The 54,627-nt window shown below is 66.4% G+C and carries 55 protein-coding genes and 1 tRNA gene (2 of these 56 running past the window's edge); 26 read left to right on the top strand and 30 right to left on the bottom strand.

All coding sequences use genetic code 11. The annotated features are described in order from the left end of the window. Together algR and O6P39_RS01300 are read right to left on the bottom strand one after the other, a co-directional pair. Nucleotides 1-174, bottom strand: partial view of an alginate biosynthesis regulator AlgR gene (algR, locus tag O6P39_RS01305; protein WP_275609691.1) — the start only. 573 nt of this gene lie to the left of the window's left edge; 174 of the gene's 747 nt are visible here — the first part of the coding sequence; the start codon lies at nt 172-174; the stop codon falls past the left edge of the window. 4 nt (nt 175-178) lie between these two features. Next, nucleotides 179-1,249, bottom strand: coding sequence for a sensor histidine kinase (locus tag O6P39_RS01300; protein WP_275609690.1), 1,071 nt, complete (start codon nt 1,247-1,249; stop codon nt 179-181). A gap of 230 nt (nt 1,250-1,479) precedes the next feature. Here O6P39_RS01300 and argH point away from each other — a divergent pair, with 230 nt between their 5' ends. Continuing rightward, nucleotides 1,480-2,874: an argininosuccinate lyase gene (gene argH, locus O6P39_RS01295; RefSeq protein ID WP_275609689.1), complete on the top strand. Its 1,395-nt coding sequence runs from the start codon at nt 1,480-1,482 to the stop codon at nt 2,872-2,874. 39 nt (nt 2,875-2,913) lie between these two features. On the opposite strand, the gene O6P39_RS01290 is transcribed toward argH, so the two are convergent. The 3 genes from O6P39_RS01290 to gabD form a co-directional block, all read right to left on the bottom strand. Next, nucleotides 2,914-4,110 carry an HDOD domain-containing protein gene (locus tag O6P39_RS01290; protein ID WP_275609688.1) on the bottom strand — a complete coding sequence of 399 codons (1,197 nt, stop codon included), beginning with the start codon at nt 4,108-4,110 and terminating at the stop codon, nt 2,914-2,916. Nucleotides 4,111-4,333: 223 nt separating this feature from the next. Then, nucleotides 4,334-5,614, bottom strand: a complete 1,281-nt coding sequence (gene gabT / locus O6P39_RS01285; protein WP_275609687.1) for a 4-aminobutyrate--2-oxoglutarate transaminase — start codon at nt 5,612-5,614, stop codon at nt 4,334-4,336. A 201-nt stretch (nt 5,615-5,815) separates the two neighbouring features. Continuing rightward, nucleotides 5,816-7,267, bottom strand: coding sequence for an NADP-dependent succinate-semialdehyde dehydrogenase (gene gabD, locus O6P39_RS01280; RefSeq protein WP_275609686.1), 1,452 nt, complete (start codon nt 7,265-7,267; stop codon nt 5,816-5,818). A gap of 659 nt (nt 7,268-7,926) precedes the next feature. Between gabD and O6P39_RS01275 the strand changes: the two genes are divergently transcribed. Both O6P39_RS01275 and O6P39_RS01270 read left to right on the top strand, forming a co-directional pair. Then, nucleotides 7,927-8,003, top strand: a tRNA-Arg gene (locus O6P39_RS01275). A 235-nt stretch (nt 8,004-8,238) separates the two neighbouring features. Further along, on the top strand, nt 8,239-8,835 hold the full coding sequence (locus O6P39_RS01270) for a hypothetical protein (protein WP_275609685.1): 597 nt from the start codon (nt 8,239-8,241) through the stop codon (nt 8,833-8,835). A 42-nt stretch (nt 8,836-8,877) separates the two neighbouring features. Here the strand turns inward: O6P39_RS01270 and O6P39_RS01265 are convergent, their stop codons facing one another. Further along, nucleotides 8,878-9,609 carry a hypothetical protein gene (locus O6P39_RS01265; protein WP_275609684.1) on the bottom strand — a complete coding sequence of 244 codons (732 nt, stop codon included), beginning with the start codon at nt 9,607-9,609 and terminating at the stop codon, nt 8,878-8,880. A 65-nt stretch (nt 9,610-9,674) separates the two neighbouring features. Next, nucleotides 9,675-9,854, bottom strand: coding sequence for a hypothetical protein (locus O6P39_RS01260; RefSeq protein WP_275609683.1), 180 nt, complete (start codon nt 9,852-9,854; stop codon nt 9,675-9,677). A 165-nt stretch (nt 9,855-10,019) separates the two neighbouring features. Here O6P39_RS01260 and O6P39_RS01255 point away from each other — a divergent pair, with 165 nt between their 5' ends. Continuing rightward, entirely contained in the window at nt 10,020-10,454 is a 435-nt protein-coding gene (locus O6P39_RS01255) for a CBS domain-containing protein (RefSeq protein WP_275609682.1), read from the top strand. Between the two features lie 18 nt (nt 10,455-10,472). On the opposite strand, the gene O6P39_RS01250 is transcribed toward O6P39_RS01255, so the two are convergent. Further along, nucleotides 10,473-11,210, bottom strand: a complete 738-nt coding sequence (locus O6P39_RS01250) for a metallophosphoesterase (RefSeq protein WP_275609681.1) — start codon at nt 11,208-11,210, stop codon at nt 10,473-10,475. 59 nt (nt 11,211-11,269) lie between these two features. Continuing rightward, the gene (locus O6P39_RS01245; protein WP_275609680.1) at nt 11,270-12,175 is read right to left on the bottom strand and encodes a LysR family transcriptional regulator; all 906 of its coding nucleotides are present in this window, start codon (nt 12,173-12,175) and stop codon (nt 11,270-11,272) included. 118 nt (nt 12,176-12,293) lie between these two features. On the opposite strand from O6P39_RS01245, the gene O6P39_RS01240 reads away from it, so the two are divergent. The 4 genes from O6P39_RS01240 (at nt 12,294) to O6P39_RS01225 (ending at nt 17,464) form a co-directional block, all read left to right on the top strand. Continuing rightward, nucleotides 12,294-12,827 carry an ester cyclase gene (locus O6P39_RS01240; RefSeq protein WP_275609679.1) on the top strand — a complete coding sequence of 178 codons (534 nt, stop codon included), beginning with the start codon at nt 12,294-12,296 and terminating at the stop codon, nt 12,825-12,827. A gap of 11 nt (nt 12,828-12,838) precedes the next feature. Next, complete coding sequence (locus tag O6P39_RS01235) at nt 12,839-13,840, top strand: polysaccharide deacetylase family protein (RefSeq protein WP_275609678.1); 1,002 nt, start codon at nt 12,839-12,841, stop codon at nt 13,838-13,840. Nucleotides 13,841-14,147: 307 nt separating this feature from the next. Further along, entirely contained in the window at nt 14,148-16,373 is a 2,226-nt protein-coding gene (locus O6P39_RS01230) for a TonB-dependent receptor (RefSeq protein WP_275609677.1), read from the top strand. Between the two features lie 14 nt (nt 16,374-16,387). Further along, nucleotides 16,388-17,464, top strand: coding sequence for an ABC transporter substrate-binding protein (locus O6P39_RS01225; protein ID WP_275609676.1), 1,077 nt, complete (start codon nt 16,388-16,390; stop codon nt 17,462-17,464). A 142-nt stretch (nt 17,465-17,606) separates the two neighbouring features. Here the strand turns inward: O6P39_RS01225 and O6P39_RS01220 are convergent, their stop codons facing one another. Beyond that, the gene (locus O6P39_RS01220) at nt 17,607-18,338 is read right to left on the bottom strand and encodes a class II aldolase/adducin family protein (RefSeq protein ID WP_275609675.1); all 732 of its coding nucleotides are present in this window, start codon (nt 18,336-18,338) and stop codon (nt 17,607-17,609) included. 339 nt (nt 18,339-18,677) lie between these two features. Here O6P39_RS01220 and O6P39_RS01215 point away from each other — a divergent pair, with 339 nt between their 5' ends. The 9 genes from O6P39_RS01215 (at nt 18,678) to O6P39_RS01175 (ending at nt 27,383) form a co-directional block, all read left to right on the top strand. Next, complete coding sequence (locus O6P39_RS01215) at nt 18,678-19,832, top strand: LLM class flavin-dependent oxidoreductase (RefSeq protein WP_275609674.1); 1,155 nt, start codon at nt 18,678-18,680, stop codon at nt 19,830-19,832. Between the two features lie 17 nt (nt 19,833-19,849). Beyond that, complete coding sequence (locus tag O6P39_RS01210; RefSeq protein WP_275609673.1) at nt 19,850-20,905, top strand: ABC transporter substrate-binding protein; 1,056 nt, start codon at nt 19,850-19,852, stop codon at nt 20,903-20,905. Nucleotides 20,906-20,979: 74 nt separating this feature from the next. After that, nucleotides 20,980-22,035, top strand: a complete 1,056-nt coding sequence (locus O6P39_RS01205; RefSeq protein ID WP_275609672.1) for an ABC transporter substrate-binding protein — start codon at nt 20,980-20,982, stop codon at nt 22,033-22,035. Beyond that, the gene (locus O6P39_RS01200) at nt 22,022-23,233 is read left to right on the top strand and encodes an MFS transporter (RefSeq protein WP_275609671.1); all 1,212 of its coding nucleotides are present in this window, start codon (nt 22,022-22,024) and stop codon (nt 23,231-23,233) included. The genes O6P39_RS01205 and O6P39_RS01200 overlap by 14 nt, the downstream gene beginning before the upstream one ends. Before the next feature lie 2 nt (nt 23,234-23,235). Next, on the top strand, nt 23,236-23,994 hold the full coding sequence (locus O6P39_RS01195; protein WP_275609670.1) for an ABC transporter permease: 759 nt from the start codon (nt 23,236-23,238) through the stop codon (nt 23,992-23,994). Continuing rightward, nucleotides 23,991-24,752 carry an ABC transporter permease gene (locus O6P39_RS01190; RefSeq protein ID WP_275609669.1) on the top strand — a complete coding sequence of 254 codons (762 nt, stop codon included), beginning with the start codon at nt 23,991-23,993 and terminating at the stop codon, nt 24,750-24,752. Before O6P39_RS01195 ends, O6P39_RS01190 begins: the two co-directional genes overlap by 4 nt. 40 nt (nt 24,753-24,792) lie before the next feature. Further along, the gene (locus O6P39_RS01185; RefSeq protein ID WP_275612055.1) at nt 24,793-25,587 is read left to right on the top strand and encodes an ABC transporter ATP-binding protein; all 795 of its coding nucleotides are present in this window, start codon (nt 24,793-24,795) and stop codon (nt 25,585-25,587) included. Nucleotides 25,588-25,692: 105 nt separating this feature from the next. Beyond that, the gene (locus tag O6P39_RS01180; RefSeq protein WP_275609668.1) at nt 25,693-26,373 is read left to right on the top strand and encodes an SDR family NAD(P)-dependent oxidoreductase; all 681 of its coding nucleotides are present in this window, start codon (nt 25,693-25,695) and stop codon (nt 26,371-26,373) included. Nucleotides 26,374-26,453: 80 nt separating this feature from the next. Next, nucleotides 26,454-27,383: an AEC family transporter gene (locus O6P39_RS01175; protein ID WP_275609667.1), complete on the top strand. Its 930-nt coding sequence runs from the start codon at nt 26,454-26,456 to the stop codon at nt 27,381-27,383. A 155-nt stretch (nt 27,384-27,538) separates the two neighbouring features. Here the strand turns inward: O6P39_RS01175 and O6P39_RS01170 are convergent, their stop codons facing one another. The 6 genes from O6P39_RS01170 to O6P39_RS01145 all read right to left on the bottom strand — a co-directional run bounded on the left by O6P39_RS01170 (nt 27,539) and on the right by O6P39_RS01145 (nt 34,823). Beyond that, nucleotides 27,539-29,068, bottom strand: coding sequence for an amino acid permease (locus tag O6P39_RS01170; protein WP_275609666.1), 1,530 nt, complete (start codon nt 29,066-29,068; stop codon nt 27,539-27,541). Between the two features lie 108 nt (nt 29,069-29,176). After that, nucleotides 29,177-30,193 carry a DUF3445 domain-containing protein gene (locus O6P39_RS01165; RefSeq protein WP_275609665.1) on the bottom strand — a complete coding sequence of 339 codons (1,017 nt, stop codon included), beginning with the start codon at nt 30,191-30,193 and terminating at the stop codon, nt 29,177-29,179. 14 nt (nt 30,194-30,207) lie between these two features. Then, on the bottom strand, nt 30,208-31,176 hold the full coding sequence (locus O6P39_RS01160) for a PDR/VanB family oxidoreductase (protein WP_275609664.1): 969 nt from the start codon (nt 31,174-31,176) through the stop codon (nt 30,208-30,210). After that, complete coding sequence (locus O6P39_RS01155) at nt 31,173-31,772, bottom strand: dimethylamine monooxygenase subunit DmmA family protein (RefSeq protein WP_275609663.1); 600 nt, start codon at nt 31,770-31,772, stop codon at nt 31,173-31,175. The genes O6P39_RS01160 and O6P39_RS01155 overlap by 4 nt, the downstream gene beginning before the upstream one ends. Before the next feature lie 496 nt (nt 31,773-32,268). After that, the gene (locus O6P39_RS01150) at nt 32,269-33,705 is read right to left on the bottom strand and encodes a sigma 54-interacting transcriptional regulator (RefSeq protein WP_275609662.1); all 1,437 of its coding nucleotides are present in this window, start codon (nt 33,703-33,705) and stop codon (nt 32,269-32,271) included. After that, nucleotides 33,702-34,823: a PAS domain-containing protein gene (locus O6P39_RS01145; protein WP_275609661.1), complete on the bottom strand. Its 1,122-nt coding sequence runs from the start codon at nt 34,821-34,823 to the stop codon at nt 33,702-33,704. Before O6P39_RS01145 ends, O6P39_RS01150 begins: the two co-directional genes overlap by 4 nt. Nucleotides 34,824-34,960: 137 nt before the next feature. Between O6P39_RS01145 and O6P39_RS01140 the strand changes: the two genes are divergently transcribed. Further along, on the top strand, nt 34,961-35,197 hold the full coding sequence (locus O6P39_RS01140) for a hypothetical protein (protein WP_275609660.1): 237 nt from the start codon (nt 34,961-34,963) through the stop codon (nt 35,195-35,197). On the opposite strand, the gene O6P39_RS01135 is transcribed toward O6P39_RS01140, so the two are convergent. The 9 genes from O6P39_RS01135 to O6P39_RS01095 all read right to left on the bottom strand — a co-directional run bounded on the left by O6P39_RS01135 (nt 35,164) and on the right by O6P39_RS01095 (nt 43,122). Beyond that, nucleotides 35,164-36,159: an ATP-grasp domain-containing protein gene (locus tag O6P39_RS01135; RefSeq protein ID WP_275609659.1), complete on the bottom strand. Its 996-nt coding sequence runs from the start codon at nt 36,157-36,159 to the stop codon at nt 35,164-35,166. The genes O6P39_RS01140 and O6P39_RS01135 overlap by 34 nt on opposite strands. Nucleotides 36,160-36,402: 243 nt before the next feature. Beyond that, entirely contained in the window at nt 36,403-37,332 is a 930-nt protein-coding gene (locus O6P39_RS01130; RefSeq protein WP_275609658.1) for a phosphatidate cytidylyltransferase, read from the bottom strand. Between the two features lies 1 nt (nt 37,333). Next, entirely contained in the window at nt 37,334-37,963 is a 630-nt protein-coding gene (locus tag O6P39_RS01125; RefSeq protein WP_275609657.1) for a lysophospholipid acyltransferase family protein, read from the bottom strand. 14 nt (nt 37,964-37,977) lie between these two features. After that, on the bottom strand, nt 37,978-38,424 hold the full coding sequence (locus tag O6P39_RS01120) for a hypothetical protein (protein ID WP_275609656.1): 447 nt from the start codon (nt 38,422-38,424) through the stop codon (nt 37,978-37,980). Next, nucleotides 38,414-39,754 (bottom strand): phosphatase PAP2/dual specificity phosphatase family protein, encoded by a 1,341-nt coding sequence (locus O6P39_RS01115; RefSeq protein WP_275612054.1) that lies wholly within the window; start codon nt 39,752-39,754, stop codon nt 38,414-38,416. The genes O6P39_RS01120 and O6P39_RS01115 overlap by 11 nt, the downstream gene beginning before the upstream one ends. An 11-nt stretch (nt 39,755-39,765) precedes the next feature. Further along, nucleotides 39,766-41,523: a bifunctional alpha/beta hydrolase/class I SAM-dependent methyltransferase gene (locus O6P39_RS01110; RefSeq protein WP_275609655.1), complete on the bottom strand. Its 1,758-nt coding sequence runs from the start codon at nt 41,521-41,523 to the stop codon at nt 39,766-39,768. Between the two features lie 64 nt (nt 41,524-41,587). Next, nucleotides 41,588-42,208 carry a CDP-alcohol phosphatidyltransferase family protein gene (locus tag O6P39_RS01105; protein ID WP_275609654.1) on the bottom strand — a complete coding sequence of 207 codons (621 nt, stop codon included), beginning with the start codon at nt 42,206-42,208 and terminating at the stop codon, nt 41,588-41,590. Between the two features lie 231 nt (nt 42,209-42,439). After that, a complete protein-coding gene (gene mdtI / locus O6P39_RS01100) occupies nt 42,440-42,769 on the bottom strand; it encodes a multidrug/spermidine efflux SMR transporter subunit MdtI (RefSeq protein WP_275609653.1) in 330 nt (109 codons plus the stop codon). Continuing rightward, nucleotides 42,763-43,122: a multidrug efflux SMR transporter gene (locus O6P39_RS01095; protein ID WP_275609652.1), complete on the bottom strand. Its 360-nt coding sequence runs from the start codon at nt 43,120-43,122 to the stop codon at nt 42,763-42,765. Before O6P39_RS01095 ends, mdtI begins: the two co-directional genes overlap by 7 nt. Nucleotides 43,123-43,587: 465 nt before the next feature. Between O6P39_RS01095 and sulP the strand changes: the two genes are divergently transcribed. Together sulP and O6P39_RS01085 are read left to right on the top strand one after the other, a co-directional pair. Further along, nucleotides 43,588-45,231: a sulfate permease gene (sulP, locus tag O6P39_RS01090; protein WP_275609651.1), complete on the top strand. Its 1,644-nt coding sequence runs from the start codon at nt 43,588-43,590 to the stop codon at nt 45,229-45,231. 1 nt (nt 45,232) lies between these two features. After that, entirely contained in the window at nt 45,233-45,898 is a 666-nt protein-coding gene (locus O6P39_RS01085) for an HAD family hydrolase (protein ID WP_275609650.1), read from the top strand. 9 nt (nt 45,899-45,907) lie between these two features. Here the strand turns inward: O6P39_RS01085 and O6P39_RS01080 are convergent, their stop codons facing one another. Then, nucleotides 45,908-46,858, bottom strand: coding sequence for an adenosine deaminase (locus O6P39_RS01080; RefSeq protein ID WP_275609649.1), 951 nt, complete (start codon nt 46,856-46,858; stop codon nt 45,908-45,910). 218 nt (nt 46,859-47,076) lie between these two features. Here O6P39_RS01080 and O6P39_RS01075 point away from each other — a divergent pair, with 218 nt between their 5' ends. From O6P39_RS01075 to O6P39_RS01065, 3 genes are all read left to right on the top strand, one after another. Then, entirely contained in the window at nt 47,077-47,517 is a 441-nt protein-coding gene (locus O6P39_RS01075) for a DUF1090 domain-containing protein (RefSeq protein ID WP_275609648.1), read from the top strand. A gap of 110 nt (nt 47,518-47,627) precedes the next feature. Next, nucleotides 47,628-48,710, top strand: coding sequence for a calcium:proton antiporter (locus O6P39_RS01070; RefSeq protein WP_275609647.1), 1,083 nt, complete (start codon nt 47,628-47,630; stop codon nt 48,708-48,710). A 2-nt stretch (nt 48,711-48,712) separates the two neighbouring features. Next, nucleotides 48,713-49,219 carry a nucleoside 2-deoxyribosyltransferase gene (locus O6P39_RS01065; RefSeq protein ID WP_275609646.1) on the top strand — a complete coding sequence of 169 codons (507 nt, stop codon included), beginning with the start codon at nt 48,713-48,715 and terminating at the stop codon, nt 49,217-49,219. A 135-nt stretch (nt 49,220-49,354) separates the two neighbouring features. Here the strand turns inward: O6P39_RS01065 and O6P39_RS01060 are convergent, their stop codons facing one another. Together O6P39_RS01060 and O6P39_RS01055 are read right to left on the bottom strand one after the other, a co-directional pair. Beyond that, nucleotides 49,355-50,329: an energy transducer TonB gene (locus O6P39_RS01060; RefSeq protein ID WP_275612053.1), complete on the bottom strand. Its 975-nt coding sequence runs from the start codon at nt 50,327-50,329 to the stop codon at nt 49,355-49,357. 130 nt (nt 50,330-50,459) lie between these two features. Further along, nucleotides 50,460-51,422, bottom strand: a complete 963-nt coding sequence (locus tag O6P39_RS01055; protein ID WP_275609645.1) for a CobW-like GTP-binding protein — start codon at nt 51,420-51,422, stop codon at nt 50,460-50,462. Between the two features lie 76 nt (nt 51,423-51,498). Between O6P39_RS01055 and O6P39_RS01050 the strand changes: the two genes are divergently transcribed. Beyond that, entirely contained in the window at nt 51,499-51,852 is a 354-nt protein-coding gene (locus O6P39_RS01050; protein ID WP_275609644.1) for an NADH:ubiquinone oxidoreductase, read from the top strand. Between the two features lie 167 nt (nt 51,853-52,019). On the opposite strand, the gene zigA is transcribed toward O6P39_RS01050, so the two are convergent. Beyond that, on the bottom strand, nt 52,020-53,222 hold the full coding sequence (gene zigA, locus O6P39_RS01045) for a zinc metallochaperone GTPase ZigA (protein ID WP_275609643.1): 1,203 nt from the start codon (nt 53,220-53,222) through the stop codon (nt 52,020-52,022). Nucleotides 53,223-53,251: 29 nt separating this feature from the next. Then, entirely contained in the window at nt 53,252-53,656 is a 405-nt protein-coding gene (dksA, locus tag O6P39_RS01040; RefSeq protein WP_275609642.1) for an RNA polymerase-binding protein DksA, read from the bottom strand. A gap of 111 nt (nt 53,657-53,767) precedes the next feature. Between dksA and O6P39_RS01035 the strand changes: the two genes are divergently transcribed. Beyond that, nucleotides 53,768-54,169, top strand: a complete 402-nt coding sequence (locus tag O6P39_RS01035) for a hypothetical protein (protein WP_275609641.1) — start codon at nt 53,768-53,770, stop codon at nt 54,167-54,169. A 69-nt stretch (nt 54,170-54,238) separates the two neighbouring features. Continuing rightward, nucleotides 54,239-54,627, top strand: partial view of a GTP cyclohydrolase FolE2 gene (gene folE2, locus O6P39_RS01030; RefSeq protein WP_275609640.1) — the 5' portion only. 499 nt of this gene lie beyond the right edge of the window; 389 of the gene's 888 nt are visible here — the first part of the coding sequence; the start codon lies at nt 54,239-54,241; its stop codon lies beyond the right edge, outside the window.

Raw genomic sequence — 54,627 nt, 5'->3', positions numbered from 1 at the left:
GGGCATGCGGATATCCAGCAGGACGATATCCGGCTTCAGGCTGTCGATCAGTGTCAGCGCTTCTTCACCATTGCTGGCAGAGGGCTCCAGGACGCGATAGCCGTCCATTTGCCCTACCAGCCGGGCCAGGCGCTCTCGCGCCAGGGGTTCGTCATCGACGATCAGGACATTCATAAGCTCAGGCTTCCTGCATGAGACGCGCACATGGATAGCGTAGACAGGTGTAGTGCCGTCCGTCACGGCGCTCGACGCTGAGACTAGCTTTTGGCCCGAAAAGTGCCGCAAGTCTCGCCGCAATATTTTGCAGCGCCTGCTTGGTCCCCTTCGTGGGCAACGTCTGCGTCGACTCGTCGTACGGGTTGCTCACACAGAGCTGGAACACACCGTCACGGTAGTCCGCCTCAACTTTCACCAGACCGCCTTCGATGCGCGGCTGGATGCCATAAATCAACGAGTTCTCCAGCAAGGGCTGCAACGTCAGCTGGGGGATCGGCACGCCATCGGGCACGCCGTTCACCTGCCAGTCCAGCTGCAAGCGGTTGCCAAGACGAAACTGCTCTATGGAAAGATAGCGTCTGGCCAACTCGAGTTCCTCCCCCCAGGAAATTAATGTTCCAGGTTTGGCCAGGCTGGCACGGAACAGATCCGACAGATTCAGCACCGCCTGCTCGGCCTTGCCCGGGTCGAGCTCGATCAGGCTGGCGATGCTGTTGAGGCTGTTGAACAGGAAATGCGGACGGATGCGCGCCTGCAGCGACTCGATCCGTGCCCGCAGTTCGGCCTGTTCCTGGCGCCGCCATTGGCTCAGGAGATAAAAGTAGCGTAGCAACAGGGTGGACATGATGAGGGCGATCAACGCATGGCGCAGGTAAAGATTCACCTCGCCGACGCGCGACATCGGTCCGCCCAGGGAGAGGTAGTCGGCCGCCGCCGTGCAGGCGAGGGTCAGGGCCACCACCAGCGCACAACTGATCACCCCGGCGCGCCAGGCGGGCCAGCGCGCGAGCAGCGGGCGCATCCGGCACAGCAGGCCGGCCGAGAGCAGTACGTTCCACTGCACGAAGAGCGAGATCAACGACAGACGCACCCAGTTGAAGCTCGGCGTCATCGGCTCGGCCAGCACGATCACCAGCACCAGCATCTCGGCCAGCACCACCAGGCTGAACAGCGCTTCGGGCTGGCACAGTTCGGGGATGAAGAAGTCGTCGTCGGGTGCCGGCCGGGCGCCGGTCTTGGCAAGTATGGGCATCGACGCAGTTTCCGTAAGCGTCCGCACGGCGGCAAGCGCGGCGTGCGACCAGAGCCGGGAAATGTCGGGCAGCGCAAGGATCGGCCGGGGCTGCGCGGCGATTCCACGCCACTCCCCCACCCCAACCGCCAAAGCGCCGCCGGTTTTGTGCTTCAGCCTGCTATTATCGTCGCACTTTGCCCTTCATGCAGGCCGCGCGCCGCGCCTGCCCGTTTCCGCGAGAGAGATCCATGAGCGTAGAGAAGACCAACCAGTCCTGGGGCGGCCGTTTCAGCGAGCCCGTCGATGCCTTTGTCGCCCGCTTCACCGCTTCCGTCGATTTCGACAAGCGCCTCTACCGCCACGACATCATGGGCTCCATCGCCCACGCCACCATGCTGGCCAAGGTCGGCGTGCTGACCGACGCCGAGCGCGACACCATCATCGATGGCCTGAAGCAGATCCAGGGCGAGATCGAGGCCGGCACCTTCGACTGGCGCGTCGACCTGGAAGACGTGCACATGAACATCGAAGCGCGCCTGACCGACCGCATCGGCATCACCGGCAAGAAGCTGCACACCGGCCGCTCGCGCAACGACCAGGTGGCCACCGACATCCGCCTGTGGCTGCGCGACGAGATCGACCTGATCCTCGCCGAGATCACCCGCCTGCAGCAGGGCCTGCTGGGCCTGGCGGACGCCGAAGCCGACACCATCATGCCCGGCTTCACCCACCTGCAGACCGCCCAGCCGGTGACCTTCGGCCACCACCTGCTGGCCTGGTTCGAAATGCTCAGCCGCGACTACGAGCGCCTGGTGGACTGCCGCAAGCGCGCCAATCGCATGCCCCTGGGCAGCGCCGCGCTGGCCGGCACCACCTACCCGATCGACCGGACCATCACCTGCGAACTGCTGGGATTCGAAGCGATCTCCGGCAACTCGCTGGACGGTGTGTCCGACCGTGACTTCGCCATCGAATTCTGCGCCGCCGCCTCCGTGGCGATGATGCACCTGTCGCGCTTCTCCGAAGAGCTGGTGCTCTGGACCAGCGCCCAGTTCCAGTTCATCGACCTGCCCGACCGCTTCTGCACCGGCTCCTCGATCATGCCGCAGAAGAAGAACCCGGACGTACCGGAGCTGGTTCGCGGCAAGTCCGGCCGCGTGTTCGGCCACCTCGCCGGCCTGCTGACCCTGATGAAGGGCCAGCCGCTGGCGTACAACAAGGACAATCAGGAAGACAAGGAACCGCTGTTCGACGCCGCCGACACCCTGCGCGACAGCCTGCGCGCCTTCGCCGACATGGTCCCGGCAATCAAGCCCAAGCGCGAGATCATGCGCGAAGCGGCCCGCCGCGGCTTCTCCACCGCCACCGATCTCGCCGACTACCTGGTACGCAAGGGCCTGCCCTTCCGCGACTGCCACGAGATCGTCGGCCATGCGGTGAAATACGGCGTGGACAGCGGCAAGGACCTGGCCGAGATGAGCCTGGACGAGCTGCGCCAGTTCAGCGACCAGATCAGCGACGACGTGTTCGCCGTACTGACCCTGGAAGGCTCTGTGAACGCCCGCGACCACATCGGCGGCACAGCGCCCAAGCAGGTTCGCGCCGCCGTCGTGCGTGGCAAGGAACTGCTCGCCGCGCGCTAAGCGTGATCGGCCGCGTCGCCAGACGCGGCCTTCTCCGCCTCAGCTTCTGCTCAGCAAGCCCAGCTGCGCTGGCGTCAGCTGCAGCATGCGCACCGCCTTGTGCTCCGCCAGACTCGACAACTCGGCCTCCGGCAGACGCGCCGCATTGGCGGCCAGGTTGACGATCAATGCCTCGCGGCTGAGCACCCCGCCACTCAGGGCATAGGCCGCCGCGATCAGGTTGCGCAGCTCCAGCGGCAGGCGCCAGCGGGTCCGCAACGCCGAGCCAAAGCTCGCGCCATGCTCGGCCAGCGCCGCATCGACTTCACGCTCACTGAGTGCCCCGCCCGCACTACTCCAATCCTGCAGGCTGCGCAGCAACGCCAGGTCACCCAGGCAGTGCAGCAGGCCCGCCGTGAAGCAGCGGTCGGCGTCCGCGCTCAGCGACTCGGCCAGCGCAAAGGCGACATCGGCACTGTGCTGCGAGAGCTGCCAGAAGCGCTCGGCGCGCTCCTTCAGCAGCGGATCATCCAGCGTCGCAGCACGCTGCAAGGCCACCGCCAGCATCAGGTTCAGGGCATGGGCCACGCCCAGTCGCGACAGGGCCTGCAGGAGTGTCTGGCAGGGCATGCCGACGTGCCGGGCGGCACTGTTGGCGGCGGAGATCAGGCAGGCGGTGATCTGCGGATCATGGCCGAATTCCTGCTCGAGCATCTCCAGATTGATGTCGCTGGCCTCCATGCAGCGGTTCACCGCCTTGCCAACCTCGCCCATCAACGGCGCGCCATCGGTGGCGTCCCGCTCGGTCTGCAGGAAGCGCGCAAGCGACAGGCTCTGCTCCAGGGTCGGCAGCTCGCAAACGACACTCTCACCCGGCGCCAGCAGCACCGCCCGCAGGCGCGCGCGCAGATTCTCCGCATTGTAAGGCTTCACCAGATAAGCCGTCGGCGCCAACGGCAGCGCAGCGCGAACGCTGGCGGCGTCCGCCTTCGAGCTGATCAGGATGAAGGGCTGGGCCACCGGTCCTCGGCGCAGGGCTCGGACCTGGCGCAACAGCTCCAGGCCGTCGCTACCGGGCAGCTCCTGCTCGGCCAGCACCAGAGCGAACTGCTGCCGCCGGCAGGCATCGATTGCCGCCAGTCCATCCTCGCAGAACTGAACGCTGGCATCGCAGCGCACGCTGAGCACCAGCTGGCCCAGCAGTTCACGGCTCCAGGGATCGCTGGCCGCGACCAGCACGCCGGGAGATACACTCATCAATCACCTCGTTCGAAACGAACGCCAAACGCCGGCACGCGCAGCCAACCCAGAGCGGCCTAGCCGGTCTGTGCAATCTTGGGCGTCGCCGGAAAAGGCCTACGAAATAACGCGCAGCGTAGTCCAAAGCCTAGGTGCTTTCCCATGAGCGCCATCAAATTCGGACACAAAAAAAGGCCCGCTTTCGCGGGCCTTTTCATTACAGCGGCTAAACCGTCAAGGCTCAGGCCAGCTCGTCGAAGCACTCGGCCAGGATGGCCAGGCCCTTGTCCAGCTGGGCGTCCGGGATGGTGACCGGCATCAGGAAGCGGATGACGTTGTAGTAGGTACCGCAGGAGAGCAGGATCAGACCTTTCTCACGGGCACGAACCACGATCTTGCTGACCAGCTCGGCAGCCGGCTTGTTGTGGTCGCCGCCTTCGAACAGCTCGATGGCAACCATCGAACCCAGGCCACGAACGTCGCCGATCACCTTGTGCTTGGCCTGGATGTCGCGCAGACCAGCCTTCAGACGCTCGCCAACAGCCTGCGAACGCTCCAGCAGCTTCTCTTCTTCGAAGACCTTCAGCACGGCCAGGGCCGCGGCGCAGGCGATCGGGCTACCGGCGTAGGTGCCGCCCAGGCCGCCGGGAGCGATGGCGTCCATGATTTCGGCCTTGCCGGAAACGCCGGAGATCGGGAAACCGCCGCCAACGGACTTGGCGAAGGTGGTCAGGTCCGGAACGATACCCAGCTGCTCGGTGGCGAAGAAGGTGCCGGTACGGCCAGCGCCAGTCTGCACTTCGTCAGCGATCAGCAGGATGCCGTGCTCGTCGCACAGGGCGCGCAGGCGCTGCATGAAGGACTTGGAGTTGACGTAGAAGCCACCCTCGCCCTGAACCGGCTCGATGATGATGGCAGCGATGTCGCGCGGCTGAGCGTCGTTCTTGAAGATGCGCTCGATGCTGGCGATCGACTCGTCTTCGCTGATGCCGTGCAGTTCGCACGGAGCCAGGGCGCGGAAGATGCCGCCCGGCATCAGGCCCATGCCAGCGGAGTACGGAACGACCTTGCCGGTCAGGCCCAGGGTCATCATGGTACGGCCGTGGTAGGCACCGGTGAAGGCGATCACGCCAGCGCGGCCGGTGGCGGCACGGGCGATCTTGACGGCGTTCTCAACGGCTTCGGAGCCGGAGGTGACCAGCAGGGTCTTCTTCGGGAAGTTGCCCGGAACGCGCTTGGCGATCTCTTCGGCCAGCTCGATGTAGGGCTCGTACGCCAGCACCTGGAAGCAGGTGTGGGACAGCTTGGTCAGTTGTTCCTGAACGGCGGCAACCACTTTCGGGTGCAGGTGGCCAGTGTTCAGTACTGCGATGCCGCCGGCGAAGTCGATGTATTCACGACCTTCGACGTCCCACACGGTGGAGTTCTCGGCGCGCTCGGCGACGACCGGGTGGATCTGGCCTACACCGCGCGGTACGGCGGCCTGACGACGTTGCAGCAGGGATTCGTTGGTTTTGCTCATAGCTTCCTCAGTGGCCGCTCATCGGGCGACCGGATCAAAGGATGAAAGCGGGGAGAAGCCTCACACGACAGCATACGATGATCGACTGTCGTGGAACTTACGGCCCGCCAGACGGGTTGTCCGGTGCTACCACCGGAAAACGCCGGCGCGAAGGTGGCTGTCAGCTCTTGCCTGCCACCCGCGCGCCCACGGAAAAACGGATCAGATACCGCCGAGGCAGAGGTACTTGATCTCGAGGTAGTCCTCGATACCGTACTTCGAACCTTCGCGGCCCAGGCCCGAAGCCTTGATACCGCCGAACGGCGACACTTCGTTGGAGATCAGGCCGGTGTTGATACCCACCATGCCGTATTCCAGCTGCTCGGCCACGCGGAACACGCGGGCCAGGTCACGGGCGTAGAAGTAGGAGGCCAGGCCGAACTCGGTGTCGTTGGACATGGCGATGACTTCAGCCTCGTCCTTGAAGCGGAACACCGGCGCCAGCGGGCCGAAGGTTTCGTCCTTGGACACCAGGGCGCTCTTCGGTACGTCGACCAGGATGGTCGGCTCGAAGAAGGTGCCACCCAGGGCGTGCGGCTTGCCGCCGGCGAGGACCTTGGCGCCTTTGGAAACGGCGTCGGCGATGTGCTCCTCGACCTTGGCAACTGCCTTGGAATCGATCAGCGGACCGGTGGTGATGCCCTGCTCCAGGCCGTTGCCGATGTTCAGCTTGGCCACGGCAACCTTCAGCTTCTCGACGAAGGCGTCGTACACGCCGTCCTGTACGTACAGGCGGTTGGCGCAGACGCAGGTCTGGCCGTTGTTGCGGTACTTGGAGATCAGCGCACCTTCGACAGCGGCGTCCAGGTCGGCATCGTCGAACACGATGAAGGGAGCGTTACCGCCCAGCTCCAGGGACACCTTCTTGATGTCCTTGGCGCATTCGGCCATCAGCTGGCGACCGATTTCGGTCGAGCCGGTGAAGGTCAGCTTGCGCACGATCGGGTTGCTGGTCAGCTCACCGCCGACTTCGCCGGCGCTGCCGGTGACGACGCTGAACACGCCCTTCGGAATACCGGCGCGCTCGGCCAGCTCGGCCAGGGCCAGGGCGGAGTACGGGGTTTGCGAAGCGGGCTTGAGTACCATGGTGCAGCCAGCGGCCAGGGCCGGGCCGGCTTTACGGGTGATCATCGCGGACGGGAAGTTCCACGGGGTGATAGCCGCGGTCACGCCGATCGGCTGCTTGATCACGATGATGCGCTTGTCGGGCTGGTGGCCCGGAATGGTGTCACCGTAGATGCGCTTGGCTTCTTCGCCGAACCACTCGAGGAAGGAGGCGGCGTAGGCGATCTCGCCCTTGGCTTCGGCCAGCGGTTTGCCCTGCTCGATGGTCATCAGGCGAGCCAGGTCGTCCTGGTTCTCGATCATCAGGTCGAACCACTTGCGCAGCTTGTTGGCACGCTCTTTGGCGGTCAGCGCACGCCACGCCGGCAGGGCCTTGTCGGCGGCTTCGATGGCGCGACGGGTCTCGGCGGCGCCCATCTTCGGCACGGTGCCGATGATTTCGTTGGTGGCCGGGTTGTTCACCTTGATGGTCTGGCCATTGTCGGCGTCGACCCAGGAACCGTCGATGTAAGCCTGTTGACGGAACAGCTTGGCATCATTGAGTTGCATGACCTGTCTCCTTTCGAGGAAAGCCTGTGGACGGCGGGTCTACCTCGAGTCCCCACCTGTCTTGTTGTCTGGAATGGAGAGACCGCAGTCCCTACCGTTCATTCACCCCGACCGACCCATGTCGGTGCCAGGGGCGAAGGTCGCCACAGCAAGGGGCGACGCCAGGCGAACGGCTCTTAGTTCGCTCGGCACGCGGACACGAAAAAACACAGACCGGGGTCATTGCCCGGTCTGGTCCAGTTCGCTCACGCACGGATTCCTGGATTGAATCCAAGAAGACGTCTGCCCTACAACCTTCCGGTACGCTGATCGACGGAAGCCGCACAGGGACCTGCTGTCAGTGAAGACAAGCGGTTGGCACAACGGAAGAATGTCATCCCGCAGGCGGTTGGCCGGCTGGTGTGATGCCAATTCTCCGGTCTCCTGTTGTTGTGATGGGGAGGCGTTTGAAATCTCAAACGAATCCTAGGGCCCTCGACCGCAAAGGGCAAGAGCTTGTTCGACAAAACCAACGAAGGTATCAGGTGGCAGAGCCTTTTCGGAGCATTTCTACCGACAGGCGGCACTTTTCGTTCGATATCATGAACGAGCGTACTGCTATTGGACGCCCAAGCCCGAGATGCGTATGATTGCCGCCTGCCGCGCCAGGCGCGGCATACGCATCCGTAGCTCAGCTGGATAGAGTACTGCCCTCCGAAGGCAGGGGTCGTGGGTTCGAATCCCGCCGGATGCGCCATCTCCCTGTTTCGAGCTGCCTCAAGCGGTCTGCGAAACCACCTGTAAAGCCCGCCCTGAGAGGGCTTTCCTGTTTCTGGCGATTCGGCCTCGCGCATGCCCGCCGCTTCCCGCCGCATATACCAGGCAACTGGCGGACTCCAGCGCTGGAATTGCCCTCGACGCCATACGATTCATCTTCGCCAGCAAAGGCTGTATAAGCCTCCGCCATCGTGCGCGAAAAGGATAAACCGCCAATGCTTCGGCTCCTGATGCCAGCCCTGCTCCTGGCCCTTGCCGGTTGCGCCACCAAGCCGCCTGCCAATCCCGACAACCTCTGCGAAATCTTCCGCGAAAAGCCGAAATGGCACGAGGCGGCGCTGAAGATGCAGAAGCGCTGGGGAGCGCCGATCCAGGTGCCGATGGCGATGATGTACCAGGAGTCCTCCTTCAAGCACGACGCCTTGCCGCCCCGCTATTACTTCCTCGGTTTCATTCCCTGGGGCCGGGTCAGCTCCGCCTACGGTTACGCCCAAGCCAAGGACGAGACCTGGGCGGACTACAAGAAGGATGCCGGGGACTGGGGCGCCGACCGCGACGACTTCGCCGACGCGCTGGACTTCATGGGCTGGTACATGCAGAAGACCTACAGCGTCAACCGCGTCTCCAAGTGGGACGCCTATGCCCAGTACCTGAACTACCACGAGGGTTGGGGCGGCTATCGCAATCGCAGTTACGACGCCAAGCCGTGGCTGAAGAACGTGTCGCAGAAGGTCCAGGCGCGCGCCTCGCTGTACAGCGCCCAGTACAAGAGCTGCCAACAGGAGCTGTCGGACGACGGCTGGTTCTGGTAGCCCCGAACGCTCGAACTACGGCGCAGGGGCGCGACGCTGCCGTCAGCGCCCCATGATCCGCCGGTACTCGTCCCGGTATTCCTCGTAAGGCAGGTTGCGCTGCTGCAGGTCGAGGATCTGCTGCTCCTGGCTTCGCGGTGGGGCGGCGTGGGCGACGGTTTCGACCGCTGTCGGGGCGACCGGAGCGGGGACGCTCCGTTGCGGAGGTACCGGGGCTGCGGGAGTCGTGGGCGACGGCAGCGGGCGGGAAGGACGGGCGACCAGCAGTGCGCCGGTGATTTCCTCGACGATCTGCTCGGACACAGCATTCAGTTGCGCCGCCCCCATCGAGGAGAACAGGTCGCCGGTGGACTCGGCCTCGCTGTCATAGCGGCGCGAAGCGAGCAGTTGGCCGGTGAGACCGTCGTGGTAGCGCACGGTGGAGGTGATCCACTCGCCATCTTCAGCGCGCGGGCGGTTGTTGGCGCTATGGCCGGCGCCAACCTCGATCACCACCAGGGTGGACAGGGTTTGCGTGGCGCGCGGCTCGCCGTCCTGGACCGACAGCTGATAGTCCGCCGAATCCGCCTCTTCGCGCAGGGCCTCTCGCCAGTTGCTCATGAGCGTGCGCCAGCGCGGGTTGGCCGCCACCTGGGCATCCGGCTGGAAGTTCACCACCAGGCTATGGCGGGTATCGCGGTACAGGGAAATCGGGGCGCCGCGCTCGTCAGTGCGGACCGAGGAGGAGCAGCCGCCCAGCAGGGCGAGGCTCAGGATGATGGGGAGGTAGCGCATGGTGGTCCCTCTTCTGATCTGGGGCATTCTGCCAGCACTTCATGACGCAAAGAAGCCGTCTGGAATCAGTCCTCCGGCCAATCGTCCTCATCGTCCAGACCCGACTGGTATTCCTCCGGCTCATCGTCATCCGGATGGTCGTCGAAGTACGCCGCGTCCGCGTCCAGCAGGCTGTCGAGGTCGTCGTCGAGATCGAGCAGGTGGTCATGTTCGGGCTCGGGGAGGTCGCGGTCGTCGTCAGTCATGGCCGATCAGAAAGCAGGAGGGGAAGGACAGTATAAATCGCGCGGGCGGAGCTTGACGCTTTCAATGGTGTCCGCGCCGCTTTCCGACCTTGCCGGATCGCCATCTGTCCACGATTCTCTATGAACCTCGGGCATCGCGCCGTGAGACGACGAAAGGGGGCAGGAATGAAGAATGTGGCTCAGCTGTTGAACGCCAAGGCGGACCAGCAGGTTTACACCATTGGCCCGGACGCGCTGGTCATCGACGCATTGCGCCTGATGGCGGACAAGAACCTCGGCGGCTTGCCGGTGGTGGAGGCCAACCAGGTGGTCGGCTTCTTCAGCGAGCGCGACTACGCCCGGCGCCTGGCGCTGAAGGGGCGTAACTCGGAGGACACGCCGGTTCGCGACGTGATGACCGCGCCGGTGATCACCGTGGAAACCCACCTGAACATCGACAAGTGCATGAGCATCATGACCGAGCGCCACCTGCGCCACCTGCCGGTGGTCGAGAACGGGGAGCTGCTGGGCCTGCTGTCCATCGGCGACCTGGTGAAGGCGGCCATCGCCGAACAGGCCGACCTGATCCGCCAGCTGGAGCAGTACATCCGCGGCGAGTGAACGGATGCCGGCGGCCGCTCAGCGCGAGGTCGCCGTCTCCACCTTCCCGCAGTGCATGTCCACCAGGCTCAGGACGCCGTCGGCATAGCCGCTGCCGGTGTCGATGTAGTGCGTGTTGCCCAGCCGGCGTACCCGGGTCTGCGCCGTGTGGCCGACATACAGACGCTCCAGGCCAGGCACCGGCGTATCGTCCTCGCCCTCGATGCGGGTGCGCGCCCACATCGCCAATGCCGCCGCGCTACGCCGGGCGGCGCTGCCCAGCTCCCCGGCCAGGGCGGCCATGCCGCTGTCCCAATCCGGGAAAGCGGGTGAGATCGGCGGTTCGGCGTGGACGATGCCGACGCGCCGACCCTCCGCGACTTCCACCTCGATGACCAACGGCAGGCGCTGCAGGCGCCGGGCGATGCGCTCGCGTTCATCCTGCGGCAAGGCGTAGAGCCACACGCCGCCGTTGCGGTAGTGCAGGTCGCGGTCATCGCCAGCCAGCACCGAGTCGATCACCAGTTGCTCATGGTTACCGCGCACCGAGGCGAACCAGGAGTGCTCCAGCCACTCCAGCACACGCGGCGAATAAGGTCCGCGGTCCACCAGGTCGCCGGCGGCAAACAGACGGTCAGCGGCGCTATCGAACGCCACCCGTTCCAGCAGGCGTTCGAGCAGTTCGAAATGGCCGTGCACATCCCCCACCACGAAATCGCGTCCACGCAGATTGCGCGGGAAGCGTTGCAGGGGGCGTTCCGGCAGGAGGGTATTCATTGCCAACTCCAGGTTGTGCGAGAACTCACTTTACCAGCAGCAAGCCCGCCCCAGAGCTGTTACGACGAAAGTTCCGGCCTCTCGCCCAACTGCTCGCGAAGAAATTCGATGAACGCACGAACCCTGGGCGGTACATGCCGGGCATGGGGGTAGAGTGCATGCAGCGGCGCGCTGGGCACGCGGTAATCCGGCAACACCCGTCGCAAGCGGCCGGCGGCGATGTCCTCGCCCACGTCCCAGATCGATTTCAAGGCGATGCCGCCAGCGGCGAGCAGCCACGCATGCACGGCACCGCCGTCATTGCTCAACAGGCTGGCCTGCACCCGCACGGCGATGCGCTCACCATCGGCGGCAACGAATCGCCACTCGCTGCGGGGCTGTTCGCCATTGACGATACAGCGATGGCGCAGCAGCTCAGCCGGATGCGCCGGTTCGCCATGCGTCTCCAGGTACGCAGGCGCCGCGCACAGTACACGGTAGTTGTCCGCCAGTGGCCGCGCGATGAGCGACGAGTCCTCCAGCGCACCGACCCGCACGGCCATGTCCAGCCCGCCTTCGAGCAGGTCGATCAGGCTGTCGCTCAGTTCCAGCTGCACCGACAGTTGCGGATGAAGCTGCTGGAATCGCGCCAGCAGCGGGGCGATCCAACGGCGACCGAAGTCGATCGGCGCGGTCAGGCGCAACAGGCCATCGATGCTCTCGCGCCGGCGCGAGATCAGTGCGTTCGCCGCATCCACCTCCGCCAGGATACGCAGTACCTGGGCATGGAACAGCGCCCCCTCCTCGGTCAACGCCTGTCTCCGGGTGGTGCGCTGCAACAGGCGCACACCCAGGCTGCCTTCCAGGTGAGCCAGGCGCTTGCTGATCACCGCCAGGGACACATCCAGCTCGCGCGCCGCGGCGGACAAGCTGCCGGCGCTGACGATACGGTCGAAGGCCACGAGATTGACGAGGTTATCGATCATTCGACCAACTCTTCACGAAACAGAAAGAATGCATCGACGTATCTAGCGTATTTCCATCGAAACCCGCAACAGAGAATGACGGCTACCGCGCCTCGAAGCGCCCTGACCGGAGTTCGCCATGCCTCATCTTCGCCCCCTGCTTGCCACCCTGGCCTTGTTCGCCGCCGGCTCGGCCATCGCCGCCAGCCCTCCCCTGCTGGAGCCCGGGCAACTGATTGCCGACGCATCACTGCCCAAGCCCCGGCTCGATGCGCAGATCCTCGCCGCACGCCGCTACGCCACGTTCTGGGACAGCGGCGACCCTGCACTCGCTCGTCAGGCGTTGGCCGAGAGCTTCACCGACCGCACCCTGCCCGCCGGTCGGCCACAAGGTATCGAGGGACCGCTGAAGGCCTCGGCCATGATGAAAGCCGCGATCCCCGATCTGCACTGCCGTATCGAGCAGATGCTGGTGACGGGCGATCGCGTGGTCCTGCACCTGCGCTTCAGCGGACGCTTCACCGGCCCCTTCCTTGGCCACCAGGGTGCGGGACAGGCCGTGGACTTCATCGCCACCGACATCTATCGCATCGCCGACGGCCGCATCACCGACAACTGGCACATCGAAGACAACCTCAGCCTGCTGCGCCAGCTCGGCGTGGTGTCGAACTGACGGAGGCCACGATGAGCACCGAGCACAATGGCCTCGGCCGCCGAAGCTTCATCACCCAGGTCGGCGCCGGCGTCGGCGTCATCGCCGCCGGCATGGCACTGGGCGCAGGCTCGGCCGGCGCGGCGACGCCACCCCGGAGCAGCAAAGCCACCGCCAGCGCACGCTTCTGGCCCGGCGGCATCCGCCTGGTCATCTCCATCTCCATGCAGTTCGAAGCGGGTGGCCAGCCGCTCAAGGGCACCGACAGCCCGTTCCCCCGCGTGGACTTCCCCGACAGCGTACCCGCCGACGCCGCCGCCAACAGCTGGTTCGCCTATGGCTACCGCGAAGGCATCCCACGGATGCTCGACCTCTGGGACCGCCACGGGATCAAGGTGACCTCGCACATGATCGGCGAAGCCGTCCGACACAGCCCCGACCTGGCGCGGGAAATCGTCCGGCGCGGGCACGAGGCCGCCGCCCACGGTCCGCGCTGGAGCTCCCAGTACGCGATGAGCCGCGACGAGGAGCGCGCCTTCCTCATCGCCGCCCGCGACATGGTGGAGGAAGTCACCGGCCAGCGCCCCCAGGGCTACAACTGCAACTGGCTGCGACGCGGGCCCAATACCCTGTCGCTGCTGCAGGAGCTGGGTTACCGCTACCACATCGACGACCTCAGCCGCGACGAGCCATTCATCGAGCCCGTGAACGGCCGGGACTTCGCGGTGGTGCCCTACACCCTGCGCAACAACGACATCCTGCTGGTGGAGGGGCGCAACTACTCGCCCAGCCAGTTCCTCGAACAGATCAAGCTGGAATTCGATCAGCTCTACCAGGAAGCCGCCAGCCGGCGGCGGATGATGTCCCTCAGCGCCCATGACCGCATCAGCGGTACGCCACAGATGGTTCGCGCCTGGGACGCCTTCCTGGAATACGCGAAGCGCCATCCGGGCGTCGCCTTCCTGCGCAAGGACGAGATCGCCCGGATCACGCTGGAGAGTCCGCAGAGCCTGCGGGAAAGCGAGGTCATCTGAGCCACCGCCCTGCGCGTTCCGCGCAGGGCCTTTCCCTTGCTGCCGCGCTGCTGCCCAGGCAGCGACACGCCAGCACGGGCTGCTTCCCCAGCAGCACAGAATCCACAAGACCTAAGAAATTCCCTTATAGATCAACACATTGAGATCAAACCCAAAAGCGGTACGGATGTTGCGATAGCCCCTGCAAGCCAACCGGCCTTATCACGCGTGAGCCAGCACAAGAGCAACGCAATAACAGCTAGATGCCTTGCGGCGACGACCGAGCACCACAGAGCCGGCCGTCCTTTCGCCGCCCCTTGGGGACACCATGTTCAAACGCAGTACCCTTTCCCTCGCCATCGTCCTGAGTCTGGGGGGACTCGCCAGCCAGAACGCCGCGGCGGACGACAGCGACACCCAGCAGAACAACGACACCAGCGCCGCGCCCACCCTGGGCAAGGTGGTGGTGACCGCGCAGAAGCGCGAAGAGTCGGTGCAGGAAGTGCCGGCGCCGATCACCGTGCTCAGCGGCGAGAAGATCCGCGACGCCTCGTTGCAATCGGCCAATGAAGTGACCCGCTACACGCCCAACGCCTCGGCGGGCACCACCGACGGCCACGGCCGTCCGCGCTGGTGGATTCGCGGCCTGGGCACCGGCGACCAGGGCGCCAACACCGTCAGCCCGATCGGCATCTACGTCGACGACGTGTACATCGCCAACATCAGCGCCACCGGCTTCCCGCTGTTCGACCAGGAGCGCGTGGAGGTGCTGCGCGGCCCACAAGGCACGCTGTGGGGCAAGAACACCACGGGCGGTGCGATCAACTTCATCTCGCGCAAGCCGACCTTCAGCCCCGAGGGCTATTTCAAGGTCGACATGGGCAATTACGCCAACCGCATCGTCGAGGGCGCGGTAAGCGACGCGCTGGTGGACGACAAGCTGGCCGGGCGCCTGTCCTTCCATCACCAGGGCCGCGACGGCTACACCGAGAACATCAACGACAACGACGACCAGGGCGCGCTGGAAGACGACGCCGTGCGCCTGCAGTTCGCCGCGAGGATCAACGATGACCTCGACGCCAACCTCAACCTGCACGCCCGCAGCTACCACGACACCGCCAGCTACAACACCGTCAGCTACGGCACCCGGCCCAACGGCACCAACCAGTTCGGCTATTCCATCGACCCGAAGCTGGGCAAGGCCAACTTCAACGCCAAGTACCAGGCCGAGATCGACCAGTTGGGCAGCAACCTCAACCTGGTCTGGCAACTGGGCGACCTGGAGCTGACCTCCATCACCGCCTTCGAGCACTTCACCCGCGACGGCTGGAGCGACAGCGACAACACCCCGCTGGAACTGCAGCGCAGCTACGGCTACGCCGACAGCCAGCAGTACTCCCAGGAGTTTCGCCTGGCCTCGCCGCGCACCGAACGGCTGAACTGGGTGCTGGGCTTCCACTACTTCAACGAGGACCTGCAGGCGGAAAGTGTCAACGCGGCGCTGACCAACCCGTACATCCCGCGTTCCTACAACAACGTCAGCTACGACCAGCAGACCGAGAGCTACGCCGTCTTCGGCAGCACCACCTACAACTTCACCGATGACTTCAGCCTCACCGCCGGCCTGCGCTGGACCCGCGAGACCAAGGACATCGACCTGCTGCGCCTGCAGAACCGAGGCCCCGCGGTGTTCGGCGATGGCGACTGGTGGAAGCAGGACAACGTCCTCTCGCAACTGGTCGCCAATGCCAGCCAGGACGAGAGCAACACCTGGAGCGACTACAGCTGGGACCTGACCCCGGAGTACCGCATTTCCGATAACGCCCGGGCCTACTTCCGCTATGCCCGTGGCTTCCGCTCCGGCGGCTACAACACCGGCGTGACCAGCCAGGCCACCGTCGCCACGGTGGACCCGGAATACCTCACCTCCTACGAGCTGGGCCTGAAGTCGGAATGGTTCGATGGCCGCCTGAACGCCAATACCAGCCTGTTCTACTACGACTACGAGGACATCCAGCTCAACATCGTCACCGCGGTGAACAACCAGACCGTCTCGCGCCTGGCCAACGGCGCCCAGGGCGAGGCCTACGGCGCCGAGTTCGAACTGGAAGCCATCCCGCTGCAGAACCTCCACGTCAACTTCGGCCTGGGCCTCTTGCACACCGAGTTCACCGACTACACCTCGGGCAAGGACGACTATTCCGGCAACAACTTCGTCCGCGCACCCAACGTCTCGGCCGTGCTTGGCGCCGACTACCGCATCCCGCTGAACGTCGGCGGCGCGGTGATCCTCGGCACCGACTGGAACACCCGCAGCCGCCAGTACTTCTTCACCAACGACCAGAGCGCCAACATGCGCTCCGGCGGTTACACCCTGGGCAACGCGCGGGTGACCTACGAGTTGCCGGGCGAAACCACCCGCGTCACTGCCTATGTGAACAACCTGACCGACAAGGAATACCGCAACCACACCCTGCCGGGCGGTTTCCAGACCGCCGCCGTGATGTTCGGCGACCCGCGCACCTTCGGCGTCTCGGTCACCACCGACTTCTGAGCGAGGTAACGACCATGTCCCTGATCCATCGCACGCTGCGCCGGCTGCTGCCGGCCGCCGCCCTGCTGCTCGCGGGCCACGCCCTGGCCGCCGAGCAGCCGACCACCCTGCGCATCGCCACCGTGGCCTATGCCAATGCCGGGCAGATCACCTTCAACGGCCCGGCCTACGTCATCGACCGCGACAAGTGGCTGGAGCAACAGCTGGCCCAGCGCGGCATCAAGCTGGAGTGGGTGCCCGCCGCCACCGCCTCGGTGGGCACCTTCGTCAATGAGGAATTCGCCAACAAGCGCATCGACTTCGCCTTCTACGGCGACCTCCCGTCGATCATCGCCAACGCGTCCGGCGTACAGACCCAGCTGATCGTCCCCGGCGGCATCGGCAACAACGTCTACCTCGTGGTGCCGCCGGGCTCCACGGCGAAATCCATCGCCGACCTCAAGGGCAAGCGCATCGCCCTGCACCGGGGACGGCCGTGGGAGCTATCGTTCGCCAAGCTGCTGGAAGCCAATAACCTTCGCTTCGAAGACTTCCGCATCTTCAACCTCAACCCCCAGGCCGGCGCCGCCGCGCTGAGCGCCGGGCGGGTGGATGCCTTCTTCACCCTGAGCGACGCCTTCCTGCTGGAAGACAAGCAGGTCGGCCAGATCATCTGGTCGAGCAAGGAGGCCCCGGCGGACTGGAAGATGCGCGCCGAAGTCTGGGGCGCACGGGACTTCGTCAAGGATCATCCCGACCTCACCCAGCTGGTGGTGGACGCCTACCTGAAAGCCGCGTGGTGGGTCTCCCAGGACGCCAACCAGGCGGCGTACCAGGAGGCGCAATCGCGCTCCGGCGTGCCGCTGAGCGTGCTGCAACGCGAGGTGGCTGGCGAGCCCTGGTCGGCGCACTTCTCGCCGATCTACGACGAGGCCCTGCGCAAGCACTACGCCGACGGCATTGCCTACAGCCAGCAGGCCAGGCTGATCCGTGGCGAGGTAAAGGTTGAGGACCTGCTGGAACCGAAGTTCGTCGAGCAGGGGCTGAAGAGCCTGCAACTGGAGAGCTTCTGGCAGCGCAGCGCCGGGCCATCCGTCGCGGCCAAGCCCTGACCTGAGCGGAGGAGCGAGCTTGCTCGCGAACCGACTCCACAGGGGGGGCATTCGCAAGCAGGCTCGCTCTTACAAGAAACCTGTCGATTGGCAGACATGAAAAAGCCCTCGCTAGAGGGCTTTTTCCTTTCTCAGGAACGGCTCAAGCCGCCGCTTCCAGCAGCTTCTGCCCCTGCTCCCAGAGGCCGGTCATTTTCCACTGCTGCTCCAGTACGCCGGGGCCGAATTCCTGGGAGCCGCCGAGGCCTTCGGCGAGACCCTGGAAGTAGGCGCCTTCCTCGATCAGCAGGATCAGTTTGGACGCCTTGATCAGGTCCTCGCCCCAGAAGGTCGCGCCGCCGTTGGCTTCGAGGATGGCCGGGGCGTGCGGGTTCTCGGCGATCCTGTCGAGGATGAACAGCGGCTCGGGCTGGCGGCGGTCGATGTAGATCGGCAGCTCGCGGGCCAGGGTCACGCGCTGGGAGGCGGCGTAGCGGATCGGCAGCACGCGGTGGGCGCTGGCCCAGCCGCCGAGGTAGGGCGTGTGCACGTGGATCACCACGTTGATTTCCGGGCGCGCCTGGAAGATTGCCGCATAGCGCTTGCCGTTGCCGCCGGCGCCACGACCGCTGAGCGGGGTCGCGCCGGCGATGCTTTCGTCAAGGATCACGTCGCCGTCCCAGGTCGAGATCACCGCGCGGATTTCCTGGTCGTCCGCCCAGGGGTTGGGAGCGTGGACGGCGATCACCTTGTCGCTGTCCGGCACGCGCACATAGGCCTGGTAGGTGTTGGTGGCGGTGAGGGTGCGGCTTTCCTTGAGCACGCGGAAGGCCTTGGCGAAGTCGCGGCGGACCTGTTCGAGCTGGCTGGCGAGTTTCGGGTCGAGGGTGGACATGGAATGCCTCCTGGCAGTCGGGGATGGATGAACCGCGTGGCGGTGTTCCAGTGACTGAGCAGGACTTGTGCCATTAAAAAATACTCAACCAAATCAGCCATTTATGAACAACGCGAATGCGCATGAGGGCTGAAACGGTCTGAACGCTGCCGAAATTGCTGCCCGCCCAGCATCCCCTGCTGCCCCACTGCTGCTGTACAGACAAACGCCCTGCTGCTATCGCAGCACACTGTCCTGAAAGCCCCGCCCCGCCTGGCCTCCAGCCTTTGGGCACAGCCCTTGCTCAAGACCCTGCACGAGCAGCACGACGCTGCCCCCGCAAAGCAAAGGAGCAAGCCCATGAGCACCGAATTCTTCTGGCGACTGCCGCTGGGCAGCGACGGTCCCTATCTCGCCTCGGACAAGAACAACCGTGGCAGCCACATCGAGCGTCCCGGCAACATCGCCCCGGGCCGCCTGCCCAACGGCGAGCCGGACGGTTTCACCTACATCGACTACATCGCCCAGGTGGCCAAGGCCGCCGAGATCGCCGGCTTCGAAGGTGCGCTGCTGCCCACCGGGCCGGAGCCGTGGATCGCCGCCGCCGCGCTGGCCCGCGAGACCCGCCGGATCAAGTTCCTGATCGCCTTCCAGGCCGCCTGGACGCTGCCGGCCTACGCCGCGCAGCAGGCGGCGATCCTCCAGCACCTGTCCCGCGACCGCCTGGAGTGGAACATCATCACCGGCGGCAACCCCGCCAGCCAGCGCGCCAACGGTGACTTCCTCGAGCACGACAAGCGCTACCAGCGTACCGGCGAGTTCCTCGACATCATCGACGGCCTGTGGAAGAACGAGCAGTTCTCCTACCAGGGCGAGGTCTACCAGCTGGAGAACGGCTCGCTGCCCATCGCGCTGAAGCACGTGCGCAAGCCGGGCGTGTACTTCTCCGGCTTCTCCGAGCCGGCTCTGGACGTCGCGGCGAAACATGCCGACGTCTACCTGAACTGGGCCGAGCCCATCGACAAGCTCAAGCCGCACCTGGAGCGCGTGCGCGAGCTGGCCGACAAGCAGGGCCGCGAGATCCGCTTCGGCATCCGCATCGACCTGTTCGCCCGCGAGACCGAAGAGGCCGCCTGGAGCGAGCTGCGCCGCCAGTACGAGCGCATCGATGCGCGTACCAGCGCCTTCATCAAGAACTTCGCCACCGGCTCGGATTCGGTCGGTGCTGCGCGGCAGACCGCCTACCACCAGAACGTCGAGCGCTTCGACGACCTGATCATCGGCCCCAACCTCTGGGCCGGCTTCGGCAAGGCCAAACCGGGGCCGACCATTGGCCTGGTGGGCAGCCACGAGAACGTCGCCGAACGCCTCGCCGAATACCGCGATGCCGGTTTCTCCACCTTCATCCTCGCCGGCAACCCGCACCTGGAAGAAGCCCTGCGGATCGGCCAGGAAGTCCTGCCGCTGGTCCAGGGCAAACGCGCCGATGTCCACGAACTCAAGGCTCGCGCCTGAGCCACAAGGAGCTGAACATGTCCCGTCCCCTCGATACCCTCTGGTACACCCGCTGCCCGGTGCCCACCGGCCTCGGCATCGCCGTGCAGAAAGGCTGGCTGGAAGAAGCCCTGGCCGAGCAGGGCACGCAGATCAAGTCGCTGCGCGAGTCCGCTGACCAGGCGGTGCGCGAGTCGCACTTCGACCACACCCTGCAGAACTCCGTACGCCACGGCGGCAACATCCCGGCCATCTGGGCCCGCGCCAGCGGCCGCGAAACCCGCGTGATCGGCCTGTCCTGGGCCGATGAAGCGCAGCTGATCCTGACCACCGCCGAGAGCGGCATCCGTACCGTGCGCGACCTCAAGGGCCGGCGCTTCGGCCTGCCGGACTGGAGCGGCGCGCAGATCGACTTCACCCGCGCGCAGGCCATCCGCGGCCTGGAGAACGCCCTGCGCCTGGAAGGCCTGGAAGTGCGCGACCTGGAGCTGGTGGACTTCGGCCTGAAGGGCACCTTCAGCGACGAGGCGCCGAGCAACATCGTCGGCATCACCGGCCACGGCGGCAGCCGCCGGCGCAGCCAGAACCCGGAGCTGGTCGGCCTGCTGCGCGGTGAAGTGGACGCCATCTTCCTCAAGGGCGCCCACGCCGTGCAGCTGGTGCAGCAGTTCGGCCTGCACACGGTGATCGACACCGGCGCGCACCCGGAGCCGCTGATTCGCTCCAACAACGGCACGCCGCGCACCCTGAGCGTCGACCTCAACCTGCTGGAACAGCACCCCGACGCCGCCAGCGCGATCCTCGCCTCGGTGCTACGCGCCGAAGACTGGGCGCACCAGCACCCGGACGACACCCGCCGCTACCTGGCGCGGGAAACCAACAGCAGCGAGTTCTGGGTCGCCACCGCCTATGGCGAAGACGCCCACCTGCGCCTGCGCACCAACCTCGACGAAGGCTCGATCCTCGCCCTGCAGGACTTCACCGACTTCCTGCAGCGCTGGAACTTCATCCCGGCACGCTTCGACGTGCGTGAGTGGATCGACCCGCGCCCGCTGGAAGCCCTGCGCAGCCGCCTGGCACAGAAGGCCGGCTGATCAACGTCACGAGGGCGATTCCCTCTTCCGCCCCTGCGCGACGGCGCGGGGGTTTTCTTCCCTGACGGACACCCATGAGCACACCGCTGGAAACCCTCTGGTACACCCACAGCCCCGTTCCCACGGGGCTCGGCATCGCCGTCGAATCCGGGCGCCTGGCCCAGGCCTTCCGCCCCTTCGGCACGCGCATCCAGTCGCTGCGCGAATCCTCCGAGCGCGAGGTGCGCGAGGCGCATTTCGACCATCACCTGCCCTACTCCGTACGCCACGGCGGCAACATCCCGGCCATCTGGGCCCGCGCCAGCGGCGCGCGCACACGGGTAATCGGCTTGTCGTGGAGCGACGAAGTGCAGCTCATCGTCAGCGCCCCGGACAGCGGCGTGCGCAGCATCCGCGACCTGCGCCACCGGCGTTTCGGCCTGCCGAAGTGGGCCAACGTGCAGATCGACTTCACCCGCGCCCAGTCCCTGCGCGGCCTGGAGAACGCCCTGCGGCTGGAAGGCCTGGAAGTGCGCGACGTCGAGCTGGTGGACTACCCCTACGGCGGCACCTTCAGCGACGACCCGGTACGCCACGTGTTCGGCGCCCAGGTGGCGCTCAAGGGCAACCGCGTGGTGCAGCGCAACAACGAACTGATCGGCCTGCTGCGTGGCGACATCGACGCGATCTTTCTCAAGGGCGCCCACGGTCTGCAGCTGGCCCATGAATTCGGCCTGCACGTGGTGCTGGATGTCGGTTCGCACCCCGAGCCGCTGGTCCGCTCCAACATCGGCACGCCGCGCACCCTGACCGTCGACCAGCAATTGCTGGACGAACATTTCGATGCCGCCGTGCGGGTGCTCGACACCGTGCTGCGCGCCGAGCAATGGGCCTGGGCGCACCCGGAAGACACCCGTCGCTTCCTCGCCCGCGAGCTCAACACCAGCGAGTTCTGGGTGGCCAGCGCCTACGGGGAAGACGCGCACCTGCGCCTGCAGACCAACCTGGCCGAGCGCTCGGTCAACGCGCTGCGCGACCTCACCGCATTCCTGCAGCGCTGGGAGTTCATCGGCAACCACGTCAACGTGGACGACTGGATCGACCCGCGTCCGCTGGAAGCCCTGCTGGGGAAGATCGATGTCGCCATCTAGCCCGGCGCGGCCTGGCGCCTTCCTGCTCAATTTCATGCTGCTGGCGGCCTTCAGCGGCGCCACTATCGGCATGGCGAAGATCGTCACCACGCTGTACGCCATCAGCATCGGCGCCAACGCCATGCAGATCGGCATCATCTCGGCGATGGAAGCCCTCGGCATGGTGATCCTCACCCTGCCCGCCGGCTTCGTCATCGCCCGCTTCGGCGCGCGCCGGGTGTACTTCCTCGCCAGCCTCGGGCCGATGCTGCTGAACCTGGCCATCCCGCTGTTCGGCGGCTGGTTGTGGCTGGCCTTCGCGCGGCTGCTGATCGGCCTGTGCATCCCGTTCCGCATCGTCGCCATGAACAGTGCCTTCCTGCGCCAACTGAAGCGCATCGGCAACGACAAGGCCGGCTGGTATCGCGGCTCGCTGACCCTGGGCATGGGCCTGCTCGGGCCGCTGCTGGGCAACTGGCTGAGCGGCGCGACGAGCTTCACCTGGGGCTTTGCCGCCATCGGCCTGTGCTTTGGCCTGATGGCCTTCTACAGCCTCGGTTTCTGGGAAGGCGAGGCACCCAGCGAAGACGTACCCGTCGCTGCCGCCACCGGTGGATTGCTGCAACAGGTCGGCGCCATGCTGGCCAACGTCGAGATCGCCGAGAGTTGCCTGATCGAGCTGCTCAGCGCCGCCACCGGCGCGCTGTTCGGCACCTTCATCCTGCTGCTGGCGATGGACGTCGCCGGGCTGTCGCAAGGCCAGGCGGTGAGCCTGGTGATGATCCAGGGCCTGGCCTCGGTGCTCGGGCTGTTCGGCTTCGGCTACCTGATCGAGCGCAGCGGCCGGCGCCTGGCCTACATCGGCAGCCTTTCCGCGGCACTACTCGCCCTACTGCTGCTCGGCAGCGCGCACAACTACTGGCTGCTGGCCCTGGGCGGCGTGCTGCTCAGCGCGGCGGCGGCACTCATCCACCTGGTGAACATGGCCCAGCTGGGCGAGCACGCCATGGACAAGAGCAAGATTTCCGGGCTGTTCAACCTCGCCTCCATGTCCGGCAGCTTTTCCGGCGCGCTGCTGGGTGGGGCGATCAGCCACTTCGTCGGGCTGGGCAACCTGTTCCTCTGCTGGATTCCCCTAGTGCTGCTGGCCGCGCTGTTCTGCTGGCAACGCAAGCTGCGCCGCCACAGCGCCGGGCCGCTGCTCGGGCAGGAGGGTTGAGCATGACTCGCACCCTGGATCGCCTGAGCTGGTTCGCCTCGCCCCTGCTCCTGCTGCTGGCCTGGTTCGTCGCTGCCCGCGCCGGCTGGTTCCCGCCGCAACTGCTGGTGCCGCCGGCGGAAGTCTGGGCCAGTTTCAAGGACCTGCTGGCCAGCGGCGAGTTGCGCGAGCACATGGCGAACAGCCTGTCGCGCCTGGCCATCGGCTTCTCCATCGGCGCCGTCGGCGGGCTGTTGTTCGGCACCGCCATGGCCCTGTCGAAAACCGTGGAAGCCTACTGCGCGCCGCTGTTCCACACCCTGCGCCAGGTGCCATCGATCGCGCTGATCCCCATGTTCATCCTGTTCTTCGGCGTGGAGGAAACCTTCAAGATCCTGATCGTCACCAAGGCAGCCTTCTTCCCCGTGGCGCTGGCCGCCAGCGAGGGCGTGAAGGGTATCCCGCGCGGGTACTTCGAGGTCGCCAGCGTGTACCGCCTGCCGCTGTGGAGCCTGCTGCGCGACGTCGCCTTCCCCGCCGCCGCGCCGCCCATCGTCACCGGCCTGCGCATCAGCCTGAGCCGCGCCTGGATGGTGCTGGTGGCGGCCGAGCTGCTCGCCGCCGACAGCGGCCTGGGACAGATGATCGAGCTGAGCCGGCAGATGTTGCGCATCGACATCGTGATGGTCGGGGTGATCGTCACCGGCGCCATCGGCTTCATTCTCGATTTCGCCTTCCGCCTGCTGGAAAAGCGCCTGCTGCGCTGGAGACCGACGCCATGACTCGCTATTTCAAATCGCTGCGCGGACTGGTGCTGCCGGCGCTGCTCATCGCCGCCTGGCACTGGCAGTCGCAACAGGGCGCCAGCGCCGCCTATGCCTTCGTGCCGCTGGAGCGCATCGGCGCCGGCTTCGCCGAGCTGATCGACACCGGCGAGCTGTGGCTGAGCGTCTCCGCCAGCCTGCAACGCACCTGCCTCGGCCTGCTGCTGGGCGTACTCGCCGGCTTCACGCTGGGCGCCGGCATGGCGCTATCGCGGCCGCTGGAGCGGCTGTTCGCGCCGCTGTATCACACGATACGCCAGGTGCCGATACTCGGCCTGATCCCGCTGATCGCCCTGTGGTTCGGTAGCGGCGAGGCGTCCAAGGTGCTGATCGTCAGCCTGGCCGCCTTCTACCCGATGACGCTGAACGCCTTCGAGGGCTTCCGCGACGTGGAGAAGCGCTACCGCGAAGTCGGCCGTCTCTACGCCTTCGGCCCCTGGCAGCAGTTCCGCGAGGTGCTGCTGCCCGGCGCGCTGCCCAGCCTGAGCAACGGCGTGCTGCACGCGCTGGCCTTCGCCTGGGTCAGCTCGGTGGGCTGCGAGCTGTTCCTCTCCACCGGCATGGGCCTGGGCAACCTGATGATGACCGCCGAGACCGGCTCGCGCATGGAGATCGTGGTGATCGGCGTGCTCAGCATCGGCCTGCTCGGCTACGCCATGAACCAGCTGTTCGCCCACGCCGCGCGCCACCTGCTGCGCTGGCGCAACCTGCGCTAGCTCTTCTCGAATTCGGCCTTTTGCCATGAGTGCCCAGACCATGAACGCGATTCTCGACCCCGCCATTCTTCCGGCCCAGCAGGCGCAGCACGGCGCGCTGGCCATCCAGGGCCTGAGCAAGGCCTATTCCATCGACGGCCGCAGCCTGCCGGTGCTGGAGAACATCGACCTGGCGGTGCGCCCCGGCGAGTTCGTCAGCATCGTCGGCGCCAGCGGCTGCGGCAAATCCTCGCTGCTGCGGCTGATCGTCGGGCTGGAGAACGACTACAGCGGGCGCATCCTGCTCGACGGCGAGGCCGTGACCGGCACCAGCCTTGCGCGCGGCATCGTGTTTCAGGACCACCGCCTGTTCCCCTGGAAGACCGTGGAAGAGAACATCGCCCTGGCGCTGAAGAACCAGAAGCTCAGCCGCGCCGAGAAACGCGAGCTGGTCACCGATCACCTGGAACTGGTGGGCCTGACCGGCTTCGAGCAGGCCTACCCGCACCAGCTCTCCGGCGGCATGGCGCAACGCGCCGCCATCGCCCGCGCACTCATCACCCGGCCCAAGGTGCTGCTGCTGGACGAACCCTTCGGCGCTCTCGACGCCCTCACCCGCGTACGCCTGCAACATGAGCTGCAACGCATCTGGGTGCAGCAGCGCAGCACCATGATCATGGTCACCCATGACGTGGAAGAGGCGCTGTACCTGGGCGACCGGGTGATCGTCATGGACGCGCGACCGGGGCGGATTCGCCATGAGGTGCGAGTGGACCTGCCACACCCGCGCCAACGCGGGGATGCGCTGCTGCAACGGCTCAAGGACGAATTGCTGGGCGAGCTGATGCAGGGCTAGGCCGGCGCGTCCCGATCCGTCCGTATATCTGTCATCGGCGACCTTTCTCCGCGCACCGTGCTAACCCTATAAGGGCCGCTCTTCCAACGCCTGAGGGTGCACTCCATGAACAAGATCGTCGCCATCACCGGCGGCTTCGGCCACCTGGGCAGCGTGGTCGGCCAGAGATTCGCCGACGCCGGCTGGCAGGTCGCCTTGCTCGACCGGGCCGTCAGTCCGCGTTATCCACAGGTCGGCGCGCTGTCCCTGGGCGGCGTCGACCTGACCGACAGCACCGCCGCCCGAACCGCCATCGACCGCGCCAGCGAGCACTTCGGCGGCCTCGACGCGCTGATCAACGTCGCTGGCGGCTTCCACTGGGAAACCCTGGCCGATGGCGACGTCGACACCTGGGACCTGATGTATCGCATCAACCTGCGCACCGCCGTGGTCTCCAGCCAGGCCGCGCTGGCGCACCTGAAGGCGCGTGGTCAAGGTCGCATCCTCAATATCGCGGCGGCCGCCGCCACCCGCGCAGCGCTGGGAACCGGCGCCTATGCGGCGTCCAAGGCCGGTGTGATGCGCCTGACCGAGGCGCTGGCGGAAGAGCTGAAGGACGCGCGCATCACCGTCAACGCGCTGATGCCGAGCATCATCGACACGCCGCAGAACCGCGCCGACATGCCCGACGCCGAGTTCGACCGCTGGGTGCGCCCGGAACAACTGGCGGCGACCCTGCTGTTCCTCGCCTCGGATGACGCGGCGGCGATCACCGGCGCCTGCATCCCGGTCAGCGGGCGCGTCTGATCTCAGACCGAGGTCGCATTGGACGTCGGCGGCCTCGGCCCCTATGCTCGCCAGCCGTTCCGTTGTCCGGTTGTGCCGCCATGTCCCACGTGCTGTCCGTCGTCCTGCCGATCTTCGCGCTGATCCTGGTGGGCTGGCTGTGCCGGCGCACCAACCGCCTCGGCCCGCAGGCGGCGTCGGAGATCAACCGGCTGGTGGTCTGGCTGTGCCTGCCGGCGCTGCTGTTCAAGGTCACCGCCACCGCGACCTGGGCGGAAATCTGGCAGCCGGGCTTCCTCGCTGCCTTCACCGGTGGTTGCCTGCTGGTGTTCTTCGCCACCCTCGCCTGGCGTCTGATACAGGGCCGCCCGCTACCGGCGGCGAGCATCGACGGACTCAGCGCGTCCTACGCCAACACCGGCTACATGGGCATCCCCCTGTGCCTGCTGGTGTTCGGCCAGGACGGCCTGGAGCCGGCGCTGATCGCCTCCTTGCTGGTGGTCTGCGTGCTGTTCGCCATCTCGGTGGTGTTCATCGAAGTCGGCCTGCAGACCGAGAAGCACATCGGCCGCGCCGTGTGGGTGGTGACCAAGGCGCTGGGCAAGAACCCGCTGGTGGTGTCGCCGATCATCGGCGGGCTGTGGGCGGCCAGTGGCATCGGCCTGCCGACGCCGCTGCTGCATTTCCTCGACATGCTCGCCGCCGCCACCACGCCCTGTGCGCTGGTGTCGCTGGGGCTGTTCCTGGCGCAGAAACAGGAAGGCGAACAGGTCGGCGCCTGGCCGCTGGTGATGATCAAGCTGATCGGCCAGCCGCTGCTCACCGGCTTCCTCGCCTACAAGGTCTTCGACCTGCCGCCGCTGTGGGCGGACTCCGCGCTGCTGCTCAGCGCGCTGCCCACCGGCACCGGGCCGTTCATGCTCGCCGAGTATTACCAGCGCGAGGCGGCGGTGGTGTCCCGGAGCATTCTGGTGTCGACCTTGGGATCATTGGTGACGCTCTCGCTGTGCCTGCTGTGGATCGCCAGATAGCAGGCTCGCTCCTACAAAAGCGGGCATAAAAAAACGGACCGACCATCGCGGGGATGGTGGTCCGTTGCGCAAACGCAGGGGACCGTCACCAGGGGAAGGTGACGATCCAGACGCAGCCCCTCAGGCGTATGGCCCGAATTGCGTCAACGTTGCGATCAAGCCGGTTCGGTCAGCGCGCCCGCAGCGCGCGCGGGTAGTTGGCGGCCGGAGATCCGGTGGGCGTCGCCGGCCGGCGCGGTGCCCTTGTCGTAGGGCTTGGCCAGCAGCATGTAGAGCAGGCCCGCGCCCAGCACCACCAGCGTGGTGAGGATCATCGAGTAGTTCATGTACCAGGGAGCATCCGGGGTGCGCGGCCACACCATGTTGGTGATTGCCGCCACGCCGTAGACCAGCGCGGCCACGTTCACCAGCACGCCCCATTTGCCGAGGGTGAACTGCCCGCCGGGCACCCAGCCCTTGGCGCGGGCGATCAGCGCGGCGATGACGATCAGCTGGAACGACACGTAGATGCCGATCGCGGCGAAGCCGACGATGGTCGCCACGGCATCGGCCATGAACAGGCCCAGGCAGACGATGGCCGCCGGCATCACGCCCGCCACCACCAGCGCAACGGCTGGCACGTGGTTGGTGTTGAGCTTGGACAGGGCCTTGCTGCCGACGATCATCTCGTCACGGGCATAGGCGAACAGCAGGCGGCTGGCGGCAGCTTGCAGGCTCAGTACGCAGGACACGAACGACACCATCACCACCGCCATCACCAGTTTCGAACCCACCGGTCCGAAGGCGTTGGCCAGGATGGTGGTTACCGGGTCGGTGTCTTCGCCGTTGATCACGCGCTGGATGTCCGGCACCGAGAGGATCAGCGCCAGGCAGGCGAACATCGCGGCGGCACCGCCGATGTAAATGGTCATGCGCATGGTCTTGGGGATCATCCTGCCGGGGTTCGGGGTTTCCTCGGCGACGTCGCCACAGGCCTCGAAGCCGTAGTACTGGAACAGCCCCGCCAGCGACGCGGCGAGGAAGGCCGGCCAGTAGCTGCCGTCGACCTTGATGTCGAAGGTGTTGAACAGCACGCTGAAGTCGTTGTGGCGCTCGAAGATCAACAGGTAGCCGCCGACCAGCAGCGCACCGCCCAGTTCGCAGATGAAGCCGAACATGGCGACGCGGGCCAGCAGCTTGGTGCCGGACAGGTTGAGCACGGTGGACAGGGCGATCAGGCCCAGGGCGATGCCGATGGCGGCGTTGCCGTGCATCTCGAAGCCGAGCATGGCCGCCATGTACGGGCTGGCGCCTACGGCGATGCCGGCGATGGAGGTGCACAGCGCCCAGGCGTACACCCAGCCGACCATCCACGCCCAGCGCTTGCCCACCAGGCGACGCGCCCAGGGGTAGACGCCGCCGGAGATCGGGAACTGCGAGACCACCTCACAGAACACCAGGCACACCAGCAACTGACCCAGGCCGATCAGCAGGTAGGTCCAGAACATCGGCGGCCCCCCGGCGGCCAGGCACAGGCCGAACAGGGTATAGACGCCCACGACAGGCGACAGGTAGGTGAAGCCCAGGGAAAAGTTCTCCCACAGGCTCATGCTGCGTTCGAAATTGGAGCTGTAGCCGAGGGCAGCGAGCTGCTCGGCATCGGAATCGGTTACGCCAGCGGCACGCTTGGCAGGGGACCCACTCATCGTTGTTTCCTCTCAGGGGGTTGATGGGCAGAAGGCAATCAGCCGGCGGGCCTCACGACGCCCGCCGGTTCCCTTTTCGGGTTTTTAGTTGTGTGTGATGGCGCGGCGTTACTGGCCGTCGTCGAACTGCGAGAGCCACTCCACGGCCTGGTCGCGGTAGCGGGTGAAGCCCTTGTAGTCGACCAGTTCCTGGTTGAGGGACTTGAGCACGCGGTGCATGCGCTTGGCCCACGCCGGGTTGGTGGCGATGTCTTCCAGGCTCAGCAGGTAGGTGCGGATCGGGAACACGATGGCGTTGCTGCGCGGCAGACGGTGCAGCGGTTGCAGCTCGATGCGCAAGTAGACCTTTTTACCGGCGTTCTCGGCGGTCACCGTGGTGCGGTCCGGCGCCCACTCGGGCAGGGACTCGGCGGACACGTCCAGGCGCGGGTTGACGGTCAGCGACCAGTTCAGGCGGCGCACCGGGTGGCCGTTGCGCAGGCGCAGCAGGAACTTCAGCGCACGGTCGAGCATGCCGGTTTCCTTCACCAGCGGCACCGGGCCGTGGAATTCGTGCCAGGCCATGCCCAGGTTGAAGCGCAGCGAATAGTCCGCGCGCTGGGTGGCGATGCCCGCGCCCCAGTACAGGGTGCCGTCGCGCTCTTCCTGCAGGACCCAGTCGCCCTGGGCCTGGCGGGTGACGTACTCCATCGGCTCATAGGGCAGGGTCGACGGATCACCGAAGGTGAAGGTGTCGTCGATGTTCAGCAGCTTGTTGGTCCAGTGCCAGCGGGTGCCGTCCTTCTCCAGGGAGAAGTACTCCGGGTAGTCCTTGGCGTAGGACTCCATGATCAGTTCGAGCAGGTCCCACTGCGCCTCCATCATGTGCGGCGCGGAGACGTAGTGCATGCCTGGGTCCTTCTCCAGGGTGATCGCACGGTCGCGGCACTCGCTGATGTAGTGCTCGTCGATGTCGAACACCGCGCGCAAGGCATCGTTGCCCACGCTGACGTGCGGCTCCAGGTTCATCGAGTACATGTACTCATCGTCCGGGAAGGGCCAGGGCGCGCGGTCGATGCATTCCTGGCTGTTCGCGTAGGTGTAGTCGTCGCGGTAGGTTTCGTCGGGGCGGAATTGGATGGTCATGGTCGTTCTCCGGCTCAGCAGTCGATGACCAGCCGCGAGCACTTGGCACGCGACACGCAGGGCATGATTTTCTTGTTGGCGGCCTTGTCCTCGTCGGACAGCCAGTCGTCGGTGTGGAGGATTTCTCCGTCCAGCTCCAGGACGTTGGTCTCGCACATGCCGCAAGCGCCGCCGCGGCACAGGTACGGGATCTCGTGGCCAGCGGCCTCGGCGGCCTCCAGCAGGCTCTGGTCGGGCGACACCTGGATGGTCGCGCCGCTGCGCGCCAGGGTGACCTGGAACGCCTCGCCGACGCTGCCCTGTTCGAGGAAGCGCTCATAGTGGATGTGGCTGTCGGTCCAGCCGTGGGCGTGGGCGGCGTCGATCGTCGCCTGGATCATGCCCTCGGGGCCGCAGACGTAGACGTCGCTGCCCAGCGGCCGGTCGGCCAGCACTTCGGCAATGTTCAGGCGCTCGCCACGGTCGTCGCGGTACAGGCGCACGGCGTCGCCGTATTCCTGCCGCAGTTCTTCGCCCAGGCGCGCATGGGCGTCGCCGCGCACCGCCAGGTGCACTTCGAAGGGCGTGCCGCGCAGGCGCAGTTCGGCCAGTTGCGAGCACACCGGGGTGATGCCCACGCCGCCGGCGATGAACAGGTGCAGGCGCGCGTGCTTGCTCAGCGGGAACAGGTTCACCGGGCGCAGGATTTCCAGCTCGTCGCCTTCCTGCACCACGTCGTGCATGTACTTCGAGCCGCCACGACCTTCTTCCACGCGGCGCACGGCGATCTGGTAGGCGCTGGCGTCGTAGGGCGAACTCATCAGCGAGTAGGCGTTGCGGTAGGTGCCGGTCGCGTGGGGCATCAGCACCACGACGTTGCTGCCGCCGGAGAACGGCGTCAGATGAGCGCCGTCGGTGGAGGCCAGGGTGAAGCGCTTGATCTCCGGGGTCACCTGCTCGATGCGGGTGACGCGGACGTTGAGGGTTCCGTTGGACTGGCTCATGTGTCGAGCTCCTCGGCTTCGGGCAGTTCGCCGGGGACTTCGGCGTCGGCCTTCACCGCCTGGAAGGCCGCGAGGCGGCGGGAGTAGTGGTCGCGGACCACCAGGGTGCGGGCGCAGTGCGGACACTCGAAGACGCGCTGGGTGACGTTCTCGGTGTAGCCGTCGCAGTGCACGCACCAGACGCGACGTACGAAGGAGCCGGCGTGTTCGCGCAGCACCTCGTCCTTGTTCAGGTTGATCGCGTCGGCGGCCTGCATGGCGGTGCCGATGAAGCTTTCCGAGCCGGCCAGATACAGGCGGGTGCCCATGCGCGACTGGCCCAGCAGGGCGTGCAGGTCATCGACCAGCGCGCGGTTGCTCGGGTAGATCGCCAGCTCCACGTCGGTGATGTCGCGCAGCGCGGCGAGGTGATCCTGGCCGGAGAAAGTCTCGGTGGAATACAGCACGCGGATGGGCGCTGTGCGCGGCATGTCGGCGAGCAGGCGGAGCATGGCGGCGCCGCCGCTGCCCTGGCCGGCGATGATGTGGTGATGGCCACCAGCGAGCGGGCGCAACTGGTCGTAGACCGGCCGGCTCTTGATACCTGTGATGAGCATTATTCTTGTGCCTCCAGAACTGCCGGCTCTCTGAAGTCAGGAGCGCCGGCGCGATTCGAGGACCCGTGCACGGTCACGGGTCGCAGGAGACAGGGCACAGACTGTGCCAAATAGTTAAGCAATTGAAATTTAAAGGAAAAGTAAAAATATGAGATCAGAGGTGTAAGCAGAAATGACAACGCCTGTAGGCAGGCTTGCAGCGGTGGATTGTCGCAGGAGCGTTTTTGAAGAGTAGTGATGACGGCGTGATCGGGTGCTGAGGAAATGCTGTCTGTAGGAGCGAGCTTGCTCGCGAACCTTGTCGCAACTCGGGGCCTTCGGCCGCCCTCACCCTAATCCTCTCCCGGAGGGAGAGGGGACTGATCGGCATGAGCTTCACCTTGCGAGCTCGCCGGCTGACTCGCAATCACTCGCGCGCTCCAGACGGCCCCCTCTCCCTTTGGGAGAGGGCTGGGGTGAGGGGCTTTTCAGAAAATCGCGGACTATCAGGCGGCGCTCACTCGTCCCGCTGCAACTTGCGGATCAAGGTGCCGACGTCGATACCCAGGTGGATCGCCGCCTTGCGCTTGCTGCCGCACAGGCGCACGGCGCGCAGGATGACCTGGCGCTCGTAGCGCTGCACCTGGGCCTTGAGTGGCTGATCGTCGATGGCCGCAGCCGGTTCGTCGGCGGCGACGGGACTGCCGGCCGGCGGCGCGCCGAGCAGTTCCGGCGGCAGGTGCAGCTCTTCCGCCACGTCGTCGGCCAGCACGGCGAGGCGCTCGAAGATGTTCACCAGCTCGCGGATGTTGCCGGGGAAGTCGTAGGCCAGCAGGCGCTCCCGGCACGCCGAGGACAACCGCAGCAGCGGCTGGCGGTCGCGGTTGATGCGCGCCAGGAGGATGTCCATCAGCACCGGCAGATCGTCGCGGTGGGCGCGCAGCGGCGGGATTTCCACCGGCAGCACGGCCAGGCGGTAGTAGAGGTCGGCGCGGAATTCGCCGGCCGCCACCTGGGCGCGCAGGTCCTTGTTGGTGGCGGCGATCACCTGCACCTGGACCTGCTTGGACAACGGCGAACCCACCGGCTGGATGGTGCCGTCCTCCAGGAACTTGAGCAGCTTGGCCTGCACCTGCAACGGGATTTCGCCGATCTCGTCGAGGAACAGCGTGCCGCCGGAGGCGCTCTCGATATAGCCGCGCTTGCCCGACTGCAACGCGCCGGTGAAGGCGCCGCGTTCGTAGCCGAACATCTCCGATTCGAAGAGGGTGTCCGGGATGCTCGCGCAGTTCACGTCGATGAAGGGCCGGTCGCCCCAGCCGGCGGCGCGGTGGATGTGCCGGGCGATGGCGGTCTTGCCCACGCCGGGCTCGCCGAGCAGCAGCAGGCGCGCGCGGCGGCGGAAGGCGCGTACGCCCATGTCGGCGATGGAGGAGAGCAGCGGCGACATGTGCAGGGCGTTGTCCTGCGGGTCGCCCAGGCCCGACAGGTCGGTGGTCGAGGCGCGCCCGGAAGGGCTGCGCAGGCTGCCCGCCGTGCCCGGCTCGTATTCGCGCTGGATCAGCAGGCAGTAGGGCTTCTCGTAGGCCGTCGTCGGTACCGCCTGGGCCCGGGTGAGGAACACCCGGCCATCGCGGGAGCGGGTCAACGCACTCTTGCCGCCGCGCCGCAGGGCCTGCTGGAAATCGTCGAACTGCAGCGCGGAGCGCTGGAAGAAATCCACGTCCGGCAGGCCCAACACATCGACGCGGGTGACGCGGTTGACCCGCTCCGCGGCAAGGTTGATGAAGCGCACCCGCGAGTCGCCGTCGCAGACGATCAGCGCCTCGCTGAAGCTGTCCAGCAGGGCATGCAGCGCCGGCGTCTCCAACAGCGCGGAAAGCATCTCCCCGGAGGCGCTGACCGAGGAGCGCATGCCCATGCGCGGGGACGCGAAGAAACCTTCTTCGCTCATGGATGCAGCTCCGTCGCCTTGTTCGCCTGGCGCAGCACGAAGACGCGCCAGGCCACGCCCTCGCGGATGAGGATGCGCGAGCAGTGGCTGTTGAAGGATTGGTAGTTGCCGAACTGGTCGGGCAGGTCGAGCACCTGCCAGGTGCGCTCGGGCAGGGGCATGCGGTTCAGTGTGGAGGCCAGGCCGGCGGCGCGGGTGATGCCGAAGGTCTGCTCGAAGGCCGCGTTGCGCCATTGCGGCTGGGCCGCCTCGTCGATCACCAGCACGGCGTCGGGCACCGCGTCGAACACCCGGCGCAACGCTTCGATGCGCTGCTCGGCATCGTGCTGCATGCGCAGTTCCTGGCTGACGTCGCGCAGGCTGCCCCACATCCGCAGCATGCGGCCGTTGTGGATACTGGCGCGCACATCGTTCTCCACATAGGCAGGCGAGCCGTCGTGGCGGCGGTCCACCGACAGCGCGCCATCGACGTGGAAGTCCGCCTCGATCAGGCGCCGCACGAATTCCTCGTTGGCCGGGCTGCGCGGCCAGTACAGGCGCACCGGCTGTTCGCTGAAGTCGACGTCGGCGGGCATCTCGTAGATGTTGGCCATGGCGCGGTTGCACATACGCCAGTAGGAGCGGTTTTCGAACACCTGGCGGACGATCTCGTCGGGCGTCTCGCGCACGTCCACGGACTCGGCGAACTCGATGCACCAGTAGGCGACCCGCGCGCTGAAGAGCATCTGGCTCATCACTTCGTTGGCACTCTGCAGCTCGCCCAGGCGGCGGCTGATCGGCCCCAGCGGCATCTTCACCAGGTGCAGGCGCGCCGGCTCGCCGTCGCGCCACTGCAGCACGCCGCTGGCGAGCACCGGCAACAGACCGCCGTTGTGGCGGATCAGGGTCAGTTCCAGGTCCTGTACGCGCTCATCGGCCGGTGGGTTGGCGAACAGCTGCATCAGCGCGTTCAGCGAGTCGGCGGTGTAGATCAGCTCGGCGCCCTGGCCATCCAGCGAACCGGGCGCATAACCGAGCTGATCGGTCTGCTCGGCGGAAACTTCGATGAAGCGTCCCTGGGACGTGAGGCTGTCGGACAGCAGCAGGCCTCTGTCCAGCAGCAGTTTTAGCGGGTCCATTTCTCCCTCCAAGGCAGATCTCCAAATGCAAATTCCCAACACGGCGGTGCGGCCGCCAGGCGGCCGGCAGGAGGAGCAAGGCATGTTGCATGCCAGCCTGAAACGCCCGTGCGCCGTGGGGTGGCGTGGAAGGGCGTATGCAAAAACGCAGCACTGCGCGCAATCGCGCAGCGCACGTTGCAGAGTATCTGCTGTATTGCTGCAACGGCGCGCCGGATGATGAAAGGTTGGGAATTTCGCGCCCCAGATTCGCGGCGCAGCAGATCACCGACGACGCGGCGCGCCCAGGATTGAACCTGCGCGCAGCGCGCCATGCGGTATCACGCTCGGGAACGCCCCCCTACATCCCGCTGACTGTGGTGACCTCCACGTAATGCCGCGCATGGATCGCCGGTGCCGGCACGACCGGCGCATCCAGTTCGCTACGCGAGAAGCAGCGGAAATGGTTGAGCACCATGTCGTAGCCGGAAAGCCTGGTGAAGGCAATCCCACCGGAAAACCTCGGGTTGACGTCCATCAGCAGTGCGTCGCCCTCATGGACGAGGAATTCCATGTTGATGCAGCCATTCACGCCGAGCACCTGTGCGACCCGGCCCGCGGCTTCGACCAGCGACGCATCGGGCAGCATCTGCACGGTCAGGCCGGCGCCGTTGGAGGTACGCACCAGTTCCTGCCGGGCCATGCCGGCCCACTGCCCGGTACCGGCGTGCCGTACCACGTCGACGACGCACACCTCGCCGGGTAGCAGCGGCTGCACGATGTATTCGCGATCCTGGCACTTGTCCTGGATGTAGCGCAGGTAGTCCGGGTCGTGGATACGCACCAGCCCTTCGCAGTTGCGGCCGTCGCATGGCTTGGCGATCAGCGGCAGCTCCAGCCCCGGCACCGGCAGGTCCTGCAGGCGCCAGGTGGGAATGGCGCGGATGCCCTGGACATCCTCGAAGGCCTGGAACACCCGCCACTTGTCACGGGCGATGTGGATGGTGTCCAGCGGCGGCATACAGAGGGTGATGCCACGGGAGGTGAACAGCTCATGATGCAGCGCGAACGCATCGATCTCTGGATCGATCTGCGGCAGCACATGGGTCACCCGCTCGGCCTCGCAGATCGACAGTACGCGACGGATGTAAGCGTCCACGTCCCGTGCAGGGGGCACCTGATAGGCGGCATCCAGCAACGCCGAGGTGGCGCACCACTCCGGGGGCTGGATGTTGGTCCCTATCAGTCGCGCTGACGAGTGGCCACGCAATGATGCGATCACCGCCTCGGTGCAGAACGCACCGGTAGCCGTGATCAGGCAGGCGGGGGAGAAAATACCGTCAAATAGCGTGTTCATGGGCGTACTCCGCCGAAAGTACGCCAAAAGAGCTCAACAATGGAGTGAGTTCCCATTTGCTTGTGGCCTCGCAGTGAGTCGACTGGCTGCCCGCCCTGGCGCCTCGCTGGCCATACGGCGAATTGCCAGCGACCCAATCAAGCGTAGCCGCGAACCCGCGCCCGGAAATGCGGCGGCCCCGGCCAGTGCTGGAAAAACTCGCTCACCCGAGCCTGAGGCCCGTCCTACCTGGCCCGCCGCTCGTCAGGTCCACCAATAGCGCACGAAATGGAAGAACACCGGCGCCGCGAAACACACCGAATCCAGGCGGTCGAGCATGCCGCCGTGGCCTTCGATCATGTGGCCCCAGTCCTTCACGCCCCGGTCGCGCTTGATCGCCGACATCACCAGCCCACCGAAGAAGCCGAGGATGTTGATCATCAGCGCGATCAGCAGCGCCTGCCAGGGCTTGAACGGCGTGATCCACCACAATGCGCCGCCGACCAGGGTGGCCAGCGCCACGCCGCCGACGAAGCCTTCCACGGTTTTGGACGGCGACAGGTTCGGCGCGATCTTGCGCTTGCCGAACAGCTTGCCGCAGACGTACTGCAGCACGTCCGAGAGCTGCACGACGATCACCAGGAAGGCGATCAGCAGCAGGTTGCGGCCCTCGTAGCCGGCGATGTCCAGCGTCAGCAGCGCCGGCACGAAGGAGATGCAGAACACCGCCAGCATCAGCCCCCACTGCACCTTCGAGGCACGTTCGAGGAAATGCTTGGAGTCGCCGCCCAGCGAGGCGAGGATCGGCAGCAGGAGGAACATGTAGACCGGGATGAAGATGGAGAACAGCCCGTACCACTGGATGCCGATCAGCAGGTACTGCATTGGCAGCACGAAGTAGAACGCCGCCACCAGCGCCGGGTAGTCGCTGCGGCGGGTCGGCATCAGCGTGAGGAACTCGCGCAAGGCATAGAAGGACACGCCGTAGAACAACAGGATCACCGCCCAGTGACCGAGCGCGAAGGCACCGCCGATCACCGCGACCATCACCCACCAGGCATTGATCCGCGCGTTGAGGTTGTCGATCACCGCATGCGGTCCGGGCGGCGCCTTCCAGCGCAGCACCGCGCCGACCAGCGAGGCGAGAACGAGGATGGCGCCGATGCCACCGAAGAGCAGCCAGGTCTGGTTCATCTCAGTGGCCCTCCGGCGCAGCGAGCTTGAGCAGCGCCTCGCGGGCGCGTTCGAGGAAGGCCTCCTTGCCCTCGCCCTCCTGCACCGCCAGCGGTGCGCCGAAGCTCAGAGTGCACAGCAGCGGCAACGGCAGCGCGCGCCCCTTGGGCATCACACGGTTGAGGTTGTCGAGCCACACCGGCACCAGCTCCACCTCTGGATGTTTTTTGGACAGGTGATAAATGCCGCTCTTGAATGGCAGCAGGCGCACCTCCTCGTCGAGGTTGCGCGTGCCTTCGGGGAACAGGATCAGCGAGTCGCCATCGGCCAGCGCCTGCTCCACCGGCTCCAGCGGATTGCGGCCTTCGGCCGTGCCTTGGCGGTCGATCAGCACGCCATGGAACACGCGATTGATGATGAAGCCACGCAGGCCGCCCTTGCCCCAGTAGTCCATGCCAGCCACCGGCCGGGTGCGGGCGCGCAGCTCTGGGGGCAGCGAAGCCCAGAGCAGGACGAAATCGCCGTGACTGCTGTGGTTGGCGTAGTAGATGCGCTGCGCCGGAATCGGCGTGGTGCCGATCCACAAGCTGCGCAGGCCGGTCACCGCACGGGCACCGGCGATGATGGCGTAGGCGAAGAGTCGTTCCAGCATTCCGGGTACGTTCCTCAGGATTGGAAGGTCAGGGTGATCAGGCACAGCAGCGCGAGCAGCCACTGCGCCGCACAAAACAGCGCCTGCCGACGCAACAGGGCGAGCGCACCGCGACTGCGCTCGCTCCAGGGACGGCCGGCTTTGTCCGCAGGTACGCCGGCGTAAGTGGCGAGCGCGTCGTCCAGCTGGCGGGTTTTCTCCGGCAACGCATCCCCGGCATTCGCCATGGCCTGGAACAGATCGGCATCCAGCGCCACGCGCATGGCGTAGAACTTCTGCACCAGGCCCAGCAGCACCAGCAGCGCCATGCACAGGCTGAACGCCAGCGTGGCGCTGGCCATCAGCACACCGTAGAAGCCGAGCGCCAGGGCGAGCACGGTCAGCGCCGAGGACAGCCCATTGAGGCTGCTGCCGCGGCGCAGGAGGCTCGCGACCAGGATCAGGCCCGGATCAACCGACATGGCTCACCTCCTGCGGCAAGTGCGGCTGGCCGGCGATCTGCGCCAGCACCGCCAGTTGTTCGGCCTTGAGCACCACCTGCGGGCGCGCCCGGCGCAGCTGCGCCACGGCGTCCTCAAGCGTGGCGGCGCGTCCGGAAATCAGCAGCCAGGCGGCGACCACCGTGGCACTGCGCGAATAACCCAGCGCACAGCACACCAGCAGCGGGCCATGGCTGCGCAACGTATCGATCAGTTCGGCGCCGGTCCGGCACTGTTCGGCACTGGGCGCCACCAGATCGAGCAGCGGCAACGAGGCATAGCCTTCGCTGTGCGCCGCACACGGTAGCTCGGCGCATAGATCAAGAACGGCGAGGTCCGGCCTTGCTGCCAGATCGGCAGCGCCGGGCAGGCGGCCGAGCCAGAGGCCGGGCAGCACTTCGTCCGGCTGGGGATGGAGGCGCGTCCAGGCGCGGGAATTGATCCAGGCGCCCAGCAGATAGGGCGCCAGCAGCCAGGAGACTGCCAGCGAGTGCCGACCGTCCGTGTGCTTCTGGAAGCCCTCCGCGCCGATGCCCAGGTAACAGAGCGCGACCAGCGCCAGCGATGCCGACGGCCAGCACAGCCAGAGCCACGCCCCGCCACCGGCAGATGCCAGCGTCGCGCACAACGCCGATCCGATGGCGTAGAAAGCCGCCAAGCGCAGCCGGCGCGGATCGCCGCTCAGCTTCCAGGCGGCAATGGGCGAGCGGCCCTCGCGGGGCCACAGCCAGACACACAGCCAGCCGGCCAGCGCGCCGGTCGGCACGTCGATGAAATGGTGCTGCCAGGTGGTCAGTACCGACAGGCCGATCAGCGCGAACCAGCCGTGCAGCAGCCAGCGCCACAGGCCACCGGCATAGCGGCCGTAGGCGACCCAGAGGATCACCAGCAGCGCGATGTGCAGCGAAGGCGCCTGGTTGAACGGCTTGTCGAAACCCATCAGCAGGTCGAACAACCAGCCGAACACGCCCTCCAGCGCCGGACGCTCGAAGCTGAAGCGCAGCGGGAAGAGCAGGAAGCAGCTCACCGCGATCACCTGCGCGCTGAGCAGGCGCAGGGCGTGGCTGTCCAGCTCGCGGCGGGTGCGCGGCAGCAGGAAGGACAGGCCATAGAGCAGGTCGATGGACCAGTACGGGATGATCGTCCAGGGCCACAGCGGCATGCCGCGCTCCCAGTCGAACACCCATACGCCGACCACCTCGCGCTGCGCCGCTGCCCAGTTGGCGAAACCGTAGCTGGCGAAAAAGAACGGCCCGAGGAACACCAGCCAGATCACCGCCCGGCGCAGCACGCCGGGATCGCGCGCCGGCATTGCTGCCGCCATCAGCTGCGCTCCCGGCGGGCCAGGGACACGGTGAAGATGCCGTCCTCGTCGATGCGCTGGGCCAGCTTGCGGAAGCCGGCGGCCTCCACCAGCTGATCCATCTCCAGCTGCGTGCGCCGGCGCATCACCCAGGCCTGGCCGGCGCGGTGGCTGGTCAGGGCGCGGGCGATCAGCTCCAGTTGCGGGTGCCAGGGCTGGCCGGTGTAGATCAGGTAACCGCCCTCTTCGACCGCCTCGCCGAGGCCGGCCAGCGAGCCGCTGACCATCCCGTTTTCGGCGAACAGCTCGTAGAGGCCGGAGACCACCGCCAGGCTCGGTTTGGGTTCGACGGCGGCGAGGTCGGCGCCATCGAAGGCGTCGCCTTGCACGAAGCGGGCGCGGTCCTTCAGGCCCAGCCGCTCGATCAGTGCCGAGCCTTCGCGCACGTTCAGCTCGCTGTAGTCGCGCAGCAGCACGCTCTCCGGCAACGGCTCGACGCCTTGCAGCGCTTCGAGGATGTAGCGCCCGTGGCCGGCGGCAATATCGAGGATGCGCACCTCACGGCCTTGCTTGCGCAGCTCGGCCATGGCCAGGCGCAGCAGTTCCTCGATGTTCACCTTGCGCTGGCGGATACCGCGCCAGCCGGCAGACTCCAGATAGGTGCGGTCGATCATGCGGCCCACGGGACCGGCGCCGGCGGGCTGGTTGCGGTAGACGTAGTCGAGGGTGCTGCCCGAGTCGAAGCCGGTCTGGAAGCCCAGGTTGATGCCGTCGGACAGCAACCGGCCAAGGCGCATGTTGGCGCGGGTAGCCCGCCAGTAGAGGTCGCGGATCGACCAGTTGGGCAGAGGCGTCGCCAGCGCCTCGGCCTCGGCGCAGGTGTAGCCGAAGCGGTCGGCGTCGCGCAGGTCGGGACGCTCCGGCGCGCGGGCGAAGCATTCGAGCATGAAACGCCGGGCACGGCTCACCGCCTGTTCGCGATGCAGCTCGCCAAGGGTGTCGTGGAAGAAGCCGGGCAGCACGTGCAGCTCCTTGCGCGCCGTACCGAGGTTGTCGAAGAAGCGCTGCTGCGGCTTGCGGTGCACCACGAAGTCCGAGCCGGAGACCAGCAGTTGGGTCGGCACCTGGATCGCCTGGGCGTCGGCCACCACGCGCTCGGCCGCCTCATACAGGCCGAGCAGCACGTTCACCGAAATGGCCCGGGCAATCAGCGGGTCGCTGTCGAAGGAGGCGATGCGCTCGGGGTCGTGGGTGAGGAAACTGGATTTGACGTAGCTGTTGACGAAGAAGTTGCCGCGCCACCAGCGGGCCAGCTTCAGCCCCGGCCGGGCGAAGGGCACGTAGAGCTTGACCTTGAACGCCGGCGAGGCGAGCACCAGGCTGCGGATCGGCGGCGCGTAGTCGTGCACCCAGGTGGAAACCAGAACGGCGCCGACGCTCTGCGCCACCACCGCCATCTCGCGGATGGCGATGCCATGGGTGGCGGTGATGTGTTCGACGAAGGTCTGTATGTCACGCACGCTGGTGCCAAAGCTCGGGCTGTCGCCACGCGCGCCGGGGGACTGGCCGTGGCCGCGGGCGTCCCAGGCGAAGATGTCGAAGCCGGGCATGTCCAGTTCATCGGCCAGATGGGCGATGCGCCCGGAGTGTTCGTGGCCGCGATGGAACAGCAGCACCGCGCGGCGTGGCGCATCAGCGGCCGGCGCAGCGGGCCAGTGGCGATAGAACAGCTCGACGCCGTCGTGGGTAACGAAGTGGTGATTCGAAGATTCGCGCATGACTTCCTCTGTTCAATGGCTTCGGGGACGATCCCATCCCCGCCGTTCAGGCCGTGAGACGTGCTCAGGCGGCCGACTTTTCCCGCTGCTCCGACAGCCCGTGGCGCACGCGATTGACGATAGTCAGCACCAGCAGCACCGCCACCACCACCAGCAGGTCGTTCAGCCAGTCCAGCGGCAAGAGGCCAATCGCCAACCCCGCACCGAAGATGCCGAAGCACAGCGCGCGATCGCTCTTGCCCATCGGGCCGTCGTAGCGACGCGAGGCGCCGACCATCACGCCCAGCACACCGGCGTACTCGCTGATGATCGCCAGCAGCACCACCAGCACCACCAGCCCCGGCGAGACGCCCGGCAGCAGGGCGAACGGCAGGTACAGGGCGCTGTCGGCGATCACGTCGGTCAGTTCATTGAGGTAGGCGCCCAGCTTCGACTGCTGGCCGAACTCACGGGCGAGCATCCCGTCCATGGCGTTGAGCGCCATGCGCACGAACATCCACAGCGGAATCAGCAGGAAGACCCAGGTATGGGCGCTGAGCAGCGCCACGATCAGTGCGACCAGCAGCGAAGCGCCGCACGCGGCGAGCGTCACCTGGTTGGCCGTCACGCCGCGCTGGTGAAGGCGGGTCACCTGGGGACGCAGGAGGTTCTGGAAACGGGACTTGAGTTGGTAGACGGAGATCATGAAGGTCCTTCTCATCGATCGGAACGAACTATCCACAGCCCTGTGGACCCACCGAGCATAGCCTCACGGTGGAAGCGGAGCTGTAGGAAGTGTCTCAGTACAATAGATGAACGATCCCACCTACAAAGACACAGACCAAGTCCACGGGCGCCGAGCAGGATGAAAGTGCGACGCCATGAAAAAGGCGGAGCCCCCTTTCGGAGACTCCGCCTTTTCGTCACTACGGGCTGATCAGGCCAGCTTCAGCAGGCCCATGCCCAGGATCAGCATCGCCAGGCCCAGCCAGCCGCGCCACACCAGGCGCTGGCCGAACAGGGCCCAGCCCATGGCCACGGTGGCGAGGATGCCGAAGCCGCCCCACACCGCGTAGGCCACCGACAGCTCGATACCACGGACCGCCTGCGACAGCGCGGTGAAGGCACCGAGCACGAAGAGAATCGAGGTGACGCCGAGGATGCGCTTGCGGAAACCGTCGGAGTATTTCAGCAGCAGGTTGGCGATCACTTCCAGGACGATGGCCAGGCCCAGCCAGGCCATCGGAATCAGGTCATGGTTCAGCATGCTACGGCCTCCATGTCGGTCTCACGCTCGTTCTTGCGGGTGCCGGATTTCACCAGCAGGATGCCGGCAATCATCACGACCAGGCCCAGCCCTTTCTCCAGGGTCAGGTCCTCGCCCAGCCAGGCGGCGCTGATCAACGAGATCAGTACGATGCCGATACCTTCCCAGAGGGCATAGGCCACGCCCACCGGTACATGCTTGATGGCCAGGGACAGGAAGTAGTACGACAGGCCGACCATCAGGTACATCAGCAGCAGACCCGCGACCGGGTACAGCGCATGAGTGAATTTCATCGAAGTGGTGCCAACGACTTCAAAGCCGATGGCGGCAAACAGATAGATCCAGGAACGCATGATGCAAGCCCTCCCACGGGCGTCCGCGCGCAACAGCACTACAGCATCCTTGCGGCGGTTTTCGGTTCGGGTTCGGTGGCGCCGACTCGGGCAGCGGAGGTTCCGCCGCGCTTGGCGCCACCAACAGGTGACAGCCGAAGGGAGGGGCTAGAGGTCGCCGGTCCAGTAACGCTCGCGCGAAACCAGGCGGGAAGTGGGAAGAGGTAGAGCCTTGATGTTCAACATAATGAACACATTGTGCCAATTTTCCGGTCGACTGGCAAATCGACGGCCTCGATACCCATCATGAACGCCCATATATAGGCGTCTGCGGAACAGCCTGGAAATCAGGCGCCATCAGGGTTGTGCAATATTTTGTTCACGCCGTTCAGCCTGCGACAGCACGCCGCGGCCATGACCTGCGCCAGCACCCGCCCGCGCGCCGCCCTGTTAGTATCTGCAGCCAGTACCCCGTCGGAGACCGCGATGATCGCCCTGCTGGACGCCTGGAAGGCCGGCCTGTTCGGCCGTGAGCACTGGACACGCAATCTGGTAGCCGGCGTGATAGTCGGCGTGGTGGCACTGCCGCTGGCCATGGCCTTCGCCATCGCCAGCGGGGTCAAGCCGGAACAAGGCATCTATACGGCGATCCTGGCCGGCGCACTGGTCTCCCTGCTGGGCGGCAGCCGAGTGCAGATCGCCGGGCCCACCGGCGCCTTCATCGTCATCCTCGCCGGTATCACCGCCAAGTACGGCGTCGACGGCCTGCAGATCGCCACGTTGATGGCCGGCGCCATCCTCGTGCTGCTCGGCGTTAGCCGCCTCGGCGCGATCATCCGCTTCATCCCGGCGCCGGTGATCGTCGGCTTCACCGCCGGCATCGGGGTGATCATCTGGGTCGGTCAGTGGAAGGACTTCTTCGGCCTGCCCGCCGTCAGCGGCGAACACTTCCACCAGAAGCTCTGGCACCTGCTGCAGGTGCTGCCGCAACTGCATATCGCGACCACCCTGCTGGCGCTGCTGAGTCTGGCGCTGGTGCTCTTCACGCCGCGCATCAAGGCCCTGCAGCGAGTCCCCGGCCCGCTGGTGGCGATGGTGGTGGTGACCGCCATCCAGTCGCTGTTCCACTTCGACGGCGTGGCCACCATCGGCAGCGCCTTCGGCGGCATTCCCCAGGGCCTGCCGAGCTTCAGCCTGCCGGAAGTGACCCTGCCGCGCGTGCTGGAGCTGATCGGTCCGGCCTTCGCCATCGCCATGCTCGGCGCCATCGAGTCGCTGCTCTCGGCGGTGGTGGCCGACGGCATGGCCGGCACCCGCCACGACTCCAACCAGGAACTGATCGGCCAGGGCATCGCCAATCTGGTCACCCCACTGTTCGGTGGCTTCGCCGCCACCGGCGCCATCGCCCGCACCGCCACCAACATCCGCAACGGCGGCAACAGCCCGCTGGCCGGCGTCACCCACGCCGCGACTCTGGTGCTGATCCTGCTGTTCCTCGCGCCGCTGGCCTCGAACATTCCGCTCTGCGCGCTGGCGGCGATTCTCTTCGTGGTGGCCTGGAACATGAGCGAGATGCGGCACTTCCTGTTCATGGTCAAGCGCGCACCGCGCGCCGACGTGGCAATCCTGCTGATCACCTTCCTGCTCACGGTGTTCAGCGACCTGGTGATCGCGGTGAACATCGGCGTGATCCTCGCCATGCTGCACTTCATGCGGCGCATGGCGTCGTCGGTGGAAGTGCATGCCAACGAAGGCCCGGAACTGGAGGTGGAACTGCGCGGGCGAGGGCTGGCGGATCTGCCACCGGGGGTGCTGGTCTACAGCATCGAGGGGCCGCTGTTCTTCGGCGCAGCGGAAACCTTCGAGCGCGCCCTGGTCACGACCCACACCGACCCGAAGGTGCTGATCATCCGCCTGCGCCGGGTCCCCTTCATGGATATCACCGGCCTGCAGACGTTGCGGGAGGTGATCGAGGACCTCCAGCGGCGCGGCATCGAGGTGCGCCTGTGCGAAGCCAACTCGCGGGTACTGCGCAAGTTGCGCAAGACCGGGATACTCGACGTGCCGAGGGCGGCCATCTATCACCACGACTTCCCTGCTGCGCTGACGGCCACGGTGGCCGGGGCCTGACATGCCGGGGCGGATCGACGCGCTGATCTTCGACTGCGACGGCACGCTGGTGGACAGCGAGCAGCTGTCCGCCGAACTGCTCGTCCGGCTACTCGACGAGCGTGGTGCGCGTACCACGGTGGACGCCATCCTGCCGATCTACCGCGGCGAGCGCTTGCAGGACGTGGTGGAGCATCTGGGGCGACTTTATCCACAGGTGGCGCCCGCCGACTTCCTCGCCGAATACCGCCAGCGCAGCCTGCCCTGGCTGCGCGCCCGGCTACAGCCGATGCCCGGCGCGGTGGAACTGGTGCGCCGGCTGCGGGTGGCGAAGTGTGTGGCCTCCAACGGCCCGCGCGAAAAGATCGAGACCAGCCTGGACTGCGCGGGGCTGTTGGACGACTTTCGCGGGCGCGTGATCAGCGCCTACGAAGTCGGCGCCTGGAAGCCCGATCCCGAACTGATCCACCACGCCGCCCGGCGGATGGGCGTGGCGCCCGAGCGCTGCCTGGTGGTGGACGACAGCCTGCCCGGCCTGCGCGCGGGCCTGGCGGCCGGCGCGCAGGTGGTCGGGTTCGGCGAGCTGGACTTCAGCAAGCTGAGTGGCGAGATCGAACGGGCGCGGGACATGCGGGAGCTGGAGCGCCTGCTGGACAGCCTGGGCCTGCTGGCGCCGCCCGCTCCCTGACAAGCCGCATCACTTCACCAACCGCGCATCCAGGCTGTTCTGCGCCAGCCGCTGCGCCTGCTCCCTGGTCATGCCCAGGTGCTCGTGCAGGGCGTGGAAGTTCTCGGTGACGTAGCCGCCGAAGTAGGCCGGGTCGTCCGAGTTCACCGTCACCTTCACGCCGCGTTCGAGCATGTCGAGGATGTTGTGCTCGCGCATGTGGTCGAACACGCAGAGCTTGGTGTTGGACAGCGGGCAGACGGTCAGCGGGATCTGCTCATCAATGATGCGCTGCATCAGGCGCTCGTCCTCGATGGCGCGCACGCCGTGGTCGATGCGCTCGATCTTGAGCAGGTCAAGGGCTTCCCAGATGTACTCCGGCGGGCCCTCTTCGCCGGCGTGTGCGACGGTGAGGAAGCCTTCGGCGCGGGCGCGGTCGAACACGCGCTGGAACTTGCTCGGCGGATGGCCGACCTCGGAGCTGTCCAGGCCAACGGCGATGAAGGCGTCACGGAACGGCAGGGCCTGCTCCAGGGTCTTGAACGCCTCCTCCTCGGACAGATGACGCAGGAAGCTGAGGATCAGCCCGTGGCGGATGCCCAGCTGCTTCTCGCCATCCTTGAGCGCACCCTGGATGCCGCGCAGCACCACTTCGAAGGGGATGCCGCGGTCGGTGTGGGTCTGCGGGTCGAAGAACGGCTCGACGTGGATGACGTTCTGCGCCTTGCACTTCTCAAGGTAGGCCCAGGTCAGGTCGTAGAAATCCTGCTCGGTGCGCAACACGTCGGCGCCGGCGTAATAGAGATCGAGGAATTCCTGCAGGTTGTTGAACGCATAGGCCTGGCGCAGGCTCTCGACGTCGCCCCAGGGCAGGGCGATCTTGTTGCGCTCGGCCAGGGCGAAGAGCAGCTCGGGCTCCAGCGAACCCTCCAGGTGCAGGTGCAGTTCGGCCTTGGGCAGGGCATTGAGCCAGTCGTACATGGTGAGGTCTCGTTATCAGGCGGTCGGGGAAATTATCGCACGGCCCGCAAAGGACGCAGGGGATTGTCCAGCGCCCCGCGAATAAACCTACAGATATCGAGACGGATTCCGATGGCAACTTGGGCTTCGAGCGGTACCGGGAGATGGCACGACAGTCCTATATTGAGTCATGGCAGAAAACTTTTCTGCCTTGTGAAACGTGTTTAAGGATTTTCACTATGACCAAGCTGAAATGGACTGTTCTTCCTCTCGCATTCGCCATGACAGCAGGATTCACCACCCTGGCGTCCGCGGATTGCGCGCACAAGCGGGCCGCGCTCGAGTACCAGCTGCAGAAAGCGCAGCAGTACGGCAATGTCCACCGCATAGCCGGGCTGAAAAGGGCGCTGAGCGAAACCAACGCCCATTGCTTCGCCCACAACGGCTCCGCCGATCCGAGCAGAACCCCGGAGCAGAACGTGGCGAAGCTGAGGAGCGAACTGAGCGACAAACAGGAGGACGTGCGCGAAGCCCGGGCCGACCTGCGCAAGGCCCAGGCCAAGGGCGACCCCGGGAAGATTGCCAAGGCTCAGGCCAAGTTGCAGGAAAAGCAGGCCGAGGTGGAGGAAATCGCGGAGGAACTACGCAGGGTACAGCGTGAACTGACCGCCGAACGCTGACAGCCCGGCGGCTCGGCACGTCTTTCGAAGGCACCTGTCTGCGGCTGGTGCGCCTTCCGGGCATTGCCTAAGATGGCGCACTCGCTCCTACCGGATATGGATAGCCCTCGATGCTGCGTGCGCTCAAAGACGAAAAATTCCTCATCCTCGCCCTGCTGGTGGCGCTGGCAGTGTACCCGCTGGAGCATGGGCTGCTGGGCGGCGGCAAGCTGCTCGCCGGGATCACCGCCAGCGTCCTGCTGGCCGTGATCATCAGCGTCTCGCTGCGGGTGGCGCACCACGCCGAAATCCTCGCGGAAAAGGTCGGCGAGCCCTACGGCACCATGATCCTGACCCTGGCGGCGGTGCTGGTGGAGGTGGTGATCCTGGCGATCATGATGGGCCACAACCATTCGCCGACCCTGGCCCGCGACACCATCTACGCCGCGGTGATGCTGGACATGAACGGCATTCTCGGCCTGGCCGCGCTGCTGGGTGGCCTGAAGCACGGCGAGCAGTCCTACAACGACGACTCGGGCAAGACCTACGTGACCATGATCCTCACCGCCGTGGGCATCTCCATGGTGGTGCCGGAGCTGATCCCCGCCGAGCAGTGGAAGCTCTACTCCTTCTTCACCATCGGCTGCATGGTCATGCTCTATGCCCTGTTCCTGCGCATGCAGACCGGCCAGCACAGCTACTTCTTCAGCTACAACTACGCCGCCCACGGCGAGCACGCCGACGGCCACGAGACCGCGGGCAGCAGCAAGCAGTCCATGGCGTTGCTGGTGGTCGGCGTGGTGCTGATCGGCGCGCTGGCCGAGGTGATGTCCAAGACCCTGGATGTCAGCCTGGAAGGCAGCGGCGTGCCGCCCATCGTGCCGGCGCTGCTGGTGGCGGCGATCTCCGCCAGCCCGGAAATCCTCACCGCCCTGCGCGCAGCCCTGGCCAACCGCATGCAGCCGGTAGTCAACATCGCTCTGGGCGCCTCGCTGTCCACCGTGATCCTCACCGTGCCGGTGATCGAGGCCCTGGCGCTGTTCAAGGGCCAGCCGATCCAGATGGCGATGACCCCGCTGCAGACCGGCATGATGTTCATCACCCTGATGGTCGCCGGCTTCAACCTGCATGACGGCAAGACCAACGCCATCGAAGGCATGACCCACTTCGTGCTGTTCGCCACCTTCCTGATGTTGTCGCTGATGGGACTCTGACCATGCTCAAGATCTACCTCGCCGGCCCCGACGTGTTCCGCCCCGATGCCTTCGAGCAGGGTGAACGGCTCAAGGCCCTGTGCGCCGAGTTCGGCCTGCAGGGGCTGTATCCGCTGGACCACTCGGTGCCCGAGGGGATCGACCAGCCGCGGGAGCAGGCGCTGTGGATCTACCAGGCGAACCTTGCGCTGATCGCCGAAGCCGACGCGGTGGTCGCCAACCTCAACCCCTTCCGTGGCGCCGAGCCGGACAGCGGCACGGCCTTCGAACTGGGCTACGCCGCCGCCCTGGGCAAGCCGCTGTATGGCTACATCCAGGAGGGCGGCAGCTGTGCCGAGCGCCTGCCGTGCGAGTGGAAGGGCGACGAACCGGATCGCGACCGCGAGGGCAACCAGGTGGAAGCCTTCGGCCTGCCGCTGAACCTGATGCTCGGGGTTCCGGCGCAGATCGCCGTGGGCGGGGTGCGGGAAGCGCTGGAATTGTTGCGTGCGGAGCTGATGCTTTTGTAGGAGCGAGCTTGCTCGCGAACCGCCCCACCGACGCAGTCTCCGGCAAATCTGTTCGCGAGCAAGCTCGCTCCTACGAAGAACCGTGCCAATAAAAAACGCGCCCCAGGGCGCGTTTTTTATTGGGTCAGAAGAGGCTCAGCGACCTTTCTTCAGCTCGAAGTTGAACACCTTGGTCGCCTGGCGCGCCACGATCCGACCGCCCAGCGTGCGGGGCTCGAAGCGCCACCTTTCCATGGCGTCGCGCACGCTGCGCTCGAAGACGCGCGGCGGGGTCGATTCGAGGAACTGGATGTCGGTGATCCGACCATCGCTGGTGATGGTGAACAACACCTTCACGTGTCCTTGGATCTGCTTCGCCTGAGCCATGCGCGGATAGGCCGGCGGGTCCATGCGCAGCGGCTTGATGTCGCTGTCGTTGAGGCTGCCGGTCGGCAGGCCGGCGGGGCCTTGGGAGCCAGTCGGCGCCGACTGCGCGCCCGGGGTGGACTGGCCAACGGTCGGCGCGGCGGGCGGCGGCGGGGCGGCCGGGGTCGGCGGCGCGGTGGTTTCCGGCGCCGACTCCGCCTCAGGCTCGGGCTTGGGTTTCGGCTTGGGCTTGGGCGCGACCTTGGGAATGGCCTTTTCCACCGGCTTGGGCTTTGGCTTGGGCTTTTCCACCGGTTTGGGCGGCTCGACCGGCTTGGGCGGCTCAGGCGGTGTCGGCACCGGCGCCGCGGCCGGCGGTTGCTGCACAGGCTCGGGCTTGGGCGGCAGGGTGACGACGCTGACCTGCATCGCCTTGGGCAGCTCGCCCTGCCCCAGGTTCAGCTCCGTCGGCGCAGGCACGACCCAGAACAGCGCGGCGACGATCGCCGCATGCATGCCGATCGCCAGGCCCGAGGGCCGCCACCAGCCGCCACTGCGCGGCGGTTCTTCGCCCTCCTCCACGCCTTCCACGGGAATGGCGTAGGGGATCAGCACCTCTTCGGGGGTTACGTCCACATCCCGGCGTTCCCCTTCGCAACTGACCAGGCGCAGGTTGGCCTCGTTGACGCGCTGGGCGTTCACGCTGGGCAATACGGCGCTGTCTTCCACCGTGGCTGCAGGGAACAGCGGGGCCTCGGCGGACACGGCGAGAGGGTCATCAGCCGCTTCGCGCAGTTGGGGTAACGACATGAGAAAGCCTGCGGAAAGAGTTCAGGAAGCAGTAACTTCTGATAATTATTATCATTCACTAATCCCGCAAGGGCAACCTCGTCCGTCAGGATGGCGCGATGGCATGGCGCAAAAGCGCGTCGTGGAGCGGTTGCGGGTCCATCTGCGCCGCCAGGATCAGCTCGATCCGGCTGTCGCGCCGCCAGGGGCTGGGCGTCCAGGGCGCAACCTCTGCGGTGCGGTTGCACGCCAGCCAGCCGGCCTCGCCGTGCAGGACCGCCTTGGCCCGCAGCAGCCCCGGTAAACCGGCGAGCCAGTCATCCAGTTCGGCAATGCGGAAGCGCCAGTCGGGGTGAAAGCGCCAGCCGATCGCTTGCCGGCCGTCCTCGATACGCACCTGCCGCATCGGCTGGTCGCGACGCAGCAGCACGGCACTTTCCACACCCTTCGGCAGGGTCGGCAATTCGCTCGCGGCCTCCGTCAGGGGCGTGGTCGGCAACTCGGGGAGCGCCAGCCGGCCCTGGGTGGTCCAGCGCATCGGTAACGCCGGCAGGCCGGCCAGGAGCGCGGCGCGGGCGGCGTCATCGAGGTCTTCACTCTTGTTCAGCAGCAACAGTCCGGCCTGCGCCAAGGCATTCTGCTGGGACTCGGGCAACGGTTGTCCGGCCGCCAGTGCCGCGGCGTCCAGCACCATGACCAGCGGCTGGACCGCCAGCACGCCCTGCCAGGGCGCGGCGCGCAGTTGCGCCAACAGCTGCGCGGGATGCCCGAGCCCGGAGGGTTCGATGAACAGCCGCTGCGGCCTGGCCTTGCGCAGCAGCCGGCCCAGGCCGACCTGGAAGGGTGCGCCATTCACGCAGCACAGGCAACCGCCGGCGACCTCGCCGAGGGCGACGCCGTCCTCGTCGCGGCTGAGCAGCGCGGCGTCCAGGCCAACCTGGCCGAATTCGTTGACCAGCACCGCCCAGCGCTCGTGGGCCGGACGTTGGGCCAGCAGGTCGCGCAGCAGGCTGGTCTTGCCCGCGCCGAGGGAGCCGGCAATGAGATGAGTCGGGATCTGCTTCAACATTCGCCCATGGTGCCGCCTGACGCTCGTCGGGAAAAGCGCTAGAGTCGCGGCTTCTTATCGCACCCCCGGACCGACCATGCGCCAGCTCCTGCCCTTCGCCCTCGCCTGCCTGCCGCTGCTCGCCCACGGCGAAGCCTGCGTCGTGCACAGCCAGGGCGCCAACCTCGACGTGAAGGTCTGCCAGCAGAACCGCAGCATTCCCGAAAAGCTGTTCCGCGACGGGTTCTGCCAGCCGCAGCTCAAGGACCAGAAGGTCCAGGTCACCTACGCTGATAGCTGCCCGAGCGGCGCCTTCGGCGTCTGCGAGAACGCCCAGGTGCAGGGCATGCCCTACCGCCAGGACATCCATTACTACGGGGTGGCCAGCGACGCGCGCATCCTCCAGCCGTTCTGCGAAGGCCAGAGCCACGGCCAGTGGCGCAAGCCCTGAGGCACGGTCATCGGCCTGTCATACGTCTCAGGCTTACTGTCGCTGGGTACCTCACACCCTCTCGGCACCCCACGCCGAACATGATCTTGGTGAATCGGGTCGCCATCCCCTGGCGGCCCTTTTTTTTTTGCCTGTCCGTCCGGCCCGGCCTACCCCGTGCGGAAGCCTCAGGCTTCAGCGGTCCAGGGCTCGAAAGGATCGGGCAGACGTTTCCAGGCGGACGTGCCGGCAGCCATCTCGGCGTCGTTCAGCAGGCAGCGATCCAACTCCGCGCAAAGGCGGCCGACGTCCAGGTCCTGGCCGATGAACACCAGTTCCTGGCGGCAGTCGCCGCTGTCGGCGTCCCAATGCTTGAGCACGGCCTGCAGCTCGGTGGTGTCCTGCGGCCAGTCCTCGCGCGGCACGAACCGCCACCAGCGTCCGGCCAGACCATGGCGCAGCAGGCCGCCGGCCTGGGACCAACTGCCTGCCTCACGGTAACGACTGGCCAGCCAGAAAAAGCCCTTGGAGCGCAGCAGGCGGCCATTGCTCCAGGGCTGCGCCAGGAAGTCGTGGAAGCGTTGCGGATGGAAGGGCCGGCGCGCGCGGTAGACGGTGGAGGCGATGCCGTAGGCCTCGGTCTCCGGCAGGTGCTCGCCGCGCAGCTCCTTGAGCCAGCCGGGCGCGCGGGCGGCACGCTGGAAGTCGAAGCGGCCGGTGTCGAGGATACGCGCCAACGGCACCTGGCCCATCACCATGGGCTGGATGTAGGCGTCCGGATTGAGCCTGCGCAGGATCGCCAGCAGCTCGTCGCGCTCGGCATTGCTGATCAGGTCGATCTTGCTCACCAGGATCACGTCGGCGAACTCCACCTGTTCCACCAGCAGGTCGCTGAGCGAGCGCTCGTCATCCTCGCCGAGGGTTTCGCCGCGCTCGGCGAGGCTGTCGGCGCCCTGGTAGTCGGTGAGGAAGTTCAGCCCGTCGACCACCGTGACCAGCGTATCCAGTCGCGCCAGGTCGGACAGGCTGCGGCCCTGCTCGTCGCGGAAGGTGAAGGTTTCGGCCACCGGCAACGGCTCGGAGATGCCGGTGGATTCGATCAGCAGGTAGTCGAAGCGGCCTTCGCCGGCGAGGCGGCTGACCTCTTCCAGCAGGTCTTCGCGCAGGGTGCAGCAGATGCAGCCGTTGCTCATCTCCACCAGGCGCTCCTGCCCGCGCTTGAGGCTGACATCGCGCTGGACCTCGCGACCGTCGATGTTGATTTCGCTCATGTCGTTGACGATCACCGCGACCCTGAGCTGCTCGCGGTTCTTCAGCACATGGTTGAGCAGGGTGCTCTTGCCGGCGCCGAGGAAGCCGGACAGGACGGTGACGGGGAGTGGCTTGTTCATGGGGCTGTTCACGGGTGGGCTCCAGAAAATCAGGCTTCGCGGACGTGTAGTTCGCGCCGTTCCTGGCGCTCCTTGGCCTCGACGCAGAGCGAGGCGGTGGGGCGCAGCAGCAGGCGGCGCAGGCCGATCGGCTCGCCGGTCTCCTCGCACCAGCCGTAGTCGCCCCGGGCCAGGCGCTCCAGCGCCTGGTCGATCTTGTCCAGCAGCTTCTTCTCGCGCTCCAGCACGCGCAGTTGCCACTGGCGCGCTTCCTCGCGGCTGGCGATGTCGGCGTCGTCGCTGGGCCGTTCGCCGTCCTGCAGGGCGTGGAATTCCTCGTCGATGCGCCCCTGCAACTCGCCGCGCTGGTTCAGCAGCAGGTCGCGGAAGTAGCCCAGTTGTGCCTCGCTCATGTAGGCCTCGCCGGGCTGGGCGAGCAGTTCCTGTTCGGTCATGGCCGTCTCCGGATCGGAGGTGATCTTTTATGTTATATTATAACAATGCAAGATCGACAAGCGGTCGCCGACGTGCGATACCAATGCCCTCACCGATGCTGCGGATACCCGATGCTGCGCCGCGCCCTGCTGTTCTGCCTGTTCGCTCCGTTCGCCCATGCCAGCGGACAGTCGCCACTGCCCTTCCCCGGCGAGGCACCGGCACGCTGTGCCTGGTCGGCACAGGTTCTGGCCTGCATGACCGATGCGGGCGATCTCTACAGCGTCGCCACCCTGGGCCACGACACCTACCTGCGCGGCTTCGAGGCAGCCAGCGGCAGGCGCTGGGCACAGACCGGCACGCGCTACGGCAGCCTGACGTTCTTCAGCGGCGTCGCCAGCGACGGACAGGTGTGGATCGGCACCAGCCGGGGTATCGGCTGGACCAACATCAGCCGCTTCAGCAGTTCCTCCGGCGACAGCACCCGCCTGACCTGCGGGCGGGTCAGCGGTTGCAAGCAGCAGGCACGTTGAAGGAATCCGTTGCGGAAATGCTGCCAGGCAAATACGTTATATTATAACAATTTCCGACGATGACCGCCCATGACCGCCTTCCTTCCCGATATCGCTTGCCAGCCCACGCACCTGCCTGTCCCGCTCCACTGGGTCGGCATGCAGGGCATCGCCGTGCCACTGCAGATCGCCGGCGAGCGCGTCGCCGCCTTCGCCGACGCGGGCGTCAGCCTCGACGACGCCGAGGCGCGCGGCATCCACATGTCGCGCTTGTACCTGGCGCTGGAGGTGCTGGCCGAGGCGGAGCTGTCGCCCGCCCTGCTGCGTGAAACGCTGGGGCAATTCCTCATGAGCCATGCGCAGCTTTCCTGCCAGGCCAGCCTGGCACTGCGCTTCGAGCTGATGCTGCGCCGCCCCGCCCTGGTCAGTCCACTACGCGGCTGGAAGCGCTATGCCTGCGAAATCCACGCGCAACTGGA

It is taken from the genome of Pseudomonas sp. PSE14 (assembly GCF_029203285.1).
Taxonomy (GTDB): domain Bacteria; phylum Pseudomonadota; class Gammaproteobacteria; order Pseudomonadales; family Pseudomonadaceae; genus Pseudomonas.
This window is presented reverse-complemented; position numbering and strand designations above follow the sequence as displayed.

Bases quoted from the DNA above. Each gene is read 5' to 3' on its own strand.
- O6P39_RS01035 (WP_275609641.1), top strand. From the start codon at position 53,768: ATGCTGCGCCGCGCCCTGCTGTTCTGCCTGTTCGCTCCGTTCGCCCAT.
- O6P39_RS01265 (WP_275609684.1), bottom strand. From the start codon at position 9,609: ATGCGCTACCTCCCCATCATCCTGAGCCTCGCCCTGCTGGGCGGCTGC.
- O6P39_RS01180 (WP_275609668.1), top strand. From the start codon at position 25,693: ATGAACAAGATCGTCGCCATCACCGGCGGCTTCGGCCACCTGGGCAGC.
- O6P39_RS01240 (WP_275609679.1), top strand. From the start codon at position 12,294: ATGCCTCATCTTCGCCCCCTGCTTGCCACCCTGGCCTTGTTCGCCGCC.
- O6P39_RS01200 (WP_275609671.1), top strand. From the start codon at position 22,022: ATGTCGCCATCTAGCCCGGCGCGGCCTGGCGCCTTCCTGCTCAATTTC.
- gabT (WP_275609687.1), bottom strand. From the start codon at position 5,614: ATGAGCAAAACCAACGAATCCCTGCTGCAACGTCGTCAGGCCGCCGTA.
- O6P39_RS01130 (WP_275609658.1), bottom strand. From the start codon at position 37,332: ATGAACCAGACCTGGCTGCTCTTCGGTGGCATCGGCGCCATCCTCGTT.
- O6P39_RS01080 (WP_275609649.1), bottom strand. From the start codon at position 46,858: ATGTACGACTGGCTCAATGCCCTGCCCAAGGCCGAACTGCACCTGCAC.
- O6P39_RS01300 (WP_275609690.1), bottom strand. From the start codon at position 1,249: ATGCCCATACTTGCCAAGACCGGCGCCCGGCCGGCACCCGACGACGAC.
- O6P39_RS01220 (WP_275609675.1), bottom strand. From the start codon at position 18,338: ATGTCCACCCTCGACCCGAAACTCGCCAGCCAGCTCGAACAGGTCCGC.
- O6P39_RS01160 (WP_275609664.1), bottom strand. From the start codon at position 31,176: ATGAGCCAGTCCAACGGAACCCTCAACGTCCGCGTCACCCGCATCGAG.
- O6P39_RS01260 (WP_275609683.1), bottom strand. From the start codon at position 9,854: ATGACTGACGACGACCGCGACCTCCCCGAGCCCGAACATGACCACCTG.
- O6P39_RS01120 (WP_275609656.1), bottom strand. From the start codon at position 38,424: ATGTCGGTTGATCCGGGCCTGATCCTGGTCGCGAGCCTCCTGCGCCGC.
- O6P39_RS01215 (WP_275609674.1), top strand. From the start codon at position 18,678: ATGAGCACCGAATTCTTCTGGCGACTGCCGCTGGGCAGCGACGGTCCC.
- O6P39_RS01225 (WP_275609676.1), top strand. From the start codon at position 16,388: ATGTCCCTGATCCATCGCACGCTGCGCCGGCTGCTGCCGGCCGCCGCC.
- O6P39_RS01190 (WP_275609669.1), top strand. From the start codon at position 23,991: ATGACTCGCTATTTCAAATCGCTGCGCGGACTGGTGCTGCCGGCGCTG.
- O6P39_RS01245 (WP_275609680.1), bottom strand. From the start codon at position 12,175: ATGATCGATAACCTCGTCAATCTCGTGGCCTTCGACCGTATCGTCAGC.
- dksA (WP_275609642.1), bottom strand. From the start codon at position 53,656: ATGACCGAACAGGAACTGCTCGCCCAGCCCGGCGAGGCCTACATGAGC.
- O6P39_RS01250 (WP_275609681.1), bottom strand. From the start codon at position 11,210: ATGAATACCCTCCTGCCGGAACGCCCCCTGCAACGCTTCCCGCGCAAT.
- O6P39_RS01230 (WP_275609677.1), top strand. From the start codon at position 14,148: ATGTTCAAACGCAGTACCCTTTCCCTCGCCATCGTCCTGAGTCTGGGG.
- O6P39_RS01065 (WP_275609646.1), top strand. From the start codon at position 48,713: ATGCTCAAGATCTACCTCGCCGGCCCCGACGTGTTCCGCCCCGATGCC.
- O6P39_RS01290 (WP_275609688.1), bottom strand. From the start codon at position 4,110: ATGAGTGTATCTCCCGGCGTGCTGGTCGCGGCCAGCGATCCCTGGAGC.
- O6P39_RS01170 (WP_275609666.1), bottom strand. From the start codon at position 29,068: ATGAGTGGGTCCCCTGCCAAGCGTGCCGCTGGCGTAACCGATTCCGAT.
- O6P39_RS01140 (WP_275609660.1), top strand. From the start codon at position 34,961: ATGCAAAAACGCAGCACTGCGCGCAATCGCGCAGCGCACGTTGCAGAG.
- O6P39_RS01195 (WP_275609670.1), top strand. From the start codon at position 23,236: ATGACTCGCACCCTGGATCGCCTGAGCTGGTTCGCCTCGCCCCTGCTC.
- O6P39_RS01110 (WP_275609655.1), bottom strand. From the start codon at position 41,523: ATGCGCGAATCTTCGAATCACCACTTCGTTACCCACGACGGCGTCGAG.
- O6P39_RS01255 (WP_275609682.1), top strand. From the start codon at position 10,020: ATGAAGAATGTGGCTCAGCTGTTGAACGCCAAGGCGGACCAGCAGGTT.
- argH (WP_275609689.1), top strand. From the start codon at position 1,480: ATGAGCGTAGAGAAGACCAACCAGTCCTGGGGCGGCCGTTTCAGCGAG.
- sulP (WP_275609651.1), top strand. From the start codon at position 43,588: ATGATCGCCCTGCTGGACGCCTGGAAGGCCGGCCTGTTCGGCCGTGAG.
- O6P39_RS01055 (WP_275609645.1), bottom strand. From the start codon at position 51,422: ATGTTGAAGCAGATCCCGACTCATCTCATTGCCGGCTCCCTCGGCGCG.
- O6P39_RS01050 (WP_275609644.1), top strand. From the start codon at position 51,499: ATGCGCCAGCTCCTGCCCTTCGCCCTCGCCTGCCTGCCGCTGCTCGCC.
- O6P39_RS01145 (WP_275609661.1), bottom strand. From the start codon at position 34,823: ATGGACCCGCTAAAACTGCTGCTGGACAGAGGCCTGCTGCTGTCCGAC.
- O6P39_RS01105 (WP_275609654.1), bottom strand. From the start codon at position 42,208: ATGATCTCCGTCTACCAACTCAAGTCCCGTTTCCAGAACCTCCTGCGT.
- O6P39_RS01115 (WP_275612054.1), bottom strand. From the start codon at position 39,754: ATGCCGGCGCGCGATCCCGGCGTGCTGCGCCGGGCGGTGATCTGGCTG.
- O6P39_RS01095 (WP_275609652.1), bottom strand. From the start codon at position 43,122: ATGCGTTCCTGGATCTATCTGTTTGCCGCCATCGGCTTTGAAGTCGTT.
- O6P39_RS01135 (WP_275609659.1), bottom strand. From the start codon at position 36,159: ATGAACACGCTATTTGACGGTATTTTCTCCCCCGCCTGCCTGATCACG.
- O6P39_RS01210 (WP_275609673.1), top strand. From the start codon at position 19,850: ATGTCCCGTCCCCTCGATACCCTCTGGTACACCCGCTGCCCGGTGCCC.
- O6P39_RS01085 (WP_275609650.1), top strand. From the start codon at position 45,233: ATGCCGGGGCGGATCGACGCGCTGATCTTCGACTGCGACGGCACGCTG.
- O6P39_RS01205 (WP_275609672.1), top strand. From the start codon at position 20,980: ATGAGCACACCGCTGGAAACCCTCTGGTACACCCACAGCCCCGTTCCC.
- O6P39_RS01155 (WP_275609663.1), bottom strand. From the start codon at position 31,772: ATGCTCATCACAGGTATCAAGAGCCGGCCGGTCTACGACCAGTTGCGC.
- O6P39_RS01235 (WP_275609678.1), top strand. From the start codon at position 12,839: ATGAGCACCGAGCACAATGGCCTCGGCCGCCGAAGCTTCATCACCCAG.
- gabD (WP_275609686.1), bottom strand. From the start codon at position 7,267: ATGCAACTCAATGATGCCAAGCTGTTCCGTCAACAGGCTTACATCGAC.
- mdtI (WP_275609653.1), bottom strand. From the start codon at position 42,769: ATGCTGAACCATGACCTGATTCCGATGGCCTGGCTGGGCCTGGCCATC.
- O6P39_RS01075 (WP_275609648.1), top strand. From the start codon at position 47,077: ATGACCAAGCTGAAATGGACTGTTCTTCCTCTCGCATTCGCCATGACA.
- O6P39_RS01270 (WP_275609685.1), top strand. From the start codon at position 8,239: ATGCTTCGGCTCCTGATGCCAGCCCTGCTCCTGGCCCTTGCCGGTTGC.
- O6P39_RS01070 (WP_275609647.1), top strand. From the start codon at position 47,628: ATGCTGCGTGCGCTCAAAGACGAAAAATTCCTCATCCTCGCCCTGCTG.
- O6P39_RS01125 (WP_275609657.1), bottom strand. From the start codon at position 37,963: ATGCTGGAACGACTCTTCGCCTACGCCATCATCGCCGGTGCCCGTGCG.
- O6P39_RS01165 (WP_275609665.1), bottom strand. From the start codon at position 30,193: ATGACCATCCAATTCCGCCCCGACGAAACCTACCGCGACGACTACACC.
- zigA (WP_275609643.1), bottom strand. From the start codon at position 53,222: ATGAACAAGCCACTCCCCGTCACCGTCCTGTCCGGCTTCCTCGGCGCC.
- O6P39_RS01185 (WP_275612055.1), top strand. From the start codon at position 24,793: ATGAACGCGATTCTCGACCCCGCCATTCTTCCGGCCCAGCAGGCGCAG.
- O6P39_RS01175 (WP_275609667.1), top strand. From the start codon at position 26,454: ATGTCCCACGTGCTGTCCGTCGTCCTGCCGATCTTCGCGCTGATCCTG.
- O6P39_RS01150 (WP_275609662.1), bottom strand. From the start codon at position 33,705: ATGAGCGAAGAAGGTTTCTTCGCGTCCCCGCGCATGGGCATGCGCTCC.